This window comes from Klebsiella africana (assembly GCF_020526085.1).
Classification (GTDB): Bacteria; Pseudomonadota; Gammaproteobacteria; order Enterobacterales; family Enterobacteriaceae; genus Klebsiella; species Klebsiella africana.
On the sequence record NZ_CP084874.1, the window covers coordinates 568,049 to 624,057 of the forward strand.

Genomic DNA, 56,009 nt, shown 5'->3' on the forward strand with positions numbered 1-56,009 from the left:
TCGTTCTACCAAGGTTGCCTCCGGCGAAGCGGGTGGTATTACCCAGCACATCGGTGCTTACCACGTAGAAACCGACAACGGCATGATCACCTTCCTGGATACCCCGGGCCACGCCGCGTTTACCTCCATGCGTGCTCGTGGTGCGCAGGCGACGGATATCGTGGTTCTGGTAGTGGCGGCAGACGACGGCGTGATGCCGCAGACCATCGAAGCTATCCAGCACGCTAAAGCGGCGCAGGTACCGGTGGTGGTTGCGGTGAACAAAATCGATAAGCCAGAAGCTGATCCGGATCGCGTGAAGAACGAACTGTCCCAGTACGGCATCCTGCCGGAAGAGTGGGGCGGTGAGAGCCAGTTCGTCCACGTTTCCGCGAAAGCCGGTACCGGTATTGACGACCTGCTGGACGCGATCCTGCTGCAGGCTGAAGTTCTCGAACTGAAAGCGGTTCGTAACGGGATGGCGAGCGGCGCGGTCATCGAATCCTTCCTCGATAAAGGTCGTGGCCCGGTGGCTACCGTTCTGGTTCGCGAAGGTACCCTGCATAAGGGCGATATCGTCCTGTGTGGCTTTGAGTATGGCCGCGTGCGTGCGATGCGTGACGAACTGGGCCGCGAAGTGCTGGAAGCGGGTCCGTCCATTCCGGTGGAAATCCTCGGTCTGTCCGGTGTGCCGGCTGCCGGTGATGAAGTGACCGTGGTTCGTGACGAGAAGAAAGCGCGTGAAGTGGCGCTGTATCGTCAGGGCAAATTCCGTGAAGTTAAGCTGGCGCGTCAGCAGAAATCTAAACTGGAAAACATGTTCGCTAACATGACCGAAGGCGAAGTTCACGAAGTGAACATCGTGCTGAAAGCGGACGTACAGGGTTCTGTCGAAGCGATTTCCGATTCCTTACTGAAACTGTCTACCGACGAAGTGAAAGTGAAGATCATCGGTTCCGGCGTAGGTGGTATCACCGAAACCGACGCCACCCTGGCTGCAGCATCCAACGCGATTCTGGTTGGCTTCAACGTTCGTGCCGATGCCTCTGCACGTAAAGTTATCGAAGCGGAAAGCCTGGATCTGCGTTACTACTCCGTCATCTATAACCTGATCGACGAAGTGAAAGCGGCGATGAGTGGTATGCTGTCTCCGGAACTGAAACAGCAGATCATCGGTCTGGCTGAAGTGCGTGATGTCTTCAAATCGCCGAAATTCGGCGCCATCGCGGGCTGTATGGTTACCGAAGGGACGATCAAACGTCACAACCCAATCCGCGTTCTGCGCGATAACGTGGTTATCTATGAAGGCGAGCTGGAATCCCTGCGCCGCTTCAAAGATGACGTTAACGAAGTCCGTAACGGCATGGAATGTGGTATCGGTGTGAAGAACTACAACGACGTTCGCGTTGGCGATATGATCGAAGTGTTCGAAATCATCGAAATTCAGCGTAGCATCGATTAATCATCTGATGGCTAAGCCGCCGGGGAAGCGAAGCGCCACCCGGCAATCATTTTAAAAAGGGGCTTTAGGCCCCTTTTTTGTCTTTATTCTGGAGAATTTATTATGGCGAAAGAATTTGGTCGCCCGCAGCGCGTGGCCCAGGAGATGCAAAAAGAGATTGCCATCATCCTGCAGCGTGAAATCAAAGATCCGCGTCTGGGTATGATGACCACCGTTTCCGGCGTAGAAATGTCCCGTGACCTGGCCTATGCCAAGGTCTATGTCACCTTCCTGAACGACAAAGATGAAGCCGCGGTAAAAGCGGGCATCAAAGCGCTGCAGGAAGCGTCTGGTTTTATCCGCTCCCTGCTGGGCAAAGCGATGCGCCTGCGCATCGTGCCGGAACTGACTTTCTTCTACGACAACTCACTGGTGGAAGGGATGCGTATGTCCAACCTGGTCACCAGCGTGGTGAAACACGACGATGAGCGTCGTGTGAACCCGGACGACAGCAAGGAGGACTGATGAGTCGTCCTCGTCGTCGCGGTCGCGACGTGCACGGCGTATTGTTGCTGGATAAGCCTCAGGGTGCCTCCAGCAACGATGTGCTGCAGAAAGTAAAGCGTATTTATAACGCCAACCGCGCCGGGCATACCGGCGCGCTGGATCCGCTGGCGACCGGTATGCTGCCGATCTGCCTTGGCGAAGCGACGAAATTTTCCCAGTATCTGCTGGACTCCGATAAGCGCTACCGCGTTATCGCCAAACTGGGCCAGCGCACCGATACCTCCGATGCCGATGGCCAGGTGGTGGAAGAGCGTCCGCTAACCTTTAGCGATGAACAGCTAGCGGCGGCACTGGACAGCTTCCGCGGAGAGACGCAGCAGGTGCCGTCGATGTACTCGGCGCTGAAGTATCAGGGCAAGAAGCTGTACGAGTACGCTCGTCAGGGCATTGAGGTCCCGCGGGAAGCCCGGCCGATAACCGTCTATGAGCTGCTGTTTATCCGCCACGAAGGCGATGAGCTTGAGCTGGAGATCCACTGCTCGAAAGGCACCTACATCCGGACGATTATCGATGATTTAGGTGAGAAGCTTGGCTGCGGCGCGCACGTGATTTTTCTGCGCCGCCTGGCGGTGAGTAAATACCCGGTTGAGCGGATGGTGACCCTCGAGCAACTGCAGGCGCTGGTCGATCAGGCTGCGGCGCAGGATATTCCTGCCGCACAGCTGCTCGATCCGCTGCTGATGCCGATGGACAGCCCGGCTTCAGATTACCCGCTGGTGACGATTCCGGAAACTTCCGCAGTCTACTTTAAGAACGGTAACCCGGTACGTCAGTCAGGCGCGCCGCTTAACGGCCTGGTGCGGGTGATGGAGAGCGAGTCCGGCAAGTTTCTCGGCATGGGCGAAATTGACGATGAAGGCCGCGTGGCGCCGCGTCGTCTGGTGGTGGAATACCCGGCGTAAGCGCTTTTCTTGCGATAAAAGCCTGCTACGAGTAGAATATCGCCGCTTAACGTCCGCTAACGTGTTTTAACATTTTCGGGCGTTGCATCAGGGGTCGCTGAATTAGAGATCGGCACCCTTTCTTTCTTTTAATATTTGGAGTTCTAAAATGTCTCTAAGCGTTGAAGCTAAAGCAAAAATCGTTTCTGAGTTTGGTCGTGGCGAAAACGACAGCGGTTCTACCGAAGTTCAGGTTGCACTGCTGACTGCACAGATCAACCACCTGCAGGGCCACTTTGCAGAGCACAAAAAAGATCACCACAGCCGTCGTGGTCTGCTGCGCATGGTTTCTCAGCGTCGTAAACTGCTCGACTACCTGAAACGTAAAGATGTTGCACGTTACTCTGCGCTGATCGAGCGTCTGGGTCTGCGTCGCTAATTCTGCGAGTTTCAGAAAAAGGGGCCTGATGGCCCCTTTTTTCGACCGGGCGGCAGCAATTCATTCAAAACTCATGTATTGTTGCTAGTAATGATCTTCATGCAGAGGTTCGCGCGGCTAATGAGAGGCTTCATCCGCAGGGGCGGGTAAAGGTTGTCATTAGTCGCGAGGATGCAGAAGATCGGGTCAATAGACGCTATGTCGTGGATATGGCGTGATTTATAGATAAAAAGGATAGAATTTTGCTTAATCCGATCGTTCGTAAATTCCAGTACGGCCAGCACACCGTGACCCTGGAAACCGGCATGATGGCGCGCCAGGCAACGGCCGCTGTGATGGTTAGCATGGATGACACTGCGGTATTCGTGACCGTTGTGGGCCAGAAAAAAGCGAAGCCAGGCCAGGACTTTTTCCCGCTGACCGTTAACTACCAGGAGCGTACCTACGCTGCCGGTAAAATCCCGGGTGGTTTCTTCCGTCGTGAAGGCCGTCCAAGCGAAGGCGAAACCCTGATCGCGCGTCTGATTGACCGCCCGGTTCGCCCGCTGTTCCCGGAAGGCTTCGTTAACGAAGTTCAGGTTATCGCCACCGTCGTTTCCGTTAACCCGCAGGTTAACCCGGATATCGTCGCGATGATCGGTGCTTCCGCTGCGCTGTCGCTGTCTGGTATTCCGTTCAATGGCCCAATCGGCGCTGCGCGCGTGGGTTACATCAACGACCAGTACGTACTGAACCCAACCCAGGAAGAGCTGAAGTCCAGCAAACTGGACCTGGTGGTTGCTGGTACCGAAGCGGCCGTGCTGATGGTGGAATCCGAAGCGGAACTGCTGAGCGAAGACCAGATGCTGGGCGCGGTGGTCTTTGGCCACGAGCAGCAGCAGATTGTTATTCAGAACATCAACGACCTGGTGAAAGAAGCCGGTAAACCGCGTTGGGACTGGCAGCCGGAAGCGGTCAATGAAGCGCTGAACGCGCGCGTGGCTGCGCTGGCAGAATCCCGCCTGAGCGATGCTTACCGTATCACCGACAAACAAGAGCGTTACGCTCAGGTTGACGTGATCAAATCTGAAACCATCGCCACGCTGGTTGCTGAAGATGAAACCCTGGACGCTAACGAGCTGGGTGAAATCCTGCACGCTATCGAGAAAAACGTGGTTCGTAGCCGCGTACTGGCCGGCGAGCCGCGTATTGATGGCCGTGAAAAAGATATGATCCGTGGTCTGGACGTTCGTACCGGCGTTCTGCCGCGTACTCACGGTTCCGCACTGTTCACCCGTGGCGAAACGCAGGCGCTGGTTACCGCGACGCTGGGTACCGCACGCGATGCGCAGAACATCGACGAACTGATGGGCGAGCGTACCGACTCCTTCCTGTTCCACTACAACTTCCCTCCGTACTCCGTAGGCGAAACTGGCATGGTGGGGTCTCCGAAGCGTCGTGAAATCGGTCACGGTCGTCTGGCTAAGCGTGGCGTTCTGGCCGTTATGCCGACTATTGAAGAATTCCCGTACACCGTTCGCGTGGTATCTGAAATCACCGAATCTAACGGTTCTTCTTCCATGGCTTCCGTCTGCGGTGCCTCTCTGGCGCTGATGGACGCTGGTGTGCCGGTGAAAGCCGCTGTGGCAGGTATCGCCATGGGCCTGGTGAAAGAAGGTGACAACTTCGTCGTGCTGTCTGACATCCTCGGTGACGAAGACCACCTTGGCGATATGGACTTCAAAGTAGCGGGTTCCCGCGACGGTATCTCTGCGCTGCAGATGGATATCAAAATTGAAGGTATCACCAAAGAAATCATGCAGGTTGCATTGAACCAGGCTAAAGGTGCGCGTCTGCACATCCTGGGCGTGATGGAGCAGGCGATTAACGCGCCGCGCGGTGACATCTCTGAATTCGCACCGCGTATCCACACCATCAAGATCAACCCGGACAAGATCAAAGACGTTATCGGTAAAGGCGGTTCTGTTATCCGTGCCCTGACCGAAGAAACCGGCACCACCATCGAAATCGAAGATGACGGTACCGTGAAGATCGCCGCGACCGACGGCGACAAAGCACAGCATGCTATCCGTCGTATCGAAGAGATCACCGCTGAGATCGAAGTTGGCCGTATCTACAATGGTAAAGTGACCCGTATCGTTGACTTTGGCGCGTTCGTTGCCATCGGCGGCGGTAAAGAAGGTCTGGTTCACATCTCGCAGATCGCTGACAAGCGCGTTGAGAAAGTGACTGACTATCTGCAGATGGGTCAGGAAGTACCGGTTAAGGTTCTGGAAGTTGACCGTCAGGGCCGTGTCCGTCTGAGCATTAAAGAAGCAACTGAACAGACTCCGTCTGCCGCAGCGCCGGAAGCTCCGGCCGCCGAGCAGGGCGAGTAAGGTTGCCGTTAGCCCTCCGCTTTTGCGGAGGGCGTTTTACGGGCAGGACGCCTCGTTTGCAGCCGGGGAACAGGACGTTCATCCAATCGTTGTCTTCGGGAGTGGGAAATGAAGCCTTTTTTGCGCTGGTGTTTCGTGGCGACAGCTCTCACGCTGGCAGGATGCAGTAGCACCGCCTGGCGTAAGGACGCCGTCCTCGCAGTACCATTGCAACCGACTTTACAGCAAGAAGTGATTCTGGCACGTATGGAACAAATTCTTGCCAGTCGGGCTTTATCCGATGACGAACGCGCACAGCTTTTATATGAGCGCGGAGTGTTGTATGATAGTCTCGGTCTGAGGGCATTAGCGCGAAATGATTTTTCACAAGCGCTGGCAATCCGACCCGATATGCCTGAAGTATTCAATTACTTAGGCATTTACTTAACGCAGGCAGGCAATTTTGATGCTGCCTATGAAGCGTTTGATTCTGTACTTGAGCTTGATCCAACTTACAACTACGCGCACTTGAACCGCGGTATCGCCCTGTATTACGGCGGCCGGGCTAAGTTAGCGCAAGATGATCTGCTGGCGTTTTATCAAGACGATCCCAATGATCCTTTCCGTAGCCTGTGGCTTTATATCGCCGAGCGTAAACTCGACGAGAAGCGGGCGCTTGAAGCACTCAGAGAGCGCTTAAACAAGTCGGATAAAGAGCAATGGGGATGGAACATTGTCGAGTTCTACCTTGGCGACATTAGCGAAAAAGAGCTGATGACTCGTCTGAAGGCAGACGCAACGGATAACACCTCGCTCGCTGAGCATCTCAGTGAAACCAACTTCTATTTAGGTAAGTACTACCTAAGTCTGGGGGACAAGGACAGCGCTACGGCACTGTTCAAACTGGCGGTCGCCAACAACGTACACAACTACGTTGAGCACCGATACGCATTGTTGGAATTATCGCTCTTGGGCCAGGAGCAAGATGACCTGGCAGAATCGGACCAGCAATAGCTGACGAACACATCAGCCCATAGTTTTTTGCTTGCCATCACCTTCGCGGGTGAGGGCGTTGTTGTTCGTTAATACACCTACTTTGAGCCGGTTCACACTTTTCAATGAAAATTACCGTAAATTTTCACGATGAGTTATGTAGACTGGCCGCCATTAATTTTGAGGCACACGTACTACATGGCTGAATTCGAAACCACTTTTGCAGATCTGGGCCTGAAGGCTCCTATCCTTGAAGCGCTCACCGATCTGGGTTACGAAAAACCATCTCCGATCCAGGCTGAGTGCATTCCGCATCTGCTGGACGGCCGCGACGTTCTGGGTATGGCCCAGACGGGTAGCGGTAAAACCGCAGCGTTCTCTTTACCGCTGTTGAACAACATTGATCCTGAGCTGAGAGCACCGCAGATTCTGGTGCTGGCGCCGACCCGCGAGCTGGCGGTACAGGTTGCTGAAGCAATGACGGAATTCTCTAAACATATGCGCGGCGTGAACGTGGTTGCCCTGTACGGCGGCCAGCGTTATGACGTGCAGCTGCGCGCCCTGCGTCAGGGTCCGCAGATCGTCGTCGGTACCCCGGGTCGTCTGCTGGACCACCTGAAACGCGGCACCCTGGACCTCTCCAAACTGAGCGGTCTGGTACTGGATGAAGCAGATGAAATGCTGCGCATGGGCTTTATCGAAGACGTAGAAACCATTATGGCGCAGATCCCGGAAGGGCATCAGACCGCGCTGTTCTCCGCCACCATGCCGGAAGCGATCCGTCGCATTACCCGCCGCTTTATGAAAGAGCCGCAGGAAGTGCGCATTCAGTCCAGCGTGACGACTCGCCCGGACATCAGCCAGAGCTACTGGACTGCCTACGGCATGCGTAAAAATGAAGCGCTGGTGCGTTTCCTGGAAGCGGAAGATTTTGATGCGGCGATTATCTTCGTCCGTACCAAAAACGCGACCCTGGAAGTGGCTGAAGCGCTGGAGCGTAACGGCTACAACAGCGCGGCGCTGAACGGCGACATGAACCAGGCGCTGCGTGAGCAGACCCTGGAGCGTCTGAAAGATGGTCGTCTGGATATCCTGATTGCGACTGACGTTGCAGCCCGCGGTCTGGACGTTGAGCGTATCAGCCTGGTGGTGAACTACGACATCCCAATGGATTCAGAATCCTATGTTCACCGTATCGGCCGTACCGGTCGTGCGGGTCGTGCTGGCCGCGCGCTGCTGTTCGTTGAGAACCGCGAGCGTCGTCTGCTGCGCAACATCGAACGCACTATGAAGCTGACCATTCCTGAGGTAGAACTGCCGAACGCAGAGCTGCTGAGCAAGCGTCGCCTGGAAAAATTCGCCGCGAAAGTTCAACAGCAGCTGGAAAGCAGCGATCTGGATCAGTACCGTGCACTGCTGGCGAAAATCCAGCCGACGGCGGAAGGCGAAGAGCTGGACGTGGAAACGCTGGCTGCTGCGCTGCTGAAGATGGCTCAGGGTGAACGTTCGCTGATCGTTCCGCCGGATGCACCGATGCGTCCTAAGCGTGAGTTCCGTGACCGCGACGATCGCTTCGAGCGTCGTGGCGACCGTAACGATCGCGCTCCGCGCGGCGATCGCGAAGATCGTCCGAAGCGTGAGCGTCGTGACGTAGGCGATATGGAACTGTATCGCATTGAAGTGGGGCGCGATGACGGCGTTGAAGTGCGTCATATCGTTGGCGCGATCGCTAACGAAGGCGATATCAGCAGCCGTTACATCGGTAACATCAAGCTGTTCGCTTCTCACTCCACCATCGAACTGCCGAAAGGGATGCCGGGCGAAGTGCTGCAGCACTTTACTCGTACCCGTATCCTGAACAAGCCGATGAACATGCAGCTGCTGGGCGATGCGCAGCCGCGCACTGAACGTCGTGGCGGCGGTGAGCGTCGTGAAGGCGGTCGTGGCTTCGGTGGTGAGCGTCGTGAAGGCGGTCGTGGTGATGGTCGTCGTTTCAGCGGCGAACGTCGTGAAGGCCGTGCGCCGCGTCGTGACGATGCATCCGCGCCGCGCCGCGATGACTCTGCCGGTCGCCGTCGCTTCGGTGGCGATGCGTAATTAACGCCGCCCGCTAGCGTAAACTAAATAATACAGCCCCGATCGTCATGATTGGGGCTTTTTTTATTTCCTTTGTACTCGTGTACTGGTACAGTGCGTCATGCTCACCGTGAGCGAAGTATTTTTGACTGGAGAATTCGGTAAATGGCGACACTAACCACTACGGCAACCCGTCCGTCCTTGTTTGGCGGCGTGGTGATTATCGGCGGCACGATTATCGGCGCGGGCATGTTCTCGCTGCCGGTGGTGATGTCCGGCGCGTGGTTTTTCTGGTCGCTGGCGGCGCTGGTCTTCACCTGGTTCTGCATGCTGCACTCCGGTCTGATGATCCTCGAGGCCAATCTTAACTACCGCATCGGCTCCAGCTTCGACACCATTACCAAAGACCTGCTCGGCAAGGGCTGGAACCTGGTGAACGGCGTGTCGATCGCCTTTGTACTGTATATCCTGACCTATGCCTATATTTCGGCGAGCGGTTCGATCCTGCACCACACCTTCAGTGAAATGTCGCTGAACGTACCGGCGCGCGCGGCGGGCTTCGGCTTTGCACTGCTGGTGGCGTTTATTGTCTGGATGAGCACCAAAGCGGTTAGCCGCATGACAGCTATCGTGCTCGGTGCCAAGGTCATCACCTTCTTCCTGACCTTCGGCAGCCTGCTGGGACACGTCGAACCGACGACGCTGTCTAACGTCGCGGAGAAGAATGCCTCCTATGCGCCATACCTGCTGATGACGCTGCCGTTCTGCCTGGCCTCGTTTGGCTATCACGGTAACGTGCCGAGCCTGATGAAATACTACGGAAAAGATCCGCGGACCATCATTCGCTGCTTAACCTACGGTACGCTGCTGGCGCTGGGTCTGTACGTGGTATGGCTGCTGGTGACGATGGGTAACATTCCGCGTCCGCAGTTTATCGACATCGCGCAGAAGGGCGGCAATATTGATGTGCTGGTGCAGGCGCTGAGCGGCGTGCTGAACAGTCGTAGCCTGGATCTGCTGCTGGTGGTGTTCTCTAACTTTGCCGTCGCCAGTTCGTTTCTCGGCGTCACGCTGGGGCTGTTCGACTACCTGGCGGATCTGTTTGGCTTTGACGATAGCGCGATGGGGCGCTTTAAAACCGCGCTGTTGACCTTTATCCCGCCGATGATTGGCGGACTGGTAAAACCCGATGGTTTCCTTTACGCCATCGGCTATGCCGGCCTGGCGGCGACGATCTGGGCGGCGATTGTGCCGGCGCTGCTGGCTCGCGCCTCGCGTAAACGCTTCGGCAGCCCACAGTTCCGCGTGTGGGGCGGAACGCCGATGATTGTGCTGATCCTGCTGTTCGGTCTCGGCAACGCGGTTGTACACATCCTGTCGAGCGTTAATCTGCTGCCGGTTTATCAGTAAAGCTATTGCCCGGTGGCGCGACGTCCACCGGGCTGACGTTTGTGTTACCCCAACAATTCCTCTTTCACCTGCATCGCCAAATCAAACGAATGCAGTCGCGCCTGGTGGTCGAAGATCTGGCCGTTGACCATGATTTCGTCCGCCTCGGTTTCGCGCAGAATCGACTCTAAACCATGACGAACCTTAGCCTTATCGCCGACCAGCGACATGCTTAACGCCTGCTGCACGCCGTACTGCTCAGATGCTGACCACAGCTGATGCATATTTTCCACCGGCGGCGGCAGTTGTCCGGTTTCTCCGCGACGCAGCTTCACAAACGCCTGCTGCATGGAGGTGAAAAGAAACTCCGCATCGCGATTACTATCGGCGGCGATGATATTGATGCATACCATGGCGTACGGTTTTTCCAGCCGCGCCGAAGGTTTGAAATTGCTGCGATACAAATGCAGGGCCTGGAACAGCATATCCGGCGCGAAATGCGAGGCGAAAGCAAACGGCAGGCCGAGCTGTGCCGCCAGCTGGGCGCTGTACAGGCTTGAGCCCAGCAGCCACACTGGAATTCGTTCGCCATAGCCGGGAACCGGACGCACGTGCGGGTTCGGATCGCGGGCGTCAAACCAGTCCACCAGCTCCGCCACGTCGCGTGGGAAGTTATCGACATCGCCGCTCATATGGCGGCGCAGGGCGCGCATGGTCGGCTGATCGCTACCTGGCGCGCGGCCAAGGCCGAGATCGATCCGCCCGGGATAAAGGGTGTTCAGGGTGCCGAACTGCTCAGCGATCACCAGCGGAGAGTGGTTGGGTAGCATTACGCCGCCGGACCCGAGATGCAGGGTGGTAGTATTGGCGGCGAGATAGCCTATCAGCACCGAAGTCGCCGCGCTGGCAATGCCGACCATATTATGGTGCTCCGCCAGCCAGTAGCGGTGATAGCCGCGCGATTCCGCCAGCCTGGCGAGATCCAGAGAGTGGGTAAAGGCTTCTTTGGCAGAAGATCCTTGCGGGATCGGCGCCAGATCGAGCACCGAGAATCGAACAGAGTTGTCAGTCATAAAGGCTCACTTTGCTACAGCATCGTCATCAGATTGAAGGTCTTCTTCCAGCCTGGCGCATCCTGGACGCGCCAGCCAGAAAAGCTGCATCTTTAATAATGCATTAAAATATGAACACTGTTGTTAACAAAGTGAGCGGTTTATCAGGGTTGCAGCGCCAGTCCCGGCAACCGTTTCCAGTAGCCGTTGCAATCGCTATTGCTGGTGAGATCCAGTGGCGCAGCGCCGTTTTCGTTGGCGCGGAAGGCCTCTAGCATAGCGAAGGTCTCGTTGCCCATCGGCGACAGGCGCACCATATCCACCAGACCGTGCATGGATGTCAGCTCATTGCCCAGGTTGTAGACATAGCCGCTCATGGTCTGGATACCGTTGAGCACAAAGACTTGTTGGTTCTCCTGCGATAGCATACTGCGCCCGGTTGGGTACTTGATGCAGCAGGTCTCGCACTCATCCTTTGGCCTATCTTCCGAGCGGGCGGTAAAGCAGCGTGCAGAATAAGCCAGCGGCAGATGGCCGTAGCTCAGCACTTCGACTTCAAACTGGTTGCGAATACCCAGCTCTTCGCACTGGGTCAGTAAATTAGCCAGCCAGTCGCGGGAAAGCTCCACCGGCATGCACCAGCGCACCATCCCCTGTTTCAGCAGCAGGCGCAGGGTGACGGCGTTGTAGCAGTTCAGCGCATGCCCGGCGACGAACGGCAGCTTGCGTTCGGCGCAGAGGTTCACTACGCCCAAATCGCTGGCTTCAATCAGAAACTCGCCGTTATCGACATAGCGCTTCAGTTCGCCCAGTTCAGAGGAGGCCTGCACCAGCGCGAGGGTGGAGAGCACCACCTGCTTGCCGCTACCGGCCAGCGCCTGTGCCATTTCGAGCCAGTCACCGACTTTAGTGGCGCGACGTTTGCTGCACACGGCTTCGCCGAGATAAATAGTGTCGGCGCTACAGTTTGCCGCCTGCTGGTAAAAATCTTCCAGCGTCTCTTTTGGCCAGTAGTACAGCACCGGCCCTAATGAATATTTCATGTTTCTCACTGCCATTTACGGTGGTAGGCGCCAAGGGTGGTTTGTGTCCCTTCGGACATTGAGCCAAGGGTTTCCATCCATGCGGATTGCGGCACGAAATTCTGCGGATCGGCTTTGCAGCGATCGATCGCCTGACGCCAGACTTTTGCCACCTGGGTAACGTATGCCGGGCTGCGCTGGCGTCCTTCTATTTTCACTGAGGCGATATTGGCGGCCATCAGCTCCGGCAACAGCTCGAGGGTGTTGAGGCTGGTGGGCTCTTCCAGCGCATGATAGCGCTCGCCGTCGACCAGGTAGCGGCCTTTACACAGCGTCGGATACCCGGCGTTCTCACCATCCTGATAGCGATCGATCAGCACTTCGTTGAGGCGCGACTCCAGCCCCTGCGGCGTTTGCTGCCAGCGCACGAAGCGGGCAGGCGAACAGGCGCCAACGGTATTCGGTGATTCGCCGGTCAGGTAGGAAGAGAGATAGCAGCGGCCTTCCGCCATGATGCACAGGCTGCCGAAGGCAAAGACTTCCAGCGGCACCGGCGTAGCGCGGGCTAACTGTTTCACCTGGTGAATAGACAGGACGCGTGGCAGCACAACGCGCGCGACGTCGAAGTTGCGATGATAGAAGCGAATCGCTTCTTCATTGGTGGCAGAAGCCTGTACCGAAACGTGACGCTCAATATGTGGATAGCGTTCCGCGGCGTACTCCAGCATGGCGATATCGGCCAGGATCAGCGCATCGGCGCCCAGCTGGGCGGCCATATCCACCGCGCGTTGCCAGCGAGCGTAGCCGTCCGGGTGGGCAAAGGTGTTGATCGCGATATGCAGCTTACGACGGTGCTGGTGCACAAAGCTGACGGCTTCCTGCAGTTTCTTTTCGGTGAAATTAAGGCCGGCAAAGTGGCGGGCGTTGGTGTCATCTTTCAGCCCGATATAGACGGCATCGGCGCCGTTTTCGATGGCCGCCTTTAGCGCCGGAAGGTTACCGGCTGGGCAGAGCAGCTCCATAATTTTTCCTGAAAAATGCGGCCCGTCAGGGACGCGGATTGGTTAACGAGCAGGGATTTTAGTTAACCTTCTGGTGACAATTTTTGATTTGAGGCAGTTAAAAGTGTATTGGCGGCGCCAATAACTGGCGACCGTCATCGCGTTTTTGTTGATTTACGCCGCTATGTTGTTTATGTGATATGGCACAATAGCGGAACTATTGCATTCATGGAGTAAAGCTTGTGTTGGATAAACTGCGTTCCCGGCTGGTCCACTTTGGCCCGTCTTTACTGAGCGTGCCGGTTAAGCTGGCGCCTTTTGCCCTCAAGCGCCAGGTGCTGGAGCAGGTGCTAAGCTGGCAGTTCCGTCAGGCGCTGGCAGAGGGAGAGCTGGAGTTTCTTGAGGGGCGCTGGTTAAGTATTCATGTGCGTGACATTGGTCTGCTGTGGTATACCTCGGTAGTCGATGGTCGCCTGGTGGTCAGCCAGCAGGCCGACGCCGACGTCAGCTTCAGCGCCGACGCCAGCGATCTGTTAATGATTGCCGCGCGCAAGCAGGATCCGGATACGCTATTCTTCCAGCGTCGTCTGGTGATCGAAGGCGATACGGAGCTGGGGCTATATGTAAAAAATTTGATGGACGCCATTGAGCTCGAGCAGATGCCAAAAGCGCTGCGCGTGATGTTGCTGCAACTGGCGGATTTTGTCGAAGCTGGACTGAAGAGCCCGCAGAAACCTGAACAGACATCGGTAGGTGAGGCATGCTGATTCGAGTGGAGATTGGGATTGATGCACCGGGAATCGACGCATTGCTGCGTCGTACCTTCGGCCGCGATGCCGAAGCGCAGCTGGTGCACGATCTGCGTGAAGATGGACTGATCACGCTGGGGGTGGTGGCGACGGATGATGAAGGTCAGGTGATCGGCTACGTTGCCTTCAGCCCGGTGGCGGTGGAAGGCGAAGAGCTGCAGTGGGTCGGCCTGGCGCCGCTGGCGGTGGATGAACAATACCGTGGCCAGGGCATTGGTCGGCAGCTGGTCTATGAAGGGCTGGATTCGCTAAATGAGTTTGGTTATGCCGCAGTCGTGACGCTGGGCGATCCGGAATTATACCGTCGCTTTGGCTTTGAGCCGGCCGCACGCTTCGATCTACGCTGCCGCTGGCCGGACAGCGCGGAGGCATTCCAGGTTCACCGTCTGGCGGATGACGCTCTCGAAGGCGTTCACGGCCAGGTAGAGTACAGCGATCACTTTAATCGTCTTTGAGCCTTGCCAGCAGGGTTTCGAAGGCCTCCTCTCCGGCAACGAGGCGCTCTTTTTCGCGCTTCGTTAGCTGCTTAACGCGGTATTCCAGTCGCAAAGCAAGTGAGTGTTCACCAACTTCCTGGCTAAAGGCCAGCTGCAGGTCGCCTTTGCCACGCAACGCCTTGGCGCCTTTCCCGGCCTGATGCTGGCGAAAGCGGCGTGGCACATCGGTGGTGATGCCGGTATAGAGGCGATTATCCGCGGTTCGAATGAGATACAAAAACCAGCACACGGTCACAAAGTCGGTATGGTAAGGTGTGTGCACCATAGCATAATGGAGAAGAAAATGGATACGCTTGCTGCCATTGGTCGCTGGCTGAGTAAACAGCACGTCGTCACCTGGTGCGTCTCGCGCGACGACGAGCTGTGGTGTGCCAATGCTTTTTACGTTTATGACCCGGAGACGGTGGCTTTCTATCTACTCAGTGATGAGCATACGCGTCATGGTCAAATGACCGGTGAGCGGGCGAAAGTGGCCGGCACGGTCAACGGCCAGCCTAAAACCGTTGCCCTGATCCGCGGCGTGCAGTTCAAAGGCGAGATCCGTCGGCTGACCGGCGACGAAGAGACGCAAATGCGTCAGCGCTACGTCAGACGCTTTCCGGTGGCCCGCATGCTGTCGGCACCGGTATGGGAAATTCGTCCGGACGAAATCAAGTTCACCGACAACACGCTGGGGTTCGGGAAAAAGCTACACTGGCGGCGTGATACCGGCGCCGAGCAGGCGTAACGCTTCACGATTAAAGGCCGGCAGATCGTCCGGCGTTCTGCTGGTGACTAGCTGTTCGTTATCGACCACCACCTCCTGGTCGTAAAACTCGCCCCCGGCGTTTTTCACATCCACCACGATCGGTTTCACCGCGGTGAGCTTACGTCCGCGGATCACATCGGCGCTGATCAGCAGCTGCGGGCCGTGGCAGATGGCAAACACCGGCTTACCGCCGTTGACAAAATCGCGGGTAAAGGTGACGAAGCGTTCATCCCCGCGCAGCTGATCAGGTGAGTAACCACCGGGCAGCAGCAAAGCATCAAATTCACCCGGTGTGACGTCATCGATGGCTTTGTCGATGGCGACTTCTGCTTCTCCCTGCTTGCCCTTCACCGTTTTGCCAGCCTGCTTTTCGATCGTGATGACCTGATGCCCGGCGAGCTTAAAGGCTTCGGCGGGAGAGGTAAATTCAGAATCTTCAAAGTCGTCGGTAATGAGGACGGCTATCTTTTTACTCATGCTGCCTCCGCTATCTGGATGGTCAATGAGGTAATTCCGTGATGATGGTGGATACTTACCTTGTAAGGTATTAAGCCTGGAACATGAGCCCGAAAGTGCAAGGCGGAGAATTCTGTAAAGGAGAATCAATGAGTCAGGTATTATTGACCGGCGCGACCGGGTTAGTTGTCGGTCACTTACTCCGGCTGCTGCAGAATGAGCCGAGCATCAGGACCATTGCTGCGCCGACGCGTCGCCCACTGGCGCCGGCGGAAGGGGTTTTTAATCCGCACGATCCCCAGTTGACCGATGCCCTGGCGCAGGTGGTTGATCCGGTGGATATCGTTTTCTGCTGTCTGGGAACGACGCGCCGGGAGGCCGGGAGCAAAGAGGCCTTTGTCCATGCTGACTACACGCTGGTGGTTGATACCGCGCTGACCGGCAGACGGCTGGGGGCGCAACATATGCTGGTGGTTAGCGCGATGGGCGCCAACGCCCACTCGCCGTTTTTCTACAATCGGGTGAAGGGGGAAATGGAGGCGGCGCTGATTGAGCAGAACTGGCCGCGGCTGACCATTGCCAGGCCTTCTATGCTGTCAGGCGAGCGGGAAAAAAAGCGGGCCAATGAGACCTTACTCGCACCGCTGTTCCGGCTGCTGCCAGGAAACTGGAAAGCTATCGCGGCCCGCGATGTGGCGATCGCCCTGCTGGCGGAGGCGCTGTCGCCCACCCACGAAGGGGTGCGAATTCTCACATCATCCGAACTTCGGGAACGCGCCGCGCGGCAGGCTGAATAGCGGTTTGCAAACGCAGGCTTCCGGCGTAGTATTCACGGCTTCAATTCATATCCACATTTCTTGCTGGGGAATGCTATGGCTGGTCAGTCTTCATCTCAGGCGGCGTCACCATTTCAATGGTGGAAACCCGCACTTTTCTTTCTCGTCGTCATTGTTGGCCTGTGGTTTGTCAAATGGCAGCCCTACTACGGGAAAGCCTTCACCGCTGCGGAAACCCACAGTATCGGTAAATCCATTCTCGTTCAGGCCGACGCTAACCCGTTGAAGGCGGCGTGGGACTACGCGATGGTTTACTTCCTTGCCGTCTGGAAAGCGGCGGTGCTCGGCGTGCTGCTCGGGTCGTTGATTCAGGTACTGATCCCGCGCGACTGGCTGCTGCGTACGCTTGGGCAATCACGGTTTCAGGGTACGCTGCTGGGGACGATTTTCTCGCTGCCGGGCATGATGTGTACCTGTTGCGCTGCCCCGGTTGCGGCCGGGATGCGCAAACAGCAGGTGTCGATGGGTGGGGCGCTGGCGTTCTGGATGGGCAACCCGCTGCTCAACCCGGCGACGCTGGTGTTTATGGGGTTTGTTCTGGGCTGGCAGTTTGCGCTGATTCGTCTGGTGGCGGGCCTGGCGACGGTGCTGATTGTCGCAACGCTGGTGCAGAAATGGGTGAAAGAGGCGGCGACGCAGCCGGTAGCGGTGCCTGCTGCACAGTCGGAAGCGACTCAGGGCGGCTTCTTTAGCCGCTGGTTGCGGGCGCTGTGGACGCTGTTCTGGAACACGATCCCGGTCTATATCCTTGCGGTACTGGTGCTGGGGGCGGCGCGCGTCTGGCTGTTCCCGCACGCCGATGGCGTGGTGAATAATACGTTGTTCTGGGTCATCGCGATGGCGATCGCCGGTTGCCTGTTTGTGATCCCTACCGCGGCGGAAATTCCGATTGTGCAGACAATGATGCTGGCGGGGATGGGAATAGCGCCAGCGCTGGCGCTGCTCATCACTCTGCCTGCGGTGAGCGTGCCGTCGCTGATTATGCTGCGTAAAGCCTTCCCGGCCAAAGCGCTGTGGTTAACTGGCGGGCTGGTGGCATTATGCGGGGCGATCGTTGGCGCGCTGGCGCTGGTGTAGTTTGCCGTAAACGTATGGATAGCCGGATTGGTTGCCGGGCGGCGGCTATGCCTTACCCGGCACGCAACGGACAGGGGACGGTAGCCCGGCTAAGCGCAGTGCCAGCCGGGAGACTGCAGGTTTATTTGATGTAGGTAAAGGCGGTGGTCACCCGGGACACGCCGCTCACCCGGCTGGCAATATCCGCTGCCGCCCGGCCTTCACGATCGGTCACCAGCCCCATCAGGAAGACTTCGCTGTTTTCCGTGGTCACTTTCACGTTCGACGATTTGACCTGATCGGTGCTCAGGAGCTGCGAACGTACCTTGGTGGTGATCCAGGTATCAGATGAGGCGGTACCTAAACCAATCGGCTGGCCCTGGCGCACTTCATTAAACACTTCCGTGGTCCCTTCCACACCCATGGCGATTTGCTTGGCGCGGGCAGAGAGGTCTGGCGTCGGCGACTGACCGGTTAGCAGGACTTTGCCCTGATAAGCGGTAACGTTGATGCGGGCCTGTTTCTTAATCTGTTCATCTTTCGACAAGGCGCTATTGACACGCAGTTCCAGGGTGCTGTCATCGACCTGGGTTCCCACCGTACGCGGGTCCGTTGCGGCTTTGGTGCCGACAGCTGCCGTGCCGACTACCGCGGCGGCAACGCAGCCCTGCAGCAGTAGTGCTGAAAGCAGGATGGCGAGGGGCGAGAGAGCCTTCATGTGTTCTCCTTAATCGTCCTGGTGTGGAAAAAGGGTGTTATCTATCAAATCGCACAGACAGTTGACGGTTAGCATATGCATCTCCTGAATACGCGCGCTGCGATGGGAGGGGATGCGGATTTCGACATCCTGCTGACCTAAGAGGCCAGCCAGCTCACCGCCGTCATAGCCGGTTAACGCGACGATGGTCATGTCGCGGGTCACAGCGGCTTCCACCGCTTTGACAATATCCCGGCTGTTACCGCGTGTGGAGATCGCCAACAGCACATCGCCGGTGTGTCCCAGGGCGCGCACCTGCTTGGCGTAGATCTCGTCATGCAGGCGATCGTTAGCGATGGCAGTTAAGACCACATTATCGGTATTTAGTGCAATGGCAGGTAAACCAGGGCGTTCCGTTTCAAAACGATTAATCATGCTGGCAGCAAAATGCTGTGCGTTGGCGGCGGAGGTGCCATTACCACAACAGAGGATTTTGTTGCCGTTGAGCAGGGACTGCACGAGCGTCATCGCCGCCCGGGAGATGGCGTCCGGGAGGGCTTCCGCTGCGGCAATTTGGGTTTGAATGCTTTCGGTAAAGCAGGCTTTGATTCTGTCGAGCACGGGATCCCTTACTTCTGGTATTACGCTATTCGCCAAAGGCGTTTTTTAGCCATTGGATGTCGTTTCCGGTGAAGGCTACCACATCGAAACGGCAATCCACAGTCTCAAAGCTCCCATTCTGTCGGCAGAGCCACAAACGGGCGGCTTTAAGGAGGCGTTGTTGTTTTTGCGGGGTGACGCTGGCCGCCGCGTCACCGTACCGGGCGCTGCGGCGGTAGCGCACCTCGACAAAGACGGTGACGGCGCCGTCGCGCATGATGAGGTCAATTTCGCCGCCACGCTCGCGGGCGTTGGCGGCGATAAAACGCAGGCCCTGGCCTTCCAGCCAGCGGCGAGCCCGGTTTTCCCAGGCATCGCCGGTCTGTTTACTTAGTTGGCCGGGACGATTTGTCCCTGCTGGTACTTGAGCCATGACAGTTTCCTGGTAATCACGCAGTCCTGAGTCGCCGTTAGATCGCCGGTATTCCCGTTTAGCTCGAAGCCCGGCGTTTGGCGCATTTGCGTGAAGTGGTTTGCCAGCGACCAGGCGTCAGCGCCCATCGCATACAGACGCGCCAGCGAGTAGTCATTGCGTACCGCAGACAGCGCCTGCTGCATCAGCGCCGGGTTGCTGCCAGCCAGCATCGGGATTTCGCTATACTGCAGGCCTTCCATCTCCAGACGGAAATCCGGGCCTGCGGTGCCCTGTGCGCTGCGTGAGCTGGCGTACAGGGTGACATTGCTCTGGCTCCCATTGCGCATGGCGATCATCGGTTTGATATAGGCAATCTGTTCCGGGGTGGCGAGGATATAGGCCGCATCGACGCTGCCGCCGCTGCTCACCGGCATCTCATCCGCACTGCCGAGGATGCTGTTCTGCGCTGATGGCAGGGTGGAGACCGGGGTGCCGCTCAGCGCAATGCCGCCGCCGCCGTTCACGCCGGCGCGCAGCTCAGCCGTGGATCCAAAACGCTGCTGCAGGACGCTGGCGCCGCCCAGCTTCAGCCACTCGTCGGCGAAGGCGCTAACCACACGATCGCCCAGCGCGCCGCGCGGAACTAGCAGCAGCGGCGTCTGTTTGCCCTGTTGGTGGATATGTCGGGCAGCGTCACGCGCTTCGTCTTCCGGAGAAAGCGCGAAATAGCAGAGGTTAGCGCGGCTTTCGACTTTTTCCGGCTGGTTGAGGGCCAGCACATTGAGCGGCGTGTTGCTCTTGATAACCTCTTCAACGTTTTCTTTCAGCAGCGGCCCAACCACCAGGGTGGCGCCATCCTGCTGCGCCTGGGCGAGCAGCTGGCTTATCGGTTGGCTGGTGGTGTCGTAAATCTTCAGCTCTGCAGAAGGGTTGGCGGCGGTGGCGACCACGGGCTGCGGCTGTGCGGCCGGCGCGGTAACCGGTTGGGTGGCCGGGGAAGAGGTGGTCTGCGGCGTGGTGGAGGCTACCGGCGCCTGGGCTGCCGGTTCCGCGGCAGGCGCTGCCTGGTCTTGTGTCGGGGCCTGCACCGGATCAGCGCGGCTTCCGGTGGCGGTAAGATCGCTGATTTCTGCCTGCGACGGACTCACCACATCATCATTACCGGAGACATTCGCCGCCTGGGCGACCTGGGCGGGAACCGCGCTGCCCGTGACCGACGGCGCGCCATTTTTGGCGGCTTCAAAACCCTGCTGGATAGTACGGCCGAAGATCGACGCCTGACCGTTTAGCGGCAGAAAAAGCGCAATCTTATTGGTGGACGCGGGCTTATAGTTTTGCATGTTCGCCAGCGCCGTCGGCAGCATTTTGGCGCCTGGGTTTTGCGGGTAGCGCGTCTGCCAGTCTTTAACGCCCGCTTTCAGCAGGGTCGGATCGTTGCGGTTGTCAAACCACATCCGCTGTAGATCCAGCCAGCCCTGCAGCGTATTTTCATCGGCGTTGATCACCAGCGCATTGGCCTGATCCTGGGTCATCGTGGTTAATGCTTGCCAGGTCGCGTCGATATTTTGCTGACGCTGTTTGGCATCGCTCAGCAGCGGCTGCTGGGCAATTAATGCGCGCAGCAGGGTCAGCGATGGTTTGCCCTGGCTGGCATTGATTTGCGCCTGCCAGTAGCGCGCCTGCTGTGGCGGCTCCATGCTTGCCGGGTCGAGTTTAGATAGCAGAGTCCGGGCGCCTTGATAATCGTTTTGCGCCAGCTTCACTTCCACCGCCAGCAGCGACTGTTCACGGGCCTGGGTGCTGTTCAGGTTCGACGGCAGCTGGTTAAACAGGTCGATGGCCTGCTGCTTCTTCCCTTCCTGCAGCAGTGCACGAATGGCGAGTAATTGCCAGTTGGTCTTGCTATCATTCGTGCTTTGCTGCATCTGCTGTAAGTAGAAACTGGAGTTGGCCTGCGACGTACCCTGCATGAACGCCGTACTTTGATCCTGCGTGTGGGTGCCGCAGCCAGCAAAAAGAAGCGTCGCCAGCAATACAGGCAGACAGCGCGCGGGCTTAGAACGAAGAAATGTTGACGGTACCATAAGTGTCCAGTGATATTTTTTGGCTCAATGCTCAATATTAAATCGGCAATACGGACGAGACAATGAAACAACACGAATCAGCGGATAATTCTCAGGGGCAGCTCTATATTGTGCCCACTCCGATAGGAAATCTGTCTGATATCACGCAGCGTGCACTGGAAGTACTGCAAGCCGTTGATTTGATTGCAGCGGAAGATACCCGTCATACCGGTTTGCTGCTGCAACATTTTGCGATTAACGCCCGTTTATTTGCGCTTCACGACCATAACGAGCAGCAAAAGGCGGAAACACTTCTCGCTAAACTGAAAGAAGGGCAAAACATCGCGCTGGTCTCCGATGCGGGCACGCCGCTGATTAACGACCCAGGCTATCATCTGGTGCGTACCTGCCGAGAAGCCAATATCCGCGTCGTGCCGCTGCCGGGTCCTTGTGCGGCTATCACCGCCCTGAGCGCCGCTGGCCTGCCTTCCGACCGTTTCTGTTATGAAGGCTTCCTGCCGGCGAAATCGAAAGGCCGCCGCGATACCCTGAAAGCGCTGGAAGAAGAGCCGCGCACCCTTATCTTCTATGAGTCGACCCACCGTCTGGTGGAAAGTCTGGAAGATATCTGCGCGGTACTGGGAGAATCCCGCTATGTGGTGCTGGCCCGTGAGCTGACCAAAACCTGGGAGTCGATCCACGGCGCGCCGATTGGCGAGCTGGTGGCGTGGGTGAAGGAAGACGAAAACCGTCGCAAAGGCGAGATGGTGCTGATCGTCGAAGGTTTTAAGGCTCAGGAAGAGGCGCTGCCGGCGGCCGCGCTGCGTACTCTGGCGCTGCTGCAGGCGGAGCTGCCGCTGAAGAAAGCCGCCGCGCTGGCCGCGGAAATCCACGGCGTGAAGAAAAATGCGTTGTATAAGTATGCCCTGGAGCAGCAGGGGGAGTGATCCTGTAGACCCAATTGAAGTCTGGCAAGCAGCCCTTCAGATAGTGAAGAGCTGCTTGAGCGTCCTCCTACATGTCGGAAGAAATGTCGGAAGAAAAGTGCAGATTCACTTGCGATACCAATGCTGAGTTTTCGCACCGCTAAGCGCAATCACACTATCTTCAGTTCCACCTTTTTGCTGCTTAACGCTGCACGGTCATTTTCGCTAATGCCGTCGTCGGTGATCACACAGTCTATCTTTTCCATCGGCAGTACCTGGTTAAAGCCCCGGCGATTGAATTTGCTGGCGTCGAGCACGGCGATCACCTGATGGGCGGCGGCGGCCATCACGCTGCTGATGGAGTAGCCTTCGTTAAAGGTGGTGATGCCGTTGGTGGCGTCGATACCGTCGGCGCCGACAAACATCAAATCGGCGCAAATACCTTGCAGCGAACGTTCGGCAATCGTGCCGTGCATCGAATGCGTTTTGTGCCGCACGGTACCGCCGCACACCACCAGGGTGATATCTTTATTTTCCGCAAGGGTAAACGCGGCGGGCAGGCTGTTGGTGATGACGGTGATATTAGTCATCCGTACTAATGCCTCGGCGATAAGGAGGGTGGTGCTACCGCTATCGAGGATCACCGTCATACCTTCACGGATCATCGCTGCCGCGGCATGGGCGATGCGCTTTTTAGGATCGCTGGCAAGCTGATAGCGGTCTTCAAGCACCACTTCCTGATTCTCGGCGTCGGTCAGGTCGCTCCCCGCACGAGCGGCGCCGCCGTGAAAACGGGTTAACAGCCCTTTTTCTTCCAACAAGCGGAGATCGGCGCGGATCGTTACCTCAGAGATGCCAAAGAGATTCGAAAGGTCTAGAACCAATACGCTACCCTGCGTATTCACCATATCGACAATTTTGTTCCTTCGTTCAAATGAGTTCATCTTGATTTGCCTGATAATTAACTCATCTCAGTGTAATCGAAGGGTAACGAAAGTTGAACGATAATTTTCGAAAGGTTGGATGAGCCAGCGCTGGAGGCTGGCTCGGGCGGTCAGGAGAGTTTAAGCAGGATTTTGCCCTGCATCGGCGCGCCGTTGAGCGCCTGCACTTCACGAGCGAAGCTCTCTGCATCACCACAATGGGCGATCAGCGGCGCCAGCTGCAGGCGTTTTTCTGTCAGCAGGCGGGTGGCCGTTTGCCACTCTTCTCCCGGCCACGGGCCAGAGTAGTTCATCCAGCTACCCACAATATTCAACTCCTTACGCAGGATCTGCCCGAAGGTGGCTGCCGGGAGGGTTAAATCGTGATGAAGCGTGCCGACCAGCGCCAGCTGCGCCCGCGGACCGGCGGCCTCAATCGCCAGCGCGACGGTCTGCGGCGTGCCGGCGGTCTCGAGGACTAACTGGTCGAACTGAATGGCTTCCAGCGCCTGCTGAATTGCCTGGCCGCTCATCTCACGACTGTTGAACACACGGGTAGCGCCGAGAGTTTTGGCCAGCTCCAGCTTTTGTGGATTAATGTCGATAGCCGTGACGCTATTGGCTCCCAGCTCGCGAGCACACTGTAGCGCCAGCAGGCCGATGGTGCCGGCGCCGATAATAATCACGTTTTTACCTTCACAGCCCTGCGCCAGATGAAAAGCGTGCAGGCCAACGGTTATCGGTTCGATAAACGCGCCATCATCGATTGGCATCTGGTCCGGCAGGCGGAACAGGTTGGCGCGCTTTACCACCACATATTCGGCGTTGCCACCTTCGCTGCGTGAGCCGACGAACTGATACTGTTTACATAAAGAGAAATATTCGCGCTGGCACTGCGGGCACTGGAAGCAGGGCAGCAGCGGCACGCAGGCGACGGCATCGCCGGGCTGTAGGTCGGTTACCGCCGCGCCGTAGGATTCCACATAACCGCTGAATTCGTGCCCCAGCGTAATAGGGTAGTAATGCGCGCCTTTGGCGAAAATGCGCGGGATATCGGATCCGCATAACCCGGAACTGACCACTTTGACCAGGACATCGTTTTCCGTTTGCAGCGTGGGGATAGGGCGTTCTTCAACGCAGACGTTCCCCTCAGCATGGATTACCACTGATTTCATAACATTCTCCAGCTATAAGATTCAGGGGAGCGAACGCTCCCCTTTTAGATCAAGACATGCCTGTACTTTGTTGCGGGGCAGCGCTTTTTTCTGCTTTTTCCGCGGCGATGAAGCCGCGAGCGCGACGCCAGGTCAGCAGAACGCCGGCCAGATAGATGATGCCGATAATCGCGAAGCCAACCACATTTTGCCAGGTAAAGAGCTGGATCAGCAGCCAGGTAATCGGCGAACCACCCTGGTCCATTGAGGCCACCATGCCGCCGGCTTTCAGGGCCCCGGCGTTTGCCGCCAACTGGGTGTGCAGGCCAATGGTCTGGGTGGCGATCCACAGGGTGATTCCCATAATGATGACCCCGGAAATCAACGTACGGAACAGATTGCCCTGATGTACAGCCACTGCCATCGCTACGAAGAAGCCGATGGTGGCCAGGTCACCAAATGGCAGAACCTGGTTGCCAGGAACCACGACGGCGATAAGAATGGTCAGCGGGATGAAAATCAGGCTGGCCGAGACCACCGAGGTATGACCGAGCAGCAGCGCCGGATCGAGACCAATCAGGAATTCCTGACCGCCGAATTTAGCCTGCAGACGTTTACGCGCCTGTTTGGCTATCGGGGTGAGGCCATCCATAATCGGTTTGATCACCCGGGGCATCAGCAGCATCACCGCTGCGGTTTTCACCGCCAGCTGAAGAATGCCCTTCAGGTCGTAACCCGCCAGCGCGCCAATCACCAGCCCCATGACGAAGCCAACGGTAACCGGTTCACCGAAGGGGCCGAAGCGTTTCTGAATGTCATCGGCGCTAAAGTGAATACGGTTAAGACCGGGGATCTTGTCGATGATGGTATCCACAAGGACGGCAACCGGCCCTAAATACGCCGAACTGCCGTGCGGGATCGCAATACCCTCGAGGCCGAAGAAATCGCGGGTGTCTTTGGCAAACCAATCGCCCAGCTTATACACAAAAGCCGCATGCACCACTACGCCGAGAATACCTATCCAGTACGACCCGGTCGCGATATGCAGCATTGCGCCGGTAAAGGTCATATGCCAGATGTTCCAGATATCAACATTCACCACGCGGGTCATACGGGTAACCAGCATCACGATATTGACCGCGATGGCCACCGGGATCGCCACCAGGGCGATTTGCGACGCCCAGGTCATCGGTGATGAACCCGGCCAACCGATGTCGATCACGTGAAGATTAATCTGGAAATGCTCCGCCATCGCCTTTGCCGCTGGGCCGATGGAATCGAGCATCAGGCCAATGACCAGCCCGATGCCGACAAACCCGATCCCGATATGCAGACCAGATTTAAAACAATCCCCGAGCTTCATCCCCAGTAATTTGGAGAAGATAATGATCACGATCGGCAGCATCACCGTCGGACCGAGATCGAGGATATAACGCATGATTTCGCTAAACATGGCGTTTACTCCGCGAGGATGCCGAGAATTTTCTGTTGTAAGGCTTCAATGCCGACGCCCGAAACGAACGGCATGCCGTGCACCACCGGAATGTCGCCGAAGGTTCGCTCCACACGTGCGGTGGTGCAGATAAGGTCCGCCCCGTCCATGTAGGTTTCGATTTCATTGACCCGGCACTGCACCAAATCCAGTTCAATATTGTGGTCTGCACACAGCTCTTTAATCTCTTCAGCCGCCATCGTGGAGGTGGCGACGGCACCGCCACAGGCGACGATAACTTTACGTTTCATAGGGTACCCCTTTTATTATCAGTAGCTTATGAAGCCACGGCGTTAAGCTCGGGCTCAAGGATAAATTGCTGGAACCGCACCGGCAGCTGATCGTCGGAAGCGGCGAGCAGTGCCTCCAGCGTGTGCGGATTTTGTAGCTCACTAAATAACCGGCGCAGCAGCTTCAGCTGTGCCGCCGGGTTTTCAACAATCAGTGCGATGATGAGCGAAACGTCGATTTCGCCGTCGTCGTCAGCGCGCTGAAAAGAGACCGGCATGTCCGGACGTATCAGGTAAATGGCCGGTGATTTCGCGTGGACCGCTTCGCAGTGCGGGATAGCGACAGCATGCTGCTCCAGGGCGATACCGGTGGGAAAAGTCGCTTCGCGTTCTAGCAGGGCGGCGGGATAGCTGTCGTGTACGACGCCTCGCGCCAGCATCTCTGCGCCAATGTGTTCCAGTGCCTGCTGGCTGGAACTGAAATGAATGCCGGTACGAACAAACAGTTGACTCATATATCCTCTTAACTTCACGCGGTTTCAGAAGAACAGCCGTAGCGATAGGCGCGCAGGACATCCTGGATTTTGTCGAGGATCAGCGCGTGCGGCTCGGCGTTCAGCTCATTCAGCGACAGTCGTTCAAACTGCACCGGCATATACTGGCTGATAAGCCCCAGCGGCAGCTTAGCGTCGGTCAGATTAGCGATAAGTTTCTCAACGCTCTGGCGAATACGCGGATGTGGCCAGTAATAACGGATACGGTCGGAAAGGCTGAAGTGGATATCGACCATCGCCTGGCTCCAGGTGGGGCGATAGTATTTTTTCCAGTAGCCGGGTTCGTTAAGCATCACTTCGTCGATCACCTCCATCACGCGACTGCGAGACTCCGGGGCGATCAGCTCATTTTCCATTTGGGCGAGGGCAAAGATGGCTTCACGCAGGGCAAAGGTGAGCGCCGGGCCGACTTTCAGAATGGCGAAATGGTCGCGGACCAGCGCACGATAAGCCTGGCGGGTTTGGTAGTCGGTGGAGTGCGCTTCGTAGACCATCGGGGTGTTTTCGATCCAGGCGGAGAGCGCTTTCGCTTCCTGCGGCTGGTAATGAATGATTTGCGTATGGTCAAACTCCACGCCTGGCTGCACGACGATGGCGATAACGCGTTCCAGCGCGGCGTCGAGGCCCAGCTTGCGGAAGGCGGCTTCATGGGTTTCGAGCGTCGCGGCGGCGTCCTGCGCCCGGGTGACATGTACGCTGCCGATGGTGCTGGCCTCACCGCCGGGAACCGGAACTTCGGTCCCGATGACGTAGGTCAGGTGGCGCTTTTGCTCATCGCTGGCGGTCTCTTCGGCAGCCTGACACAGACGAGCGGCGCGCTCAGCAACCACACCAGGATCCAGCGGCACCGGATCGTCAGCACAGGACATTGATGCATCGAGATGGATTTTACTAAAGCCGGCGGCGACGTAGGCTTGGATCAGGTCGATTGATTTTTCCATCGCCACGGCGGCCGGTTCGTCTTGCCAGCAGTTCGGTCCAAGATGGTCGCCGCCAAGAATAATGCGCTCCGCCGGAAAACCGACGGTACGCGCGATGTTGTAGACGAAGTCGCGGAAATCGGCCGGCTGCATGCCGGTGTAGCCACCAAACTGATTCACCTGGTTGGACGTCGCTTCGATCAGCACCTTATTGTTGGTCAACAGGTCGAAACGTAACGCCGCTTCGATAACCAGCGGATGCGCCGAACAAACTGAACAGATGCCGATATGTTCGCCTGACTTATGGCGAGTGATAATGTCTTTCATTTACAACCTCCGTTTTCTTTCGAATATATTCGTTATGTTTTGTTTTGGTCGCAAATGGCTTTGTTTTGATTTGTGATCTGCATCGATAAATAGTGGTGTAACGCAGTGAAAGGTATCGTCTTTCGAGACAAAAACGCCCTGACCAGGAAGACAGGGCGTTTTTAATTGATTGAAAATTAACTAAATAATCGGGAGAGCCAGCTGCGTTTCGTTTTGACTGCTTCCTGGGAAACCTGCTGCGGCTGGGCGGCAATTTCGCCGAGACCGGCGTTAAAAGCGTCGCCAATAGCTTTTAACGCCTGCTGCGCATCGTTGCCGCTGGCCATAAAGTGCAGACGATGACCCTGTTTGGCACCCAGCGATACGACGCGCATCAGATTCTTGGCATCAACAATGGCGGAGCGCGTATCAAGATTTTCGACGCGGATTTGCGATCGCCACTGCTTGACGGCTTTCACCAGCACCGCGCTGGGACGGGCATGTAGCCCGTGCGGATTACGCAGGGTAAAGGTGGCCTCTTCGTCAAATTGCGGCTCGGGTTGTGGTTCTTCGCCTGCTGGCAGAGGAATGTCGCCGGCGAGAATTTCCAGCACCGCCTGGGGGGTATCAGCGCGCGTCAGCGCCTCAGGTACTCGATCATCGCCCAGAGCATGGGTGAGCTGGCGCAAAATATCGAGATGCTCATTGTCCTGAGCTGCAATACCGACAATCAGATAGGCGGTTTGCTCCTCACCCCAATCAACCCCCTGCGGACAAGCCAGCACCTTAACGCCCGTTTTAAGCACTGCGTCGCGACTGTGCGGGGTACCGTGGGGAATGGCGATACCGTTGCCCAGATAGGTGCTGATTTGCCCCTCGCGCTCGCGCATGCCTTGCAGATAGTCTGCCCGCGTATGTCCGGCATGGGTCAGGACTGCAACGACACGCTGTAGCGCCTCGTCTTTCGTTTTGACCTGACGATCGAAACAAATATCGGCAGATGTCAGTTGCATAGCTTGCTCCTTATTTCATGGCGCCAGCAAGAGCTGTCGCTTTGTCAGTGCGTTTCTGCCACAGCCGCCAGCATCCCAGCATAAGTGCCCCGCAGGCGGAACCGGCGAGAATGCACAGCACCCACATCAACGGTTTACTGACCAGCGGCAGGATTAAGAAGCCGCCGTGCGGTGCCGGAACCTGAATATGCAGGCTGTAGCTGAGTACCGCAGAAATTGAGGAGGCGATCATCATCATCGGGATCACCCGCAGCGGATCCTTGGCGGCAAAGGGAATCGCACCTTCGGTAATGTGCGTGCAGCCGAGGATATAGTTGACCATCCCGGCGGCGCGTTCCTCCTCGCTAAAGCCTTTCGGAAAGAACGTGGTCGCCAGGGCGATAACCAGCGGCGGCGTGATGCAGGCGGCAGATACACCGGCCATAAAGAAGTAGTTACCTTGTCCCAGCAGCAGCGTACCGGTGACATAGGCCGCTTTGTTGACCGGCCCGCCGAAGTCGAAGGAGCACATTGCGCCGACCACGATCCCCAGCAGGATTGGGTTGGCTTCCTGCAGAGAGCTGAGCCAGTTCATCATGCCATTGTTGATCGCTGCTACCGGCTGGCCGAGCAGAACCATCATCACGCCGATCACCAGGACGCCGATCAGCGGCATAATAAAGATCGACTTCAGCCCTTCGTACTGGCGCGGCAGACCGTCGAGCAGATGACGGATCAGCAGCATAAAATACCCGGCAGCAAAACCGGCAATGATCCCACCGAGGAACCCGGCGCCGGTGGCGTTCGCCAGCAGACCGCCGACAAAACCGGCAACCATGCCAGGGCGGCCAGATATCGACCAGGCAATGTAGGCGGTAAACACCGGCACCATGATCGAGAACGCCTGCTGACCGACTTTCATCAGGGTGGCGGCAATCACGTTATACTGCGGTGAATTCGGGTCGGCGGAGTAGATACCCCATAAGAAAGAAACAGCGATTAAGATCCCGCCGGCGACAACGAACGGCAGCATGTTGGAAACGCCGCTCATCAGATGTTTGTAAATCTGTCGGCCGAACGATTCTCGCTCATATTTCTCGGCGGGATCCGTTGTCGCAGAGAGCCCCTGGCGACGCTGCGCCTGGCCGTTAACGACTTTATTTATTAATTCCGCCGGATGGTGAATGGCTTCTTTAACCGGCACCTCAATAACCGGTAAACCATTAAAACGTTCGGCATTAACATCTTTATCGGCAGCGATAATGACGCCATAAATATCCTTCAGGTCTTCCGGCGTAATGGCGTTTTCTACGCCGGAAGCGCCATTGGTTTCGACTTTTATTTCAACGTTTAATTTTTTCGCTGCGGTTTTTAAGGCCTCTTCAGCCATAAATGTATGAGCAATACCTGTAGGGCAGCCGGTCACGGCAATAATTTTTTTCATAATCGGACCTTTATAATTGGACGATCTGAAGTTGTTGTAATAATTCTTGCGTACGGTTTAATTTACCCAGCCCGGCGGAGGCGGCCACATCAGCGCCGGTGGCGCTGGCCAGCGCCAGGGCCTGGGGAATATCGTCTGTGTTAAGCCAATGGCTGAGGAACGCACCCAGCGCGGCATCGCCGGCGCAGGCCGAGCTGACCAGTTCGATTTTCGGTGCCGAGCAGAACCACAGTTGCTCGCCGTTCGAAAAATAGAGCCCTTGCGCGCCAAGGGTCAGCAGAACATTGCGCGCCCCGAGCTGGTGGAGCGTTTGCATTGCTTCGCGTGCCCGCCGGGGGCTGCTGACATCCAGACCAAAGATCTCTTTCAGCTCGTCGTCATTGGGTTTAATCAATAGTGGACGCCACTCTAACAGCTGGCGCAGCACCGGGTGGCTGATATCTAAGATGACTTCACACCCTTTTTGCTGACACAGCACCAGAATCTCGCTATAGAACCGGCTCTCTATTCCCGGTGGCAGACTGCCGCTGATAACTAAATAATCACCGGGCACGACGCACTGTAAATGATGAAGAATTTGTTCTTTCCCTTCATCGTCAATCCGCGCGCCGGGATTTACCAGTTTGTATTCATCGCTGCCGTCGTTAATAAAGATATTAATACGGGTGGGTTCAGCGACCCATGCCGGCGTGACATTAATATGTTGTTTGCGTAGTTCCTCAACGATATAGCGTCCGGTAAAACCGCCGAATATGCCCATGACGTGGGTTGGCTGCTGGTAATGATGTAATACCAGTGAGACGTTAACCCCTTTACCATTCGGGCAATATTCCGTTTGCCGGGTGCGGTTGACTGCCGCCGGCTGGAGCGGATCGCAAAAGATATTCATATCGATCGCGGTATTCAGTGTCAGGGTGTGGATCACAACAAGGCTCCTTCGATCCGCTGATTACAGTTGTCCTTCGCAGCCACAAACGTGAATGACTTTGCGAACGACCTCTTTCATTGCCGCTTTCGCCGGTTTCATATAGTGACGAGGATCGTTGGCGCCCGGATTTTCCAGGAAGTAGGCTTTCAGCGCATCTGAGAAAGCGATTTTTAGTTCGGTGGCGACGTTGACTTTGCATACGCCCAGAGAAATGGCGCGACGAATATCACTATCCGGCAGGCCGGAAGCGCCATGCAGAACCAGCGGAACGTCAACGCAGTCGCGAATAGCCGCCAGGCGCTCAAAATCAAGCTTCGGTTCGGCGGTGTAAAGGCCGTGCGCGGTACCAATGGCGACGGCCAGCGAATCAATACCGGTACGAGCGACAAATTCGCGGGCCTGTTCGGGGTTGGTATAGAGCGCATCTTTAGCATCGACCACCAGATCGTCTTCAACTCCGCCCAGACGACCCAGCTCGGCTTCAACGCTGGCATCATAGCGGTGGCTCAACTCCACCACACTTTTTACCAGTGCCACATTTTCCTCGAACGGTGAGTGAGAGCCATCGATCATGACCGAGCGGATCCCTGCCTGCACTTTGCGCGTAATATCAGCCAGATCCTCGTGATGATCGAGGTGCAGGGCGAGCGGGAGATCCCACTTTTTCGCCAGATCGCGGGCGATCGCCACTACGTTGCCGGTGCCGGCATAGCTGTAGGTACCGGGCGTGCCGGCAAGGATCAAGGGGGAGCGTAATTCAGCCGCCGTTTCAACGACGACCTGCATGGTTTCGAGGTTATGGATATTGAAAGCCGGCACGGCATAACCTTGTCGTTGAGCTTTTAACAGCATGTTTTTACTGGAAATGATGTACATTTTAGTCCTATAGTTTCAAGTTGTAAGTTATTTCTGTCTTATAACCTTCAATTTGAAAGTAATGTAACGATCGTCTCGACTTTTAGGTGTGATCCACCGCACACAATGATGAATTGATTTTTAAAATGAAAGTTAATAGTATTTTTGATGTTTCTTTTTTAAAGTTTAAGTTGATAAGGTGTGATTTTGTAAGCATTTAATTTATATGGATTAATTTATTATTAGCGGAATGGGTGTCCAGCCGTGGTTTGACATTGCAACAGGGAAATTTAAAAATGAAAGTTATTCCAGGAGAAAATAATAAGGCATAAACCGTGGCAAAACCGTCAACCAGCCTGCTGAAAAGGCGCTTGGACATCGCAGAGATCGTTCGTAAGAACGGCGAGATCAAAGTCGACGATCTGGCCGAAATGCTCGCTGTTTCTGGCGTGACAATCCGTAACGATCTCAACTATCTCGAGCAACAGGGCTACTTGAAACGCTCCTTCGGCGGGGCGATTTATACCGCCCAGGCTGGCGCGCCGGTTGCGGTGATGCGGGAAGCACCAGCCGTCAGGGATAAAGCGCTGGAGACGGAAATGGCTCGCCAGGTGGCGGCGCAGATAGAAGATGGCGAAACGCTGTTTTTAGGCCAGGGTTCCATTTTGCGTAAAGTGATCCCCTTTCTGGCCAACAGAGAAGAACTTTGCTTGCTGTTAAACGATCTGGGCCATGTCGCGCTGGCGCAGGAGTTTTTAAATGGGGAAACCGTTCTGCTAGGCGGGGTGCTGTCCGGCCAGGGGCGGATTGTGGAGGGCGAGCTGGCGCTGAAGGCGTTAGGCCATTACCGCCCTTCACGTGCGCTGATCGCGGTGGATCATATTGCCGAAGACGGTACGCTGAGCGTGCGTAACGAGGTCACAGCACATTTGCTAAGCGAGGCTGTCGCCCAGAGTAAACGAGTCATTGCGATTGTCGCGTCCAGACCGGTCTATGGCGAGAAACGTTATGCTGTGGGTGAATTACAACAGATCAGCAGCGTCGTGACTCCCCAGGTCGTCGCGGCAGAGTACCATGCCTGCTTCCTCGCCGCGGGTTTGACCAACAGCTATACCAACAATGAATGCCTGACATGGCTCAATACGGCTTTGCATAAGACAAACCAGGAGCGGTGATGAACGTAACCATTTGCACCATCGGCGAGCTGCTGGTGGAGTTTCTCGCCAAGGAAGAGAATCAGGGTTTTTCCCGCCCCGGTGAATTTTGGGGGCCTTATCCGAGCGGGGCGCCGGCAATCTTTGCCGATCAGGTGGCTAAGCTGGGTTTTGGCTCTGTGCTGTTTAGCTGCGTGGGCAGCGACGCCTTTGGCGAGATGAATATTGCGCGGCTGGAGAAAGACGGCGTCAACGTCAACGGCATCGCCATGCTGCAGAAAGCGACTACCGGTAGCGCCTTCGTCAGCTATCGTAGCCAGGCGCAGCGCGATTTTATTTTTAACATGCCCAATAGCGCCTGCGGTTTACTGACCGCCGACCACATTGATGAGGCGCTGCTCAACCGGTGTCAACATTTTCACATTATGGGATCGTCGCTGTTCTCGTTCCGTATTATCGATGCGATGCGTAAAGCGATTGAAAATATTAAAGGCCGCAACGGGACGGTGTCATTCGACCCCAATATTCGTAAAGAGATGCTTAACATCCCGGAGATGTCGCAGGCCTTTGAATATATCCTCGACTACACCGATATCTTCCTGCCGAGCGACGGCGAGCTGGATTACTTTGGCCTCAACCCGGAACGTAATGAGCAGGTCCTGGTTGATAAGTTACTGAAACGCGGCGTGAAGCATGTGGTGATTAAACGCGGGCCGCGTGGCGCCAGCTACTTTAGCGCCCACGAGACGCACCATGTCGCCGGCTTCAACGTGCCGGTGGTGGATCCGACTGGTGCCGGGGACTGCTTTGGCGCCACCTTTGTCAGCCTGTTCCTCAATGGCGCTACGCCGCAGGAGGCGCTGAGATGGGCAAACGCCAGCGGCTCGCTGGCGATTAGCCAACGTGGCCCTATGGAAGGCACCTCGACGCAGGCGCAGATCAGCGCTTTTCTTGCCGCACAGCACCCATAACCACTTCAGCCCGGATAAATCCGGGCTGAAGTGGTTAAATCTTTACGCTCTCGATCAGGTTACCGGCGCCGGGTTAAATACCGCCAGCTGGTTGTGCAGGCCCCATTGATCGGAAAAGGTTTTCTTGCGTCCGCTGGCGACGTCGAGAATAAATTCGAACAGCTTCCGTCCGACATCCTCAATCGTCTCTTCGCCAGTGGCGATGGTTCCAGCGTTAATGTCCATTAAGTCATACCAGCGGTTGGCCAGCTCGGTGCGGGTCGCCATTTTTATCACCGGTACCGCCATCAGTCCGTACGGCGTACCGCGACCGGTGGTGAACACCTGCACTGTGATGCCAGAGGCGACCTGCTGGGTGCCGCAGACAAAATCGCTGGCGGGGGTTGCGGCGTAAATCAGGCCGCGTTTGGTTGGGCGCTGTCCTGGAGAAAGCACTTCAACAATGGCGCTTTTCCCTGATTTGGCAATCGATCCCAGCGCTTTTTCCACCACGTTGGCCAGGCCGCCTTTTTTGTTACCGGGGGAGGGGTTGGCGCTGCGGTCGGTTTTGCCCATATCAAGATAGTTATCGTACCAGGCCATCTCTTCCAGCAGGCGTTTGCCGACCTCTTCGTTAATTGCCCGCGGGGTTAACAGATGGATGGCGTCGCGAACTTCGGTCACTTCCGAGAACATCACAGTCGCGCCGCAGCGTACCAGCAGGTCGGACGCGTAACCTACCGCCGGGTTGGCGGTCACGCCGGAGAAGGCATCGCTGCCGCCGCACTGCATCCCGACCACCAGCTCAGAGGCCGGGCAGGTTTCCCGCTGGCGCAGGTTCAGTTTCGCCAGGTGGCGCTCGGCGACCTGCAGAATATCATCGACCATCGATTTGAAACCAACGTGCTTTTCGTCCTGCAGGCTGACGATGCTGGCGCTGTCCACCGGGATACTTTTGACGTCTTCCGTGCCCTGCAGCAGGCGTTCCGGCTGCAGCTTCTCACAGCCGAGGCCAATGACCATCACCTCGCCGCCGAAATTCGGGTTGAGGGCGATGTTATGGATGGTGCGAATCGGCACTACCGCCGCCGGCGCATTAATCGCCACGCCGCACCCGTAGAGGTGATTCAGGCCGACCACGCCATCGACGTTCGGGTATTTCGGCAGCAGATCTCGTTCAATGATTTTCACCACGTAATCGACCACGCCTGCCACGCAGTGCACGCTGGTGGTGATGCCCAGCAGGTTCTTGGTGCCCACGCTGCCGTCGGCATTGCGGTAGCCTTCGAAGGTGTAACCTTCCAGCGGCGGTAGCGGTTCAGGCACTTTGGTGGCCAGCGGCAGGGTATTCAACGGTGGGGCGGTGGGCAACTCCACCAGCGACTCGTCAATCCAGCTTCCCTGCGGGATATCGCGCACGGCATAGCCGATGACTTCGCCGTAGCGGATGATTTCACCATGGGCGGGGATATCTACCAGGGCCACTTTATGACCCTGTGGGATATGCTCGACGAGCGTCAGGCCGTCCGGGAAACGCGTTCCGGCGGTTAAGCCCCGATCGTTGACAATAATCGCCACATTATCTGTCGGGTCAACTTTTATATAAAACGCGGTGGGCGATTGTTGTCGAATTTCAATGTCAGCCATTGTCCAGTCATCTCCAAACAGGTGCTAATAATAAAATAAAACGCTAATTCATTTGCTACGTATCAGTATGATGGAATAAAGGATGTCAGCTGAGTTGATTTTAAAATGTGATCGGCATCACTCCTTTTTATGACGCTCACCTCTGCAGGGCAGGCAATCGTAAGAAGTGTGGATTAGCGCCCATGACTTATGGCATAAGCCCAATTATGGCTTTAAATAATGACTTTATATTGTGGTTATGCATAGTGTCTGGCGGAGGTGTGCTGATTATACTGAGTCATGTTTTTGAGGTGATCGATATGCGAACAGATAGCGTCAATATCGTCTTTTAAATAAATCAGAAACCACTTAAAACAATTATAAAGGGTGTTCTGTGCCCGAGGAATGTCTAAATGATTCTGGATTCTACATTAGATGAAAAAAAAGGAATACCGACCCGCTATTTAATTCTGTTGATGATATTTGTCGTGACGGCGGTCAACTATGGCGACCGCGCGACCTTGTCTATCGCCGGTACTGAAGTCGCGAAAGAGCTGGGGCTCAGCGCGGTGTCGATGGGATACATTTTTTCCGCCTTCGGTTGGGCTTATCTGCTGATGCAGATCCCTGGCGGCTGGCTGCTGGATAAATTTGGCTCGAAAAAGGTTTACTCATACAGTCTGTTTTTCTGGTCACTGTTTACCTTCCTGCAAGGCTTTATTGATGTGTTCCCGCTCGCCTGGGCCGGGGTCTCGATGTTCTTTATGCGTTTTATGCTGGGCTTTTCCGAAGCGCCCTCGTTTCCCGCCAACGCCCGCATCGTGGCGGCCTGGTTTCCGGCCAAAGAGCGGGGCACCGCTTCGGCTATTTTTAATGCGGCGCAATATTTTTCGCTGGCGATATTCTCGCCGCTGCTCGGCTGGCTGACCTTCGCGCTGGGTTGGGAACATGTCTTTACCGTGATGGGGATAATAGGGTTTGTGCTCACCATCATCTGGGTGAAGTTTGTGCATAACCCCACCGATCATCCGCGGATGTCCGCGGCGGAACTGAAATATATCTCTGAAGGCGGCGCGGTGGTCGATATGGACCACAAAAAAGAGACGACCCAGGCGAGCGGACCGAAGATGGATTATATCCGTCAGTTGCTGACCAACCGAATGATGTTAGGCGTGTTTTTCGGCCAATATTTCCTCAACACCATTACCTGGTTTTTCCTGACGTGGTTTCCGATCTACCTCGTGCAGGACAAGGGGATGTCGATTCTGAAAGTGGGGTTTGTGGCTTCGATTCCGGCGCTGTTTGGTTTTGCCGGCGGCGTACTGGGCGGCCTGTTTTCGGATTATCTGATTGGCCGCGGCTGTACACTGACTTTTGCGCGTAAGTTACCGATAGTACTCGGAATGCTGCTGGCATCGTCCATTATTCTGTGTAACTACACGGCCAGCACGCCGCTGGTCATTACGCTGATGGCGCTGGCGTTCTTTGGTAAAGGCTTTGGCGCGCTGGGCTGGCCGGTCATCTCGGATGTCGCGCCGAAAGAGATTGTTGGTCTATGCGGCGGGGTATTCAACGTCTTTGGCAATGTGGCCTCGATCGCCACACCGCTGGTTATTGGCTACATCGTAAGCGAACTGCACTCATTCAATGGCGCACTGATTTTTGTTGGCGGCTCCGCGCTGATGATGATGGTCTGCTACCTGTTTGTGGTTGGCGATATCAAACGTATGGAATTGCAGAAGTAAGCAACGATTAACGCAAGGTAAAAATCATGGATAACGCAATTTTCCCGAACAAATTTAAGGCCGCGCTGGCGGCGCATCAGGTACAGATTGGCTGCTGGTGTGCGCTGGCCAACCCGATCAGCACCGAGGTGCTGGGACTGGCGGGGTTCGACTGGCTGGTGCTGGACGCAGAACATGCGCCAAACGACGTCACCACGCTTATTCCGCAGCTGATGGCTCTGAAGGGTAGCTCCAGCGCGCAGGTAGTCCGTGTGCCGACCAATGAGCCCATCATCATCAAGCGTATGCTGGATATCGGCTTCTATAACTTCCTGGTGCCGTTTGTCGAGACGGCTGAGCAGGCGGCGCAGGCAGTGGCGTCTACCCGATATCCGCCGGAAGGGATCCGCGGGGTTTCCGTTTCCCACCGCGGCAATATGTTTGGCACCGTACCGGACTACTTCGCCCAGTCCAACAAGAACATTTCCATTCTGGTGCAGATTGAGAGCCAGACCGGGGTAGATAACGTCGAGGCGATTGCCGCGACCGAGGGTGTGGACGGGGTGTTCGTTGGCCCGAGTGACTTGGCTGCCGCTTTAGGCCATCTCGGCAATGCCGCCCATCCTGAGGTACAGCGCGCTATCCAACATATCTTCGCCAGCGCGAAGAAGCACGGTAAGCCAAGCGGCATTCTGGCGCCAGTGGAAGCTGATGCGCGCCGCTATCTGGAATGGGGGGCGACTTTCGTCGCCGTCGGTAGCGATCTGGGCGTCTTCCGTTCAGCAACGCAGAAACTTGCTGATGCTTTTAAAAAATAATCACCAGGATGAAGAGAGAGAACATTATGACAATCAAAGTGGGTTTTATCGGTCTTGGCATTATGGGCAAACCGATGAGCAAAAATTTGCTGAAAGCGGGTTATTCACTGGTGGTGTCCGACCGTAACCCGGAAGCGATTGCTGACGTGATCGCCGCGGGGGCAGAGACCGCCGCGACGCCGAAGGCGATTGCCGAACAGTGCGACGTCATTATCACTATGTTGCCGAACTCTCCGCATGTGAAAGAGGTGGCGCTGGGAGAAAACGGCATTATTGAAGGGGCTAAACCCGGTACCGTGCTGATTGACATGAGTTCCATCGCGCCATTGGCCAGCCGGGAAATCAGTGAAGCGCTGAAGGCCAAGGGTGTTGATATGCTGGACGCGCCGGTGAGCGGCGGCGAACCGAAAGCGATCGACGGTACCCTGTCGGTGATGGTCGGCGGTGACAAAGCGATCTTCGATAAATATTTTGACCTGATGAAAGCGATGGCTGGCTCGGTGGTGCATACCGGCGACATCGGCGCGGGCAACGTCACTAAACTGGCTAACCAGGTGATTGTCGCGCTGAACATCGCGGCGATGTCCGAAGCGTTGACCCTGGCAACCAAAGCCGGTGTGAATCCGGATCTGGTTTATCAGGCTATTCGTGGCGGTCTGGCGGGCAGTACCGTGCTGGATGCGAAAGCCCCGATGGTGATGGATCGTAACTTCAAACCGGGTTTCCGTATCGACCTGCATATTAAAGATCTGGCCAATGCATTGGATACTTCACACGGCGTGGGCGCCCAGCTGCCGTTGACGGCGGCGGTGATGGAGATGATGCAGGCACTGCGGGCGGACGGTCTCGGCACGGCAGACCATAGCGCGTTGGCGTGCTACTACGAAAAACTGGCGAAAGTGGAAGTCACTCGCTAACAAGAAGGGCGCCTTGCGCGCCCTGTTATTCTTGCCTTGCGCGGCACTGTCAGGCTACAAAATTATGAAAATCGTCATTGCCCCAGACTCTTACAAAGAAAGCCTTTCTGCCAGCGAGGTAGCTCAGGCGATAGAAAAAGGATTTCGGGAAATTTTCCCTGATGCGCAGTATGTTTCCATGCCCGTCGCCGACGGCGGCGAGGGAACAGTGGAAGCCATGATTGCCGCGACGCAGGGAACGGAACATCTCGCGTGGGTGACGGGCCCGCTGGGCGAGAAAGTAGAGGCCTGCTGGGGCATGTCCGGCGACGGCGTCACCGCGTTTATTGAGATGGCGGCGGCCAGCGGTCTGGGACTCGTTCCGCCTGAAAAACGCAATCCTCTCATCACCACATCACGCGGTACCGGCGAGCTGATATTACAGGCGCTGGCGCATGGCGCGAAGCGGATCATTATCGGTATCGGCGGCAGTGCGACCAACGACGGTGGGGCGGGCATGATGCAGGCGTTGGGCGCCCGCCTCTGTGACGCAGAGGGTCGAGAGATCGGCCACGGCGGCGGCAGTTTGAGCCGTCTGAGCCGGATCGATCTTACCGCCATCGATCCGCGCTTACGTGACGGGATGATCCACGTGGCCTGCGATGTCACTAATCCGCTGGTGGGCGAGCGTGGAGCGTCGCGGATCTTTGGCCCGCAAAAAGGGGCGACCGAGGCGATGATCGTCGAGCTGGATCGAAATTTGGCGCATTATGCTGATGTCATTAAGGCGTCGTTGCAGGTGGACGTGAAGTCGATCCCCGGCGCGGGAGCGGCTGGCGGCATGGGCGCGGCGCTGTTGGCCTTTCTCAATGCGGAATTGCGCAGCGGAATTGAAATTGTCACCGAGGCGCTGCATCTGGAAGAGCAGATCCTCGATTGCTCCCTGGTGGTCACCGGGGAAGGGCGGATCGATAGTCAGTCTATTCACGGTAAGGTGCCGGTGGGGGTTGCCCGGGTGGCGAAGAAATACCGTAAGCCGGTGATCGGTATTGCCGGCAGCCTGACTCACGATGTCGGCGTGGTTCACCAGCACGGTATCGATGCCGTATTCAGCGTGTTAGCTTCAGTTTCGACGCTGGAAGAGGCATTTCGCGGAGCGTTTGATAATATTTATCATGCATCGCGCAATATCGCCGCTACCCTGCTGGTCGGGATGACGACAGAAGGATGACAACGGGCGGTAAACCCTCTATACTGCGCGCCGAAGCTGACCAGACAGTCGCCGCTTCGTCGTCGTCCTCCTTCGGGGGGAGACGGGCGGAGGGGAGGAAAGTCCGGGCTCCATAGGGCAAGGTGCCAGGTAACGCCTGGGGGGTGTCACAGCCCACGACCAGTGCAACAGAGAGCAAACCGCCGATGGCCCGCGCAAGCGGGATCAGGTAAGGGTGAAAGGGTGCGGTAAGAGCGCACCGCGCGGCTGGTAACAGTCCGTGGCACGGTAAACTCCACCCGGAGCAAGGCCAAATAGGGGTTCATAAGGTACGGCCCGTACTGAACCCGGGTAGGCTGCTTGAGCCAGTGAGCGATTGCTGGCCTAGATGAATGACTGTCCACGACAGAACCCGGCTTATCGGTCAGTTTCACCTTTTACGCAAAAACCCCGCTCCGGCGGGGTTTTTGCTATCTTAATCCGTGACGCGGATGATATGACTGTCCACGACGCTATACCAAAAGAAGGCGGCTTAGCGGTCAGTTTCACCTCTTTATGTTAAAACCCCGCTCCGGCGGGGTTTTTGCTATCTTAATCCGTGACGCGGATGATATGACTGTCCACGACGCTATACCAAAAGAAGGCGGCTTATCGGTCAGTTTCACCTCTTTATTTTAAAACCCCGCTCCGGCGGGGTTTTTGCTGTCGAATAGCGGGGACAGTATGAATGACTGTCCACGACGCTATACCAAAAGAAGGCGGCTTATCGGTCAGTTTCACCTTTTTATGTTTAAACCCCGCTTCGGCGGGGTTTTTGCTATCTTAATCCGTGACGCGGATGATATGACTGTCCACGACGCTATACCAAAAGAAGGCGGCTTAGCGGTCAGCTACCGTTATTTTACTACCTTAGGATTCTGTAGCGTCGGTATCGTGGAATCCTGCACCTGATGAACCTGACCGACGATCGTGGCGACGCTACCGTTGCTTAAAGCCTCTACGTCCGCGCTGTTATGTGAGCCAAAATTGAAGGTCAGACGTTTATCCGTTTTATTCTGCTCATCGCGCATGGTCACGGTAAAATAATAGCTGCCGGCGATACCGCTCATCCGGCGAATATCGATAATGACGCCGCGCACCTTAACCCATTTACCCAGATAATCGCTGCTGGCCTTCGCCGGGTTGAGAGTAAACGGCTGCAGGAACTGAGACACTGAATACGTCTGCATCGACGCGACGGCGTCATCTTCGGGTTGAAATAATTTATCACCCGCGGAATAAAAGGCTTTAGAAGCCAGGCCGCAGCCGCTTAACAGCGAGATGAAAAAAACCAGCGGTAATACGCGAGAACGTAATAACATGACTATCTCCTTATCTATTTTTTATGGTGTCCTTGATGCACTGGATAACTTGTTTCGCGCTTATTAAATAAACTAAAGCTTACTGTTGTCAATTATTTTACCTGAGGTCAGCGGTGAAAATAATGTAATGATAATAGTGTATTATCCTGAGTGATTAATAAATGGATGATATTCGTGTTTTATATATATATCGTGATATAGATTCCGCAATTGAATGTGAATAATCTTTAGGTATTATTTTTTACATTTCTTCACTACCGACTGGAAAATAATGAGCTGCTATTTCTGCTCCCTTTACTACAGGATAAGACCATGAAATTTATGACCCGTATTGCCTTCGCCGCGCTGTTGACCACCGGCTTCTCTGTTACGGCACAGGCCGCGGACGTACAGGCGGCACCAGCACCGGCGCAGGATCCTATTGTTCAGCACTTAAAACTCACCAACGATCAGGTTGCGAAAATTAAAAACCTGCATCAGCAGCTGGAAAATAATGTTCAGCAGATTTCACAGCAAGACATTAAAGATGGCACATTGATTAACGTGATTGATTCCGGAAAATGGGATGAGAAAGCGGTCAAAGATCAGCTGGCGGCCTTCAGCAAGATTGATCAGCAGGTACGTTATTACCGCGTGAAGTACTATTTTGAAGTGAATCAGGTACTGACGCCGGAGCAGCGCACCCAGGTGAAAAAAGATCTTGCCGACGCGCTGGGTGAATAATGCCATCGGCCCCTTTCGGGGCCGATTTTTCATTAGCTATAAGCGAAAATTAATCCATCCATTTTGCCGTTTCAGGCGAGGCTCTCTTCATCTCGCAGGCGAATCTCAGCTTCGGCAACAATGGCTTCCAGTTCGCTTAGCATCTCATCATAACCAAAGCCGGTGGTTCCGGCGGCTTCCGGCTGCGTCGGGGTTAACGGCGTTGGTGACGCCTTTTTACTGTTTTTCTTTTTACTCACTGACTGACTCCATCACTTCCGTTGTTACACCGGTAAATCTATCAGCAAAGCGCGCAGCGGCGTATCGGCGACGAGGGTAATGTTAGCTTCGTCACGAATAAATGCGCCGTCACCGCAGGTGAGAGCCTGCTTTTGTTGTTCCTGCGCGACGGCATGGACGGTGCCGTGGATCGACTGCAGGTAGGCGCGTGGACCATGCAATTGCACGTTGATCTGCTCACCTTTCTCCAGCGCGATATGATAGACCCAGGCCTGCTGGCGAAGCTGAAGGCTGTTGTTCCCACCCTCCGGGGAGGCCAGCAGCTGCAGCGGCGCGTCGGCGACGTCGATTTTCTGCAACAGCGGGTTTTCCCGCTGCGGGCAGGCATCAAGCCACAGCTGCATCCGCGTTAACGACTGCTCTTTACTCAGATTGTGCTCGCTATAGCTCACGCCAGGCTGGGTGGCGATCAGCAGCGCTTCACCGGCTTTGGCCTGCACATGGTTGCCGTCGCTGTCGCGATACTCCGCTTCGCCTTCGAGGATCAGGTTCAGGATATCGACTTTTGGATAAGTCCTGGCCTGAAACGAGGCGCCTGGCGCCAGCACTTCCTGGTTGAGGACGCGCAAGGACGCGAAACCCAGTAATTTCGGGTCGAAGTAGTGGCCAAAGGAGAAGGTGTAGCGGGCCTGCAGCCAGCCGAAGTCTGCTTGTCCGCATTGTTTGGCTGTTCGGGTAGTAATCATGTTCTTGACCTCTCTTTACACTAAATCAATGGTAAAGGTATGGACGCTGTATTGTTAGCCAGATATTCTGCCCGGTATGTTCAAATTTCCTGAATGAGAAAGCGATGGCCAAAGAGAGAGCATTAACGCTGGAAGCGTTACGCGTGATGGATGCGATCGACCGGCGCGGAAGCTTCGCTGCCGCGGCTGATGAGCTGGGACGCGTGCCTTCCGCCCTGAGCTATACCATGCAAAAACTGGAGGAGGAGCTGGACGTGGTGCTGTTTGACCGCTCAGGTCATCGCACGAAGTTCACTAACGTCGGAAGAATGCTGCTGGAGCGCGGGCGCGTGCTGCTTGAAGCGGCGGATAAACTCACCACCGATGCTGAAGCCCTGTCGCGCGGCTGGGAAACCCACCTGACGATTGTTACCGAAGCGCTGGTGCCCACTCCGGATCTGTTTCCGCTAATTGAAAAACTGGCGGCTAAATCCAACACCCAGCTGTCGATTATCACTGAGGTGCTGGCCGGCGCCTGGGAGCGGCTGGAGCAGGGGCGGGCGGATATTGTTGTCGCGCCGGATATGCATTTTCGTTCCTCCTCAGAGATTAACTCCCGCAAACTCTATTCGGTGTTGAGCGTCTACGTCGCGGCGCCGGACCATCCGATCCATCAGGAGCCGGAGCCGCTCTCTGAGGTTACCCGCGTAAAATACCGCGGCGTCGCGGTGGCGGATACTGCGCGCGAGCGGCCCGTCCTCACCGTCCAGCTACTGGATAAACAGCCGCGCTTAACGGTGAGTACGATAGAAGATAAACGTCAGGCGCTGCTGGCCGGTTTAGGCGTGGCAACCATGCCCTATCCGCTGGTGGAGAAGGATATTGCCGAAGGGCGTTTACGGGTCGTCAGCCCGGAATACACTAATGAAATTGACATTATCATGGCCTGGCGGCGGGACAGCATGGGCGAAGCGAAGTCCTGGTGCCTGCGTGAGATCCCCAAGCTGTTTGCCGGCAGATAGGATGAAGACGCTCCTCCCGCAAGCGGGAGGAGCAGGAAGATTAGTAGGAAAAAGGTTTCGGATCGGGCCCGAAGCGATTATTGCCCTCAGTGCCGCGCTGGCAGTTAAAGATCAGGATCACCAGCCAACCGATGACCGGGATCAACAGCAGCAGCAGCCACCAGGCCGAACGATCGGTGTCGTGCAGACGACGAAACTGCACCGCCCACCACGGTAAAAAGATCAGTACGCCATAGATAGTGGTCAGAATGCCTTCGCCGCCCGCCCGCTGCCAGCCCAGCATTTTATCGATGATGCTCAGTACACCGGTCAGGATGAGGTTGACCAGAATAAACATCCAGTACTCTTTGCGCCGCGCACGGCCGCCAAATCCTATATAGTTTTTTAATACCTTGAGATACCAGTCCATTTCTACGCCTCAATTAACCGTCAATCACTTGTTTTTTAAGCGATCGCAATAAGAATAGACGTGAATGAATGGTGGGTAAATATCTGTTTTCTGAATTATTGGGCGCCATCACTGGCGCCCGACAGATCAACGGAAGCGCTGATCGCGACCGTGCGGTTCGCTGAGATCCTGCTGCGGTCCTATGGAGATAATACCGGTAGGATTAATGGTTTTATGGCTGCGATAATAGTGGTGACGGATATGCGGAAAACTTACCGTTTCGGCGATCCCTGGCATCTGGTAGATGTCGCGCAGGAAACCGTACAGATTGAGGTAATCGCTGATGCGCCGTTTATCGCATTTAAAATGGGTCACATACACTGGGTCGAAGCGTACCAGCGTTGTCCACAGGCGAATGTCGGCTTCTGTTAGCTGATTACCCGTCAGGTAGCGATGCTGACCGAGGATCTGCTCCAGCCGTTCCAGCGAGGTAAAGACCGCATCCACCGCTTCGTCGTAAGCTTGCTGGCTGGTGGCAAAGCCGGCTTTATACACGCCGTTGTTGACGTTGTCATAGATCCAGCCGTTCAGTTCATCGATTTGTTCCCGCAGCGCTGGCGGGTAGTAATCTCCGGCCCGGGCGCCAAGGCCATCGAAGGCGGTATTAAACATACGGATGATTTCTGCCGACTCATTGCTAACGATGGTCTGCTGTTTTTTATCCCACAGCACCGGCACGGTCACGCGTCCGGTGTAGTGCGGGTCGGCGTGAAGATACAGCTGATAGAGAAAATCATGCTGGTAGAGGGTATCGCCGGTGGCTTCCGGGAAGCTGTCGTCAAAGGTCCAGCCGTTTTCCAGCATCAGCGGATTGACCACGGAGACGGGGAGAAAAGGCTCCAGCCCTTTCAGTTTACGCATGATTAACGTGCGATGCGCCCACGGGCAGGCGAGAGAGACGTACAGATGATAGCGATCTTTTTCCGCCGCGAATCCCCCTTCGCCACTCGGGCCGGCCGCGCCATCGGCGGTGAGCCAGTTGCGGAAGGCGGAAACGGAACGCTTAAAACGCCCACCGGTGGATTTTGTGTCATACCAGGTATCCTGCCAGACGCCGTCGACTAATTGTCCCATCTTTGCTCCTCCTTCAGACTACAGATAGCAAAAGCGAGGAGTGGTCTCCTCGCTTTTTTCATTCATTCATTCAGTATAGTGCGCTTACCATTTCTTATTCAGTACACGGTCGATACTGAATGCGCCTGGTCCGGTGATGGCCAGTAACAGGTAACCGCCCGCGATGGTCAGGTTTTTCATGAACATCAGAGAGTTCACGCCTTCCGCAAAGTTGCTATGGAACAGGAACGCGGTCAGCAGCGTAAAGCCTGCGGTAAACAGCGCTGTGGTACGGGTCAGGAAACCGAACAGAATCGCTAAACCGCCACCGAATTCAAGCAGGATGGTCAGTGGCAGCAGTGCTCCCGGCACGCCCATGGCCTCCATATACTGCTGGGTTCCGGCGTAACCGGTGATTTTGCCCCATCCTGCAGTGATAAACAGAATCGGCATCAGAATACGCGCTACCAATACACCAACATCTTCTAATTTTTTCATTTCTTACTCCAGAAAACCCAAAGGGCGGCGGTTTTGTTTTTTAGTGCAATCCCGCGTAGTTACGCGGTATCGCTGTCGATGGAGAGGATAGTAGCGAGGCGGAGAGGGAATTGTTAGCAAGGAAAACTGTAGATCTTTTTCAAAGATTCTGAGCAAGCAGTGCGGGGAGAGGCAAACTATCCGGCAGCGATGGGTAACCAGCCGGCCGATAGGGAATGGGCCGATCTCAATCGACAGGACTATAAAGGCAAGTTAACCGCTTGTTGCGGCGACAGCGCAGGTGGTCGTGAATAGTATTATCTGGCAGGGAAACGGCAGAACGGGGCGCGAGAAAAAGCGCCCGCGCCCTGAGCCGCTAGCGGGCTGACTGACGCAGGATCCCACGAACCATTCGCCAGGTGCTCCACAGTCCGAGTCCGCGTTTGGTCCAGCGCATTAAAAAGTGTGGGTGACGTACGGACCAGACGGCCATCAGACCGCTGCCAACCATCAGCCACGAACGTAAACTCAGCAGCGTATGCCAGCCGCGATCGAGGGGCGCAGTCGCCTCCAGCCAGTGGCGACGACAGGCGCTCAGCTCCAGACGTTGCTGCTGGATCTGGCGCAACAGCAGCGCCTTTTGCCGTTCACGCTCCTGTCGGCCATTCATGGTTTATCGTCCTCCAGAAGGGAACGGTCGTTCTCCAGTTCTTTACGCGTCAGACGCAGCAGCGTGGAGCGGCGCGCCTTACGTAGGGTAAGGATACCCACGATCGCGGCGGCGAGAAGCAGAACGACGGTGGTGGCGATCATGACGTGCAGGCGGTACTGGGCATCAACGGCCCAGATAACCAGCACCAGCAGACTCATGAGGCCAAACGCGGCAAACAGCAGCGTCAGTCCGGTCATGATCAGCAGCTGGAAGAGGTTGGCTTTCTCCTCCTCCAGTTCCACGACGACCAGGCGCAACCGCGTTTCCACCATTTCGACCAGCAGCGTAACAATACGCTGGCCAATGGAAAAAACGCGCTGACCCGGCCCCTGCGTGTGTTGAGTATTCGCCATAATCAGCGACGCGACAGCAGGACACCCAGCACCAGCCCGACGGCGGCACCAATCCCGACTCCAGTCCACGGATTTTCGCGAACATAATCATCCGCCCGGGCGGCGGTTTCACGCGTTTGACGCAGAATCGCCTCGCTGGTTTCCCCCAGGCGGGCGCGACTCTCTTTCAGCGCGCTTTCGGCTTTACTGCGCAGTTTACCCATTTCTTCTTTCGATTTATCCGCCGAGGAGTTCAGCACTTCCTCCAGGGTATCCGCCAGCGTTTTCAGTTCTGCACGAAGGTCGTCAGTCACATTTTCTTTAGCCATGTCGTTCTCCTGTAGCGTGGTCCGTGTTGCGAAAGTTAATGGTGATTAGTAATCCCGAGACTCCAGCGTTTTCAACTCCTGTTGCGCTTCATTGAGTTTATGCTGGCGTTTATTGATCTTGTCCGCATCGCCTTTCTTCCGGGCTTCCTGCAGATCGCGCTGACGTTCAGCGATCTCTTCCCGCTGTTTGGCAATTTTTTGCTGATGATCGGCTTTGAGTTTACTGTCGCTGCAGTTCTCCCGTACCTGACGGAGCGCGGTGTTTAGCCCATCAATGCGACTTTGATTGTGATGCTTTTCGGCATAGCTGATCTCTCGTTGAATATCCTGCTCTTTTTCCTGGCAGGGAGAGGCGGCTATGGCGCTGGCGCTAAGTGAAGTCAGGGCCAAAAGCAGAGCGATGCGGTGTTTCATGGATAGTACCTTCCATTGTCTGAGGGTGTACCCGGAGGATATACCCGTTCCCGATGGTGAACGGGAATGCGTTGATTCCCGCAGGATTAAGCATAGTAACAAATGCAGGAAACCACCAGACTGCGTAAAAAACGCAGTACGGCGGTAGTTTACCCGAGCCGATGAGGCGCGTCGCGCAGACGGGATAACCAGGCGGTGGCCGAGTTATCGTCCTCCAGCAGGGCAATAATATAACCATGTGGCAGAGCGCGACCGAGGACCTCTTTCGCCGCCGCGCCCTGGGCGGTGGAATCAAACTTAATCAGCAGGCCATCTTTCTGCGGCGTGATGCTTTTAAAGCGGATGCCGTTGGCATCGAGGTGATGCCAGACGGAGAAGCCATCAGGCATGCTGACACCCTGTCCAACCGGACGGATCGCCAGCGTGGCCTCTTGCTGCTGCACCGCCAGACAGACCCATAACAGCGCGCAGAGCACAAGAGAGCCACCCAGCAGCCAGCTCAGCTGGCGCAGGGAAGGGCGTTTTATGACCATCATTAGCCCCGGCTTCTGTATTTTTTCTTCCACAGCACCACCAGCGAGCCGATCAGTCCGAAGACCAACAGCGCGACCGGCAGGAGCATCAGGCAGGACATCAGCTGATCTTCATACTTGAGGAATACCGGAGTTTTGCCCAGCAGATAGCCCAGTGAGGTCAGGATGAGCACCCACAGCAGGCCGCTCATCCAGTTAAAGAACTGAAAGCGAGCGTTATTGAGGCCGGAAAGGCCGGCAATCGTCGGCAACAGCGTGCGCACGAAGGCGATAAAGCGGCCGATCAGCAGCGCGGAGAGGCCATGCTTATGAAACAGGTGATGCGCGCGCTGATGATAGTGAGAGGGCAGATGCGACAGCCAGTTTTGCACGATCCGCGTATTCCCCAGCCAGCGTCCCTGAATATAGCTCAGCCAACAGCCAAGGCTGGCGGCGGCGGTGAGCAGCAGTAAGGTTTCCGGAAAACCCATCGCCCCTTTGGCGATCAGCACGCCCACGAGCACAAGCAGACTATCCCCCGGCAAAAACGCGGCAGGCAGTAACCCGTTCTCAAGAAACAAAATCATAAACAAGACAAAATACAGCATGCCAATCATGGAGGGATTCGCGAGCGTTTCGTAATCCTGAGCCCACAAGGCATTCAATAACTGGGTTAATAGTTCCATTCACGATTCCTGGTACATCGGTTAACGGCACGTCTGAGCGCGTGGCATATAGGGCGACAAGGTTATTATGAGATTATGGTCGCGGCTTAGGCGCTCTGAACGCTTCCCTGTATAAAACTGAAGTAAGTAAAGACCTACCCCCAGAACGGCAAAATGCATCTAATTGTAACAAATCACCTGACTTTACGTCAGAGAAATTGCAAGGTGTTGCTTGTTGATTTTGCTGATTGCAGCGGTGGGAGGCGAGAGGATTTACACAGGCTGACACTATATATGCTTTGCTTACTCCAGCCTGGATAGCAGGCAGGCGCGCCGGGGTTGCGCGCTGCTAAGATAAGAGCTTATTTTGCGCTGTTGGCCGCCGTATCGAGATGAACGACCGGGTTTTCTGCAAACAGATAGCGATCGGCATTAAATTCAAAGTCGTCGCTGGTTTCGTTAAACAACATTTGCTTGGTATTTTCCAGATGCTGCCACATGGCCAGCTTAGCGGCGTTCGGGTCTTTACGCAGCAGGGCCTTGAGGATCTGATCGTGATCGTCGCACCAGTTATCGACCGTGCGTAGATCGATATGCTCATGCAGCTTTTTCCAGTACGGGTTATGTACGCGCTGGGTCCACATCTTTTCCACAATCGCCGCCAGCGCGCTGTTCTGCGTGGCCAGGGCGACCTGGACGTGAAACTGCAGGTCCCACTCGGAGTCGCGGAAACATTTCTCGTTACGCGCTTTCTCCTGAATCTCCATTAGCTTCATGATGTCCTGCTTGGTCACCTGAGTGGCCGCAAATTCGGCGATATTGCTTTCTATGAGCTGCCGCGCCTGCAGCAGTTCAAAAGGGCCATAGTTGGCGAACTCAAGGCTTTCATCGGCCACTTGCTGGTATTTCGGATGGTTGGAGATGACATGAATACCCGACCCTTTGCGGACTTCGACATATCCTTCAACTTCCAGCATGATAATGGCTTCACGAACCACGGTGCGGCTGACGTTTTTTTCATCGGCGATAAAGCGCTCGGCGGGCAGCTTATCCCCTACAAGGTAGACACCTTGTTCGATGCGCGTCTTCAGTTCAGCAGCAAGCTGCTGATACAGACGGCGTGGTTCAATGATTTCCATATTCGCTCCCGCAAGATGGCGACAATATTCGATTTGTTATACCACTTTTACGCGCTTTCCACCACTGGCAGGCATGAAAAAGCCGCCTGAACAGGCGGCTTAATCAGCAGTCACATTCTCACTACGTCTAACTTTGCGTAGCCGGTTTGCTACTGCTAAGTGGCGCAGAGTCATCATCAGCCGGTTTATTTTTCAATACCGTCCAGATAACCAGCGCGCCCAGCAGGTCAAAGACTGCCAATACAGCAAACAGCGGGCTAAAGCCGATGGTATCCGCCAGCGCACCGACGACCAGGGCGAACATGGTGCTGGCCAGCCAGGCAGCCATCCCGGTCAGACCGTTGGCAGTCGCGACTTCGTTACGGCCAAAGACATCGGAAGAGAGGGTGATCAGCGCCCCGGACAGTGCCTGGTGAGCAAACCCGCCGATGCACAGCAGCGCAATCGCTACGTACGGGCTGGTAAACAGGCCGATCATCCCCGGGCCAATCATCAGTACCGCACCCATGGTCACGACCATTTTACGCGAGACGATCAGGTTGACGCCGAACCAGCGCTGGAACAGCGGTGGCAGGTAGCCACCGACGATGCAGCCGAGGTCGGCGAACAGCATCGGCATCCAGGCGAACATCGCGATCTCTTTCAGGTTAAAGCCGTACACCTTGAACATGAACAGCGGGATCCAGGCGTTAAAGGTCCCCCAGGCCGGCTCTGCGAGGAAGCGCGGCAGGGCAATACCCCAGAACTGACGGTTGCGCAGGATCTGCCATGGCGACATTTTCTTCGCGTTGTTGGTCTGGTGCTGAGACTCCTGACCGCCAATGATGTAGTCGCGTTCTTCGTCAGATAATTTTTTCTGATCGCGCGGGTGTTTGTAGAAGATAAGCCAGGCGATGGCCCAGGCGAAGCTCAGGACCCCGGAGATAATGAACGCCATCTGCCAGCTGTGCATCACAATCGCCCATACCACCAGCGGCGGCGCGATCATGGCGCCGATTGAGGAACCGACGTTGAAGTAGCCCACTGCGATAGAGCGCTCTTTTGCCGGGAACCACTCTGAGCTGGCCTTCAGACCAGCCGGGATCATCGCGGCCTCTGCTGCGCCTACTGCGCCGCGGGCCAGCGCCAGTCCACCCCAACTGCCGGCCAGCGCCGTTGAGCCGCAGAATACCGCCCAGGCGATGGCGAAGAAGGCATAGCCGATTTTTGTTCCCAGAATATCAAGGACATAACCCGCAACAGGCTGCATGACGGTGTAGGCAGCGGAGTAAGCTGCAATGATATACGAGTACTGTTGGGTCGAGATGTGTAACTCTTCCATCAGCGTCGGCGCGGCCGCCGCCACGGTGTTACGCGTCAGGTAACCCAGCACGGTGCCCAGCGTCACCAGTGCAATCATGTACCAACGTAACCCTTTAATTTTACGCATGTAAACCTCATCGTCTGTTATCTTTCCGCACCAGGTGCGGCCTTTTCCGACCTCGTTACGCGGCCAGGAAAGCGAAACGGAGGGTTCAGGAGGGGGGACTCCCCTCTGTTCGAACCTTGCCATTAGTGGTTATTGAAAGTCGGTATCCATCCCGTATAAGCCGATGTCATAAACACCGGTAATGCATTCCGTCGGTTTATATGTTGCGACGGCAGAAAGATAACTTGTCATACAACTTTAAAAGTTGAGTGCTGTCACAAAAGTGGGAAAGATAGTGTGGTCTTTATTCCTGGCCGGAAAAGCCAGAAATGGCGCGCTCTGGCGAGGTGTTTTGCTCTGGGATGGTCGTTTTTTTGTCGACGTTTATTGATCTAACTCACGAAAAACAGCTCGGTCTGTAGAAATTGGTGTGATAACTTTGTCAGCATTGTAGTCAATCATCTGAAAGGCTCCCGTTGCGGAGCGAAGAGGACACGCGAATGACACCGTTTATGACTGAAGATTTTCTACTTGATACCGAGTTTGCCCGCCGTCTGTACCACGACTATGCCAAAGATCAGCCGATTTTCGACTACCACTGCCACCTTCCGCCGCAGCAGGTTGCCGAAAATTATCGTTTCAAAAATCTGTATGACATCTGGCTGAAAGGCGATCACTACAAGTGGCGCGCGATGCGCACCAACGGCGTAGCAGAGCGTTTGTGTACCGGAGATGCCTCCGATCGCGAGAAATTTGACGCCTGGGCAGCAACAGTTCCGCACACTATTGGCAACCCGTTATACCACTGGACGCATTTAGAGCTGCGTCGCCCTTTTGGTATTACAGGTAAGCTGTTATCGCCATCCACCGCCGATGAGATCTGGGACCAGTGCAATGATTTACTGGCTCAGGACGCCTTCTCCGCCCGCGGAATCATGAAGCAGATGAATGTGAAGATGGTCGGCACCACCGACGATCCGATTGATTCGCTGGAACACCATGCGGTCGTCGCCAAAGACGCCTCCTTTGACATCAAGGTGCTGCCGAGCTGGCGCCCGGATAAAGCGTTCAACATCGAGCTGGCGACCTTTAATGACTATATGGCGAAGCTGGGCGAAGTATCTGATACCGATATTCGCCGCTTTGCTGACCTGCAAAGTGCCCTGACCAAACGTCTGGATCACTTTGCCGCTCACGGCTGCAAAGTCTCCGACCATGCGCTGGACGTGGTGCTGTTTGCGGAAGCGACCGATGCCGAGCTGGATGACATTCTGGCGCGTCGCCTGGCAGGGGAGACCCTCAATGAACACGAAGTCGCACAGTTCAAAACGGCGGTGCTGGTGTTCCTCGGCGCAGAGTATGCCCGTCGCGGCTGGGTCCAGCAGTACCACATCGGTGCGCTGCGTAATAACAACCTGCGTCAGTTCAAACTGTTAGGCCCGGACGTTGGCTTCGACTCGATCAACGATCGTCCGATGGCTGAAGAGCTGTCTAAGCTGCTGAGCAAGCAGAATGAAGAAAACCTGCTGCCGAAAACGATTCTCTACTGCCTGAACCCGCGCGATAACGAAGTGCTGGGCACCATGATCGGTAACTTCCAGGGCGAAGGCATGCCGGGCAAGATGCAGTTCGGCTCCGGCTGGTGGTTCAACGATCAGAAAGACGGTATGGAGCGGCAGATGACCCAGCTGGCGCAGCTCGGACTGCTGAGCCGCTTCGTCGGGATGCTGACCGACAGTCGCAGCTTCCTCTCCTACACGCGCCACGAATACTTCCGCCGCATTCTGTGCCAGATGATCGGCCGCTGGGTGGCTGCGGGTGAAGCACCTGCAGATATCGCGCTGCTGGGTGAGATGGTGAAAAACATTTGCTTTAACAATGCGCGCGACTATTTCGCCATTGAACTGAACTAAGGCCTGAGGTCGGTTGATATGCAATACATTAAAATCCATTCGCAGGATAACGTCGCGGTCGCGCTGACGGATATCGCTGCCGGTAGCGTGGTGACGATTGATCAGGACTCGGTCACCCTCGGCCAGGATATCGTTCGCGGCCACAAGTTTGCACTGCGCGCTATCGCGAAAGGGGAAAACGTCATTAAGTACGGGTTGCCGATAGGTCATGCGCTGGCGGATATCGCGCCGGGTGAGCATGTTCATGCGCATAACACGCGCACCAATCTCAGCGATCTTGACGCGTATCGCTATCAACCGGACCTGGTTGCCCAACCGGCACAGCCTGCGGATCGCGAGGTGCAGATTTATCGTCGCGCCAACGGCGACGTTGGGGTACGCAACGAGCTGTGGATCCTGCCGACCGTCGGCTGCGTCAACGCCATGGCCCGGCAGATGCAAAACCGTTTTCTGAAAGAGACCGGTGGCGCTGAGGGTATCGACGGGGTGCATCTCTTCAGCCATACCTACGGCTGCTCACAGCTCGGAGACGATCACATCAACACCCGCACTATGTTGCAAAATATGGTTCGTCATCCGAACGCTGGGGCGGTACTGGTGGTGGGGCTTGGCTGTGAAAACAACCAGGTTGATGCGTTTCGCGAGACCCTGGGCGAGTATGATCCGCAGCGCGTGCACTTTATGGTTTGCCAACACCAGGACGATGAAGTAGAAGCGGGGGTTGAGCATCTTCACCAGCTGTATGAAGTGATGCGTCAGGATACACGTCAGCCGGGCAAGCTGAGCGAGCTGAAGTTTGGCCTCGAGTGCGGGGGATCGGACGGCCTGTCTGGCATTACCGCTAACCCGATGCTGGGCCGCTTCTCAGACTATGTGATCGCCAACGGCGGCACCACCGTGCTGACCGAAGTGCCGGAGATGTTTGGCGCCGAGCAGTTACTGATGAGCCACTGCCGCGACGAAGCGACCTTCGACAAGCTGGTCACCATGGTCAATGACTTCAAGCAGTACTTTATTGCCCATGACCAGCCTATTTATGAAAACCCATCTCCGGGTAACAAAGCCGGCGGGATCACCACGCTGGAGGATAAATCGCTGGGCTGTACCCAGAAAGCGGGTTCCAGCCAGGTGGTGGATGTTCTGCGCTACGGCGAGCGCCTGAAGGTCAACGGTCTGAATTTGCTGAGCGCGCCGGGCAACGATGCGGTTGCCACCAGCGCGCTGGCCGGCGCTGGCTGTCATATGGTGTTGTTCAGTACCGGCCGCGGCACGCCGTACGGTGGCTTTGTGCCAACGGTGAAGATCGCTACCAACAGCGAGCTGGCGGCGAAGAAAAAGCACTGGATCGACTTCGATGCCGGGCAGCTGATCCATGGCAAAGCGATGCCGCAGCTGCTGGAGGAGTTTGTGGATGCCATTGTGGCTTTCGCCAACGGTAAACCGACCTGTAATGAGCAGAATGACTTCCGCGAACTGGCCATCTTTAAAAGCGGTGTTACCCTGTAAAGGTGTATTCACATTGGCGCCCAGGGGCGTAGATCGTGTATCGGCCTGATAGCGTAACGTCATCGGGATCGTAACAGCGGCGTTTCAGCCAGTGAAGCGCCGTTTGTTTTTTCAGTCAGGGAGCTTTCATGACCGCGTATTGGCTGGCCCAGGGTGTCGGCGTCATCGCCTTTCTTATCGGTATTACCACCTTTATCAACCGCGATGAACGCCGTTTCAGGCTGCAGCTGGCGGTCTATAGCGCCATTATCGGCATCCATTTTTTCCTGATGGGCGCCGCACCGGCCGGGATGAGCGCCGGGCTCAATGCGCTCCGCACGGTCATTTCCTTACGCACCCGTAGCCTGTGGGTGATGACCGTCTTTATCCTCCTGACGTTGATTCTCGGTCTGGGCAAACTGCAGCATGCCATGGAGCTGCTGCCAATTATTGGCACCGTCGCCAGTACCTGGGCGCTGTTTCGCTGTAAAGGGCTAACCGTCCGCTGCGTGATGTGGTGCTCCACTGCCTGCTGGGTCACGCATAATCTGTGGCTGGGTTCCATTGGCGGGACGCTGATTGAAGGCAGTTTTCTG

At 56.0% G+C, this 56,009-nt stretch carries 60 protein-coding genes and 1 other RNA gene (2 of these 61 running past the window's edge); 27 read left to right on the forward strand and 34 right to left on the reverse strand.

Annotated elements, in window-relative coordinates; translation table 11 throughout:
- The 9 genes from infB to mtr all read left to right on the forward strand — a co-directional run.
- Positions 1-1,441 carry the 3' portion of a translation initiation factor IF-2 gene (gene infB / locus LGL98_RS02760; protein ID WP_008806629.1) on the forward strand. It extends 1,250 nt beyond the left edge of the window, so 1,441 of the gene's 2,691 nt are visible here — the last part of the coding sequence; the start codon falls outside the window, past its left edge; its stop codon occupies positions 1,439-1,441.
- Positions 1,442-1,543: 102 nt separating this feature from the next.
- Positions 1,544-1,945 (forward strand): 30S ribosome-binding factor RbfA, encoded by a 402-nt coding sequence (gene rbfA / locus LGL98_RS02765; protein WP_002918248.1) that lies wholly within the window; start codon positions 1,544-1,546, stop codon positions 1,943-1,945.
- Positions 1,945-2,889, forward strand: coding sequence for a tRNA pseudouridine(55) synthase TruB (truB, locus tag LGL98_RS02770; RefSeq protein WP_023291116.1), 945 nt, complete (start codon positions 1,945-1,947; stop codon positions 2,887-2,889). Before rbfA ends, truB begins: the two co-directional genes overlap by 1 nt.
- Positions 2,890-3,037: 148 nt before the next feature.
- Positions 3,038-3,307: a 30S ribosomal protein S15 gene (gene rpsO, locus LGL98_RS02775; RefSeq protein WP_002918244.1), complete on the forward strand. Its 270-nt coding sequence runs from the start codon at positions 3,038-3,040 to the stop codon at positions 3,305-3,307.
- A gap of 242 nt (positions 3,308-3,549) precedes the next feature.
- Positions 3,550-5,685 carry a polyribonucleotide nucleotidyltransferase gene (pnp, locus tag LGL98_RS02780; RefSeq protein WP_004150944.1) on the forward strand — a complete coding sequence of 712 codons (2,136 nt, stop codon included), beginning with the start codon at positions 3,550-3,552 and terminating at the stop codon, positions 5,683-5,685.
- 108 nt (positions 5,686-5,793) lie between these two features.
- On the forward strand, positions 5,794-6,678 hold the full coding sequence (gene nlpI / locus LGL98_RS02785) for a lipoprotein NlpI (RefSeq protein ID WP_002918241.1): 885 nt from the start codon (positions 5,794-5,796) through the stop codon (positions 6,676-6,678).
- A 104-nt stretch (positions 6,679-6,782) separates the two neighbouring features.
- Positions 6,783-6,863 (forward strand): protein YrbN, encoded by an 81-nt coding sequence (gene yrbN, locus LGL98_RS02790; RefSeq protein ID WP_085903200.1) that lies wholly within the window; start codon positions 6,783-6,785, stop codon positions 6,861-6,863.
- Positions 6,856-8,754: an ATP-dependent RNA helicase DeaD gene (gene deaD / locus LGL98_RS02795; RefSeq protein ID WP_136031099.1), complete on the forward strand. Its 1,899-nt coding sequence runs from the start codon at positions 6,856-6,858 to the stop codon at positions 8,752-8,754. The genes yrbN and deaD overlap by 8 nt, the downstream gene beginning before the upstream one ends.
- Positions 8,755-8,898: 144 nt before the next feature.
- Complete coding sequence (gene mtr / locus LGL98_RS02800; protein ID WP_136031101.1) at positions 8,899-10,143, forward strand: tryptophan permease; 1,245 nt, start codon at positions 8,899-8,901, stop codon at positions 10,141-10,143.
- A gap of 44 nt (positions 10,144-10,187) precedes the next feature.
- Here the strand turns inward: mtr and LGL98_RS02805 are convergent, their stop codons facing one another.
- The 3 genes from LGL98_RS02805 to ubiU all read right to left on the reverse strand — a co-directional run bounded on the left by LGL98_RS02805 (position 10,188) and on the right by ubiU (position 13,218).
- Positions 10,188-11,195: a luciferase-like monooxygenase gene (locus tag LGL98_RS02805; RefSeq protein ID WP_136031103.1), complete on the reverse strand. Its 1,008-nt coding sequence runs from the start codon at positions 11,193-11,195 to the stop codon at positions 10,188-10,190.
- Positions 11,196-11,338: 143 nt separating this feature from the next.
- A complete protein-coding gene (locus LGL98_RS02810; protein WP_136031106.1) occupies positions 11,339-12,217 on the reverse strand; it encodes a U32 family peptidase in 879 nt (292 codons plus the stop codon).
- Positions 12,218-12,222: 5 nt separating this feature from the next.
- Positions 12,223-13,218, reverse strand: coding sequence for a ubiquinone anaerobic biosynthesis protein UbiU (gene ubiU, locus LGL98_RS02815; RefSeq protein ID WP_004206164.1), 996 nt, complete (start codon positions 13,216-13,218; stop codon positions 12,223-12,225).
- 221 nt (positions 13,219-13,439) lie between these two features.
- Here ubiU and ubiT point away from each other — a divergent pair, with 221 nt between their 5' ends.
- Positions 13,440-13,964, forward strand: a complete 525-nt coding sequence (gene ubiT, locus LGL98_RS02820; protein ID WP_008806622.1) for a ubiquinone anaerobic biosynthesis accessory factor UbiT — start codon at positions 13,440-13,442, stop codon at positions 13,962-13,964.
- The gene (locus LGL98_RS02825) at positions 13,958-14,461 is read left to right on the forward strand and encodes a GNAT family N-acetyltransferase (RefSeq protein WP_136031108.1); all 504 of its coding nucleotides are present in this window, start codon (positions 13,958-13,960) and stop codon (positions 14,459-14,461) included. Before ubiT ends, LGL98_RS02825 begins: the two co-directional genes overlap by 7 nt.
- On the opposite strand, the gene LGL98_RS02830 is transcribed toward LGL98_RS02825, so the two are convergent.
- Positions 14,448-14,738: a GIY-YIG nuclease family protein gene (locus tag LGL98_RS02830; RefSeq protein WP_168435277.1), complete on the reverse strand. Its 291-nt coding sequence runs from the start codon at positions 14,736-14,738 to the stop codon at positions 14,448-14,450. The two genes, LGL98_RS02825 and LGL98_RS02830, sit on opposite strands and share 14 nt — an antisense overlap.
- 48 nt (positions 14,739-14,786) lie before the next feature.
- Between LGL98_RS02830 and LGL98_RS02835 the strand changes: the two genes are divergently transcribed.
- Positions 14,787-15,230, forward strand: coding sequence for a YhbP family protein (locus LGL98_RS02835; protein ID WP_136031110.1), 444 nt, complete (start codon positions 14,787-14,789; stop codon positions 15,228-15,230).
- Here the strand turns inward: LGL98_RS02835 and LGL98_RS02840 are convergent.
- The gene (locus tag LGL98_RS02840) at positions 15,192-15,728 is read right to left on the reverse strand and encodes a type 1 glutamine amidotransferase domain-containing protein (RefSeq protein ID WP_060611599.1); all 537 of its coding nucleotides are present in this window, start codon (positions 15,726-15,728) and stop codon (positions 15,192-15,194) included. The two genes, LGL98_RS02835 and LGL98_RS02840, sit on opposite strands and share 39 nt — an antisense overlap.
- Positions 15,729-15,856: 128 nt before the next feature.
- Here LGL98_RS02840 and LGL98_RS02845 point away from each other — a divergent pair, with 128 nt between their 5' ends.
- Both LGL98_RS02845 and LGL98_RS02850 read left to right on the forward strand, forming a co-directional pair.
- Positions 15,857-16,504 carry an NAD(P)H-binding protein gene (locus tag LGL98_RS02845; RefSeq protein ID WP_136031112.1) on the forward strand — a complete coding sequence of 216 codons (648 nt, stop codon included), beginning with the start codon at positions 15,857-15,859 and terminating at the stop codon, positions 16,502-16,504.
- Between the two features lie 75 nt (positions 16,505-16,579).
- A complete protein-coding gene (locus LGL98_RS02850) occupies positions 16,580-17,620 on the forward strand; it encodes a permease (protein ID WP_136031114.1) in 1,041 nt (346 codons plus the stop codon).
- Between the two features lie 121 nt (positions 17,621-17,741).
- Here LGL98_RS02850 and dolP read toward each other — a convergent pair whose 3' ends face one another.
- From dolP to LGL98_RS02870, 4 genes are read right to left on the reverse strand one after another with little or no spacing between them, the layout of a single operon-like run.
- Positions 17,742-18,317, reverse strand: coding sequence for a division/outer membrane stress-associated lipid-binding lipoprotein (gene dolP / locus LGL98_RS02855; RefSeq protein WP_002918214.1), 576 nt, complete (start codon positions 18,315-18,317; stop codon positions 17,742-17,744).
- A 9-nt stretch (positions 18,318-18,326) separates the two neighbouring features.
- Positions 18,327-18,917 (reverse strand): DnaA initiator-associating protein DiaA, encoded by a 591-nt coding sequence (gene diaA / locus LGL98_RS02860; protein WP_136031116.1) that lies wholly within the window; start codon positions 18,915-18,917, stop codon positions 18,327-18,329.
- Between the two features lie 25 nt (positions 18,918-18,942).
- Positions 18,943-19,329, reverse strand: a complete 387-nt coding sequence (locus LGL98_RS02865) for a YraN family protein (RefSeq protein ID WP_136031118.1) — start codon at positions 19,327-19,329, stop codon at positions 18,943-18,945.
- The gene (locus LGL98_RS02870; protein ID WP_136031119.1) at positions 19,287-21,395 is read right to left on the reverse strand and encodes a penicillin-binding protein activator; all 2,109 of its coding nucleotides are present in this window, start codon (positions 21,393-21,395) and stop codon (positions 19,287-19,289) included. Before LGL98_RS02870 ends, LGL98_RS02865 begins: the two co-directional genes overlap by 43 nt.
- A 62-nt stretch (positions 21,396-21,457) precedes the next feature.
- Between LGL98_RS02870 and rsmI the strand changes: the two genes are divergently transcribed.
- Complete coding sequence (gene rsmI, locus LGL98_RS02875) at positions 21,458-22,321, forward strand: 16S rRNA (cytidine(1402)-2'-O)-methyltransferase (protein WP_136031121.1); 864 nt, start codon at positions 21,458-21,460, stop codon at positions 22,319-22,321.
- A gap of 149 nt (positions 22,322-22,470) precedes the next feature.
- Here rsmI and LGL98_RS02880 read toward each other — a convergent pair whose 3' ends face one another.
- The 10 genes from LGL98_RS02880 to LGL98_RS02925 all read right to left on the reverse strand — a co-directional run bounded on the left by LGL98_RS02880 (position 22,471) and on the right by LGL98_RS02925 (position 32,119).
- On the reverse strand, positions 22,471-23,244 hold the full coding sequence (locus LGL98_RS02880) for a DeoR/GlpR family DNA-binding transcription regulator (RefSeq protein ID WP_002918124.1): 774 nt from the start codon (positions 23,242-23,244) through the stop codon (positions 22,471-22,473).
- 110 nt (positions 23,245-23,354) lie between these two features.
- A complete protein-coding gene (gene gatD / locus LGL98_RS02885; protein ID WP_136031123.1) occupies positions 23,355-24,398 on the reverse strand; it encodes a galactitol-1-phosphate 5-dehydrogenase in 1,044 nt (347 codons plus the stop codon).
- Positions 24,399-24,447: 49 nt separating this feature from the next.
- Positions 24,448-25,830 carry a galactitol-specific PTS transporter subunit IIC gene (locus tag LGL98_RS02890; protein WP_136031125.1) on the reverse strand — a complete coding sequence of 461 codons (1,383 nt, stop codon included), beginning with the start codon at positions 25,828-25,830 and terminating at the stop codon, positions 24,448-24,450.
- 5 nt (positions 25,831-25,835) lie between these two features.
- Positions 25,836-26,120, reverse strand: coding sequence for a PTS galactitol transporter subunit IIB (gatB, locus tag LGL98_RS02895; protein WP_002918119.1), 285 nt, complete (start codon positions 26,118-26,120; stop codon positions 25,836-25,838).
- 26 nt (positions 26,121-26,146) lie between these two features.
- Positions 26,147-26,614 carry a PTS galactitol transporter subunit IIA gene (gene gatA, locus LGL98_RS02900; protein WP_136031127.1) on the reverse strand — a complete coding sequence of 156 codons (468 nt, stop codon included), beginning with the start codon at positions 26,612-26,614 and terminating at the stop codon, positions 26,147-26,149.
- 14 nt (positions 26,615-26,628) lie between these two features.
- A complete protein-coding gene (gatZ, locus tag LGL98_RS02905; protein WP_136031129.1) occupies positions 26,629-27,900 on the reverse strand; it encodes a tagatose-bisphosphate aldolase subunit GatZ in 1,272 nt (423 codons plus the stop codon).
- A gap of 176 nt (positions 27,901-28,076) precedes the next feature.
- Positions 28,077-28,892, reverse strand: coding sequence for an HPr family phosphocarrier protein (locus LGL98_RS02910; RefSeq protein WP_136031131.1), 816 nt, complete (start codon positions 28,890-28,892; stop codon positions 28,077-28,079).
- Positions 28,893-28,902: 10 nt separating this feature from the next.
- Entirely contained in the window at positions 28,903-30,315 is a 1,413-nt protein-coding gene (locus tag LGL98_RS02915; RefSeq protein ID WP_004206144.1) for a PTS fructose transporter subunit IIC, read from the reverse strand.
- Positions 30,316-30,325: 10 nt separating this feature from the next.
- Positions 30,326-31,240: a 1-phosphofructokinase gene (gene pfkB / locus LGL98_RS02920; RefSeq protein ID WP_136031134.1), complete on the reverse strand. Its 915-nt coding sequence runs from the start codon at positions 31,238-31,240 to the stop codon at positions 30,326-30,328.
- Between the two features lie 24 nt (positions 31,241-31,264).
- A complete protein-coding gene (locus LGL98_RS02925; RefSeq protein WP_008806603.1) occupies positions 31,265-32,119 on the reverse strand; it encodes a tagatose bisphosphate family class II aldolase in 855 nt (284 codons plus the stop codon).
- 350 nt (positions 32,120-32,469) lie between these two features.
- Here LGL98_RS02925 and LGL98_RS02930 point away from each other — a divergent pair, with 350 nt between their 5' ends.
- Positions 32,470-33,273 (forward strand): DeoR/GlpR family DNA-binding transcription regulator, encoded by an 804-nt coding sequence (locus LGL98_RS02930; protein ID WP_168435278.1) that lies wholly within the window; start codon positions 32,470-32,472, stop codon positions 33,271-33,273.
- Entirely contained in the window at positions 33,273-34,223 is a 951-nt protein-coding gene (locus LGL98_RS02935; protein WP_136031137.1) for a sugar kinase, read from the forward strand. Before LGL98_RS02930 ends, LGL98_RS02935 begins: the two co-directional genes overlap by 1 nt.
- 54 nt (positions 34,224-34,277) lie before the next feature.
- Here the strand turns inward: LGL98_RS02935 and garD are convergent, their stop codons facing one another.
- On the reverse strand, positions 34,278-35,849 hold the full coding sequence (garD, locus tag LGL98_RS02940; protein ID WP_136031139.1) for a galactarate dehydratase: 1,572 nt from the start codon (positions 35,847-35,849) through the stop codon (positions 34,278-34,280).
- A gap of 392 nt (positions 35,850-36,241) precedes the next feature.
- On the opposite strand from garD, the gene LGL98_RS02945 reads away from it, so the two are divergent.
- From LGL98_RS02945 to rnpB, 5 genes are all read left to right on the forward strand, one after another.
- A complete protein-coding gene (locus LGL98_RS02945) occupies positions 36,242-37,573 on the forward strand; it encodes an MFS transporter (protein WP_136031141.1) in 1,332 nt (443 codons plus the stop codon).
- A 26-nt stretch (positions 37,574-37,599) separates the two neighbouring features.
- Entirely contained in the window at positions 37,600-38,370 is a 771-nt protein-coding gene (gene garL / locus LGL98_RS02950) for a 2-dehydro-3-deoxyglucarate aldolase (RefSeq protein WP_002917954.1), read from the forward strand.
- 26 nt (positions 38,371-38,396) lie between these two features.
- Entirely contained in the window at positions 38,397-39,287 is an 891-nt protein-coding gene (garR, locus tag LGL98_RS02955; RefSeq protein WP_136031143.1) for a 2-hydroxy-3-oxopropionate reductase, read from the forward strand.
- A gap of 64 nt (positions 39,288-39,351) precedes the next feature.
- On the forward strand, positions 39,352-40,497 hold the full coding sequence (garK, locus tag LGL98_RS02960; RefSeq protein ID WP_136031145.1) for a glycerate 2-kinase: 1,146 nt from the start codon (positions 39,352-39,354) through the stop codon (positions 40,495-40,497).
- A gap of 32 nt (positions 40,498-40,529) precedes the next feature.
- An RNA gene (gene rnpB / locus LGL98_RS02965) (RNase P RNA component class A) lies at positions 40,530-40,912 on the forward strand.
- Positions 40,913-41,372: 460 nt separating this feature from the next.
- Here rnpB and LGL98_RS02970 read toward each other — a convergent pair.
- Positions 41,373-41,837 carry an OB-fold putative lipoprotein gene (locus LGL98_RS02970; RefSeq protein ID WP_136031147.1) on the reverse strand — a complete coding sequence of 155 codons (465 nt, stop codon included), beginning with the start codon at positions 41,835-41,837 and terminating at the stop codon, positions 41,373-41,375.
- A gap of 312 nt (positions 41,838-42,149) precedes the next feature.
- Here LGL98_RS02970 and LGL98_RS02975 point away from each other — a divergent pair, with 312 nt between their 5' ends.
- A complete protein-coding gene (locus LGL98_RS02975) occupies positions 42,150-42,560 on the forward strand; it encodes a Spy/CpxP family protein refolding chaperone (protein WP_136031149.1) in 411 nt (136 codons plus the stop codon).
- A gap of 71 nt (positions 42,561-42,631) precedes the next feature.
- Here LGL98_RS02975 and LGL98_RS02980 read toward each other — a convergent pair whose 3' ends face one another.
- Together LGL98_RS02980 and LGL98_RS02985 are read right to left on the reverse strand one after the other, a co-directional pair.
- Complete coding sequence (locus tag LGL98_RS02980) at positions 42,632-42,799, reverse strand: protein YhaL (RefSeq protein WP_168435273.1); 168 nt, start codon at positions 42,797-42,799, stop codon at positions 42,632-42,634.
- A gap of 24 nt (positions 42,800-42,823) precedes the next feature.
- Complete coding sequence (locus LGL98_RS02985) at positions 42,824-43,525, reverse strand: pirin family protein (protein ID WP_136031151.1); 702 nt, start codon at positions 43,523-43,525, stop codon at positions 42,824-42,826.
- 104 nt (positions 43,526-43,629) lie between these two features.
- On the opposite strand from LGL98_RS02985, the gene yhaJ reads away from it, so the two are divergent.
- Complete coding sequence (gene yhaJ, locus LGL98_RS02990) at positions 43,630-44,526, forward strand: DNA-binding transcriptional regulator YhaJ (RefSeq protein WP_136031153.1); 897 nt, start codon at positions 43,630-43,632, stop codon at positions 44,524-44,526.
- A 40-nt stretch (positions 44,527-44,566) separates the two neighbouring features.
- Here the strand turns inward: yhaJ and LGL98_RS02995 are convergent, their stop codons facing one another.
- The 11 genes from LGL98_RS02995 to LGL98_RS03045 all read right to left on the reverse strand — a co-directional run bounded on the left by LGL98_RS02995 (position 44,567) and on the right by LGL98_RS03045 (position 52,036).
- On the reverse strand, positions 44,567-44,935 hold the full coding sequence (locus tag LGL98_RS02995; RefSeq protein ID WP_136031155.1) for a DUF805 domain-containing protein: 369 nt from the start codon (positions 44,933-44,935) through the stop codon (positions 44,567-44,569).
- Positions 44,936-45,061: 126 nt separating this feature from the next.
- The gene (locus LGL98_RS03000) at positions 45,062-46,048 is read right to left on the reverse strand and encodes a glutathione S-transferase family protein (RefSeq protein WP_136031157.1); all 987 of its coding nucleotides are present in this window, start codon (positions 46,046-46,048) and stop codon (positions 45,062-45,064) included.
- A gap of 84 nt (positions 46,049-46,132) precedes the next feature.
- Positions 46,133-46,525, reverse strand: coding sequence for a DoxX family protein (locus LGL98_RS03005; RefSeq protein ID WP_002917920.1), 393 nt, complete (start codon positions 46,523-46,525; stop codon positions 46,133-46,135).
- Between the two features lie 355 nt (positions 46,526-46,880).
- Positions 46,881-47,174: a YqjK-like family protein gene (locus tag LGL98_RS03010; protein WP_136031159.1), complete on the reverse strand. Its 294-nt coding sequence runs from the start codon at positions 47,172-47,174 to the stop codon at positions 46,881-46,883.
- Entirely contained in the window at positions 47,171-47,569 is a 399-nt protein-coding gene (locus tag LGL98_RS03015; protein WP_136031161.1) for a phage holin family protein, read from the reverse strand. The genes LGL98_RS03010 and LGL98_RS03015 overlap by 4 nt, the downstream gene beginning before the upstream one ends.
- Before the next feature lie 2 nt (positions 47,570-47,571).
- Positions 47,572-47,877, reverse strand: a complete 306-nt coding sequence (locus LGL98_RS03020; protein WP_002917916.1) for an ElaB/YgaM/YqjD family protein — start codon at positions 47,875-47,877, stop codon at positions 47,572-47,574.
- A 45-nt stretch (positions 47,878-47,922) separates the two neighbouring features.
- Positions 47,923-48,291 (reverse strand): DUF1090 domain-containing protein, encoded by a 369-nt coding sequence (locus LGL98_RS03025; RefSeq protein ID WP_008806585.1) that lies wholly within the window; start codon positions 48,289-48,291, stop codon positions 47,923-47,925.
- Positions 48,292-48,440: 149 nt separating this feature from the next.
- Positions 48,441-48,818, reverse strand: coding sequence for an EnvZ/OmpR regulon moderator MzrA (gene mzrA, locus LGL98_RS03030; RefSeq protein WP_165931850.1), 378 nt, complete (start codon positions 48,816-48,818; stop codon positions 48,441-48,443).
- Between the two features lie 8 nt (positions 48,819-48,826).
- The gene (gene yqjA, locus LGL98_RS03035; protein ID WP_004206121.1) at positions 48,827-49,489 is read right to left on the reverse strand and encodes a DedA family general envelope maintenance protein YqjA; all 663 of its coding nucleotides are present in this window, start codon (positions 49,487-49,489) and stop codon (positions 48,827-48,829) included.
- Between the two features lie 341 nt (positions 49,490-49,830).
- Positions 49,831-50,607, reverse strand: a complete 777-nt coding sequence (exuR, locus tag LGL98_RS03040; RefSeq protein ID WP_008806583.1) for a transcriptional regulator ExuR — start codon at positions 50,605-50,607, stop codon at positions 49,831-49,833.
- A gap of 127 nt (positions 50,608-50,734) precedes the next feature.
- The gene (locus LGL98_RS03045; RefSeq protein WP_136031163.1) at positions 50,735-52,036 is read right to left on the reverse strand and encodes an MFS transporter; all 1,302 of its coding nucleotides are present in this window, start codon (positions 52,034-52,036) and stop codon (positions 50,735-50,737) included.
- Positions 52,037-52,515: 479 nt separating this feature from the next.
- Between LGL98_RS03045 and uxaC the strand changes: the two genes are divergently transcribed.
- From uxaC to LGL98_RS03060, 3 genes are all read left to right on the forward strand, one after another.
- Positions 52,516-53,928 carry a glucuronate isomerase gene (gene uxaC / locus LGL98_RS03050; RefSeq protein WP_136031165.1) on the forward strand — a complete coding sequence of 471 codons (1,413 nt, stop codon included), beginning with the start codon at positions 52,516-52,518 and terminating at the stop codon, positions 53,926-53,928.
- An 18-nt stretch (positions 53,929-53,946) separates the two neighbouring features.
- The gene (locus LGL98_RS03055; RefSeq protein ID WP_136031167.1) at positions 53,947-55,434 is read left to right on the forward strand and encodes a UxaA family hydrolase; all 1,488 of its coding nucleotides are present in this window, start codon (positions 53,947-53,949) and stop codon (positions 55,432-55,434) included.
- Between the two features lie 128 nt (positions 55,435-55,562).
- Positions 55,563-56,009, forward strand: the 5' portion of a protein-coding gene (locus LGL98_RS03060; protein ID WP_136031169.1) for a YgjV family protein. Its footprint extends 108 nt past the window's final position; the window shows 447 of its 555 coding nt (coding positions 1-447); the start codon lies at positions 55,563-55,565; its stop codon lies off the right edge, out of view.

Coding starts and splice junctions, on each gene's coding strand:
- rbfA (WP_002918248.1), top strand. CDS start 1,544: ATGGCGAAAGAATTTGGTCGCCCGCAGCGCGTGGCCCAGGAGATGCAA.
- truB (WP_023291116.1), top strand. CDS start 1,945: ATGAGTCGTCCTCGTCGTCGCGGTCGCGACGTGCACGGCGTATTGTTG.
- rpsO (WP_002918244.1), top strand. CDS start 3,038: ATGTCTCTAAGCGTTGAAGCTAAAGCAAAAATCGTTTCTGAGTTTGGT.
- nlpI (WP_002918241.1), top strand. CDS start 5,794: ATGAAGCCTTTTTTGCGCTGGTGTTTCGTGGCGACAGCTCTCACGCTG.
- yrbN (WP_085903200.1), top strand. CDS start 6,783: ATGAAAATTACCGTAAATTTTCACGATGAGTTATGTAGACTGGCCGCC.
- deaD (WP_136031099.1), top strand. CDS start 6,856: ATGGCTGAATTCGAAACCACTTTTGCAGATCTGGGCCTGAAGGCTCCT.
- mtr (WP_136031101.1), top strand. CDS start 8,899: ATGGCGACACTAACCACTACGGCAACCCGTCCGTCCTTGTTTGGCGGC.
- LGL98_RS02805 (WP_136031103.1), bottom strand. CDS start 11,195: ATGACTGACAACTCTGTTCGATTCTCGGTGCTCGATCTGGCGCCGATC.
- LGL98_RS02810 (WP_136031106.1), bottom strand. CDS start 12,217: ATGAAATATTCATTAGGGCCGGTGCTGTACTACTGGCCAAAAGAGACG.
- ubiU (WP_004206164.1), bottom strand. CDS start 13,218: ATGGAGCTGCTCTGCCCAGCCGGTAACCTTCCGGCGCTAAAGGCGGCC.
- LGL98_RS02825 (WP_136031108.1), top strand. CDS start 13,958: ATGCTGATTCGAGTGGAGATTGGGATTGATGCACCGGGAATCGACGCA.
- LGL98_RS02835 (WP_136031110.1), top strand. CDS start 14,787: ATGGATACGCTTGCTGCCATTGGTCGCTGGCTGAGTAAACAGCACGTC.
- LGL98_RS02840 (WP_060611599.1), bottom strand. CDS start 15,728: ATGAGTAAAAAGATAGCCGTCCTCATTACCGACGACTTTGAAGATTCT.
- LGL98_RS02845 (WP_136031112.1), top strand. CDS start 15,857: ATGAGTCAGGTATTATTGACCGGCGCGACCGGGTTAGTTGTCGGTCAC.
- LGL98_RS02850 (WP_136031114.1), top strand. CDS start 16,580: ATGGCTGGTCAGTCTTCATCTCAGGCGGCGTCACCATTTCAATGGTGG.
- dolP (WP_002918214.1), bottom strand. CDS start 18,317: ATGAAGGCTCTCTCGCCCCTCGCCATCCTGCTTTCAGCACTACTGCTG.
- LGL98_RS02865 (WP_136031118.1), bottom strand. CDS start 19,329: ATGGCTCAAGTACCAGCAGGGACAAATCGTCCCGGCCAACTAAGTAAA.
- LGL98_RS02870 (WP_136031119.1), bottom strand. CDS start 21,395: ATGGTACCGTCAACATTTCTTCGTTCTAAGCCCGCGCGCTGTCTGCCT.
- rsmI (WP_136031121.1), top strand. CDS start 21,458: ATGAAACAACACGAATCAGCGGATAATTCTCAGGGGCAGCTCTATATT.
- LGL98_RS02880 (WP_002918124.1), bottom strand. CDS start 23,244: ATGAACTCATTTGAACGAAGGAACAAAATTGTCGATATGGTGAATACG.
- gatD (WP_136031123.1), bottom strand. CDS start 24,398: ATGAAATCAGTGGTAATCCATGCTGAGGGGAACGTCTGCGTTGAAGAA.
- LGL98_RS02890 (WP_136031125.1), bottom strand. CDS start 25,830: ATGTTTAGCGAAATCATGCGTTATATCCTCGATCTCGGTCCGACGGTG.
- gatB (WP_002918119.1), bottom strand. CDS start 26,120: ATGAAACGTAAAGTTATCGTCGCCTGTGGCGGTGCCGTCGCCACCTCC.
- gatA (WP_136031127.1), bottom strand. CDS start 26,614: ATGAGTCAACTGTTTGTTCGTACCGGCATTCATTTCAGTTCCAGCCAG.
- gatZ (WP_136031129.1), bottom strand. CDS start 27,900: ATGAAAGACATTATCACTCGCCATAAGTCAGGCGAACATATCGGCATC.
- LGL98_RS02910 (WP_136031131.1), bottom strand. CDS start 28,892: ATGCAACTGACATCTGCCGATATTTGTTTCGATCGTCAGGTCAAAACG.
- LGL98_RS02915 (WP_004206144.1), bottom strand. CDS start 30,315: ATGAAAAAAATTATTGCCGTGACCGGCTGCCCTACAGGTATTGCTCAT.
- LGL98_RS02925 (WP_008806603.1), bottom strand. CDS start 32,119: ATGTACATCATTTCCAGTAAAAACATGCTGTTAAAAGCTCAACGACAA.
- LGL98_RS02935 (WP_136031137.1), top strand. CDS start 33,273: ATGAACGTAACCATTTGCACCATCGGCGAGCTGCTGGTGGAGTTTCTC.
- garD (WP_136031139.1), bottom strand. CDS start 35,849: ATGGCTGACATTGAAATTCGACAACAATCGCCCACCGCGTTTTATATA.
- LGL98_RS02945 (WP_136031141.1), top strand. CDS start 36,242: ATGATTCTGGATTCTACATTAGATGAAAAAAAAGGAATACCGACCCGC.
- garL (WP_002917954.1), top strand. CDS start 37,600: ATGGATAACGCAATTTTCCCGAACAAATTTAAGGCCGCGCTGGCGGCG.
- garR (WP_136031143.1), top strand. CDS start 38,397: ATGACAATCAAAGTGGGTTTTATCGGTCTTGGCATTATGGGCAAACCG.
- garK (WP_136031145.1), top strand. CDS start 39,352: ATGAAAATCGTCATTGCCCCAGACTCTTACAAAGAAAGCCTTTCTGCC.
- LGL98_RS02970 (WP_136031147.1), bottom strand. CDS start 41,837: ATGTTATTACGTTCTCGCGTATTACCGCTGGTTTTTTTCATCTCGCTG.
- LGL98_RS02975 (WP_136031149.1), top strand. CDS start 42,150: ATGAAATTTATGACCCGTATTGCCTTCGCCGCGCTGTTGACCACCGGC.
- LGL98_RS02985 (WP_136031151.1), bottom strand. CDS start 43,525: ATGATTACTACCCGAACAGCCAAACAATGCGGACAAGCAGACTTCGGC.
- yhaJ (WP_136031153.1), top strand. CDS start 43,630: ATGGCCAAAGAGAGAGCATTAACGCTGGAAGCGTTACGCGTGATGGAT.
- LGL98_RS02995 (WP_136031155.1), bottom strand. CDS start 44,935: ATGGACTGGTATCTCAAGGTATTAAAAAACTATATAGGATTTGGCGGC.
- LGL98_RS03000 (WP_136031157.1), bottom strand. CDS start 46,048: ATGGGACAATTAGTCGACGGCGTCTGGCAGGATACCTGGTATGACACA.
- LGL98_RS03005 (WP_002917920.1), bottom strand. CDS start 46,525: ATGAAAAAATTAGAAGATGTTGGTGTATTGGTAGCGCGTATTCTGATG.
- LGL98_RS03010 (WP_136031159.1), bottom strand. CDS start 47,174: ATGAATGGCCGACAGGAGCGTGAACGGCAAAAGGCGCTGCTGTTGCGC.
- LGL98_RS03015 (WP_136031161.1), bottom strand. CDS start 47,569: ATGGCGAATACTCAACACACGCAGGGGCCGGGTCAGCGCGTTTTTTCC.
- LGL98_RS03020 (WP_002917916.1), bottom strand. CDS start 47,877: ATGGCTAAAGAAAATGTGACTGACGACCTTCGTGCAGAACTGAAAACG.
- LGL98_RS03025 (WP_008806585.1), bottom strand. CDS start 48,291: ATGAAACACCGCATCGCTCTGCTTTTGGCCCTGACTTCACTTAGCGCC.
- yqjA (WP_004206121.1), bottom strand. CDS start 49,489: ATGGAACTATTAACCCAGTTATTGAATGCCTTGTGGGCTCAGGATTAC.
- exuR (WP_008806583.1), bottom strand. CDS start 50,607: ATGGAAATCATTGAACCACGCCGTCTGTATCAGCAGCTTGCTGCTGAA.
- LGL98_RS03045 (WP_136031163.1), bottom strand. CDS start 52,036: ATGCGTAAAATTAAAGGGTTACGTTGGTACATGATTGCACTGGTGACG.
- uxaC (WP_136031165.1), top strand. CDS start 52,516: ATGACACCGTTTATGACTGAAGATTTTCTACTTGATACCGAGTTTGCC.
- LGL98_RS03055 (WP_136031167.1), top strand. CDS start 53,947: ATGCAATACATTAAAATCCATTCGCAGGATAACGTCGCGGTCGCGCTG.